The 57,671-nt window shown below is 73.4% G+C and carries 47 protein-coding genes, 2 rRNA genes and 3 pseudogenes; 38 read left to right on the forward strand and 14 right to left on the reverse strand.

Annotated elements, in window-relative coordinates; genetic code table 11:
* The 4 genes and pseudogenes from ACF1AL_RS12345 to ACF1AL_RS12360 all read left to right on the forward strand — a co-directional run.
* Positions 1-73: ribosomal RNA gene (locus ACF1AL_RS12345) — 23S ribosomal RNA — on the forward strand; the annotation flags it as partial.
* A 105-nt stretch (positions 74-178) separates the two neighbouring features.
* Positions 179-295 (forward strand): 5S ribosomal RNA (rrf, locus tag ACF1AL_RS12350).
* 125 nt (positions 296-420) lie between these two features.
* A pseudogene (locus ACF1AL_RS12355) lies at positions 421-1,434 on the forward strand (hypothetical protein); the annotation flags it as partial.
* 24 nt (positions 1,435-1,458) lie between these two features.
* A complete protein-coding gene (locus tag ACF1AL_RS12360) occupies positions 1,459-2,223 on the forward strand; it encodes a tetratricopeptide repeat protein (protein WP_391826112.1) in 765 nt (254 codons plus the stop codon).
* A gap of 73 nt (positions 2,224-2,296) precedes the next feature.
* On the opposite strand, the gene ACF1AL_RS12365 is transcribed toward ACF1AL_RS12360, so the two are convergent.
* A complete protein-coding gene (locus ACF1AL_RS12365) occupies positions 2,297-3,589 on the reverse strand; it encodes a DUF1015 domain-containing protein (protein ID WP_391825897.1) in 1,293 nt (430 codons plus the stop codon).
* Between the two features lie 76 nt (positions 3,590-3,665).
* On the opposite strand from ACF1AL_RS12365, the gene ACF1AL_RS12370 reads away from it, so the two are divergent.
* From ACF1AL_RS12370 to ACF1AL_RS12385, 4 genes are all read left to right on the forward strand, one after another.
* Positions 3,666-4,694, forward strand: coding sequence for an HAD-IIA family hydrolase (locus tag ACF1AL_RS12370; RefSeq protein ID WP_386418867.1), 1,029 nt, complete (start codon positions 3,666-3,668; stop codon positions 4,692-4,694).
* Between the two features lie 73 nt (positions 4,695-4,767).
* Positions 4,768-5,811 (forward strand): FecCD family ABC transporter permease, encoded by a 1,044-nt coding sequence (locus ACF1AL_RS12375; RefSeq protein WP_391825898.1) that lies wholly within the window; start codon positions 4,768-4,770, stop codon positions 5,809-5,811.
* Between the two features lie 14 nt (positions 5,812-5,825).
* Complete coding sequence (locus ACF1AL_RS12380) at positions 5,826-6,872, forward strand: FecCD family ABC transporter permease (RefSeq protein ID WP_391825899.1); 1,047 nt, start codon at positions 5,826-5,828, stop codon at positions 6,870-6,872.
* Entirely contained in the window at positions 6,869-7,702 is an 834-nt protein-coding gene (locus tag ACF1AL_RS12385) for an ABC transporter ATP-binding protein (protein WP_391780517.1), read from the forward strand. Before ACF1AL_RS12380 ends, ACF1AL_RS12385 begins: the two co-directional genes overlap by 4 nt.
* Before the next feature lie 37 nt (positions 7,703-7,739).
* Here the strand turns inward: ACF1AL_RS12385 and ACF1AL_RS12390 are convergent, their stop codons facing one another.
* Positions 7,740-8,087, reverse strand: a complete 348-nt coding sequence (locus tag ACF1AL_RS12390) for a sterol-binding protein (RefSeq protein ID WP_366836313.1) — start codon at positions 8,085-8,087, stop codon at positions 7,740-7,742.
* Positions 8,088-8,129: 42 nt separating this feature from the next.
* Here ACF1AL_RS12390 and ACF1AL_RS12395 point away from each other — a divergent pair, with 42 nt between their 5' ends.
* From ACF1AL_RS12395 to ACF1AL_RS12415, 5 genes are all read left to right on the forward strand, one after another.
* On the forward strand, positions 8,130-8,471 hold the full coding sequence (locus ACF1AL_RS12395; protein ID WP_391825900.1) for a hypothetical protein: 342 nt from the start codon (positions 8,130-8,132) through the stop codon (positions 8,469-8,471).
* Positions 8,472-8,478: 7 nt separating this feature from the next.
* The gene (locus ACF1AL_RS12400) at positions 8,479-9,294 is read left to right on the forward strand and encodes a TlyA family RNA methyltransferase (RefSeq protein WP_366836311.1); all 816 of its coding nucleotides are present in this window, start codon (positions 8,479-8,481) and stop codon (positions 9,292-9,294) included.
* Positions 9,291-10,196 (forward strand): NAD kinase, encoded by a 906-nt coding sequence (locus tag ACF1AL_RS12405; protein ID WP_366836310.1) that lies wholly within the window; start codon positions 9,291-9,293, stop codon positions 10,194-10,196. The genes ACF1AL_RS12400 and ACF1AL_RS12405 overlap by 4 nt, the downstream gene beginning before the upstream one ends.
* A gap of 77 nt (positions 10,197-10,273) precedes the next feature.
* Complete coding sequence (gene recN, locus ACF1AL_RS12410; RefSeq protein WP_391825901.1) at positions 10,274-12,016, forward strand: DNA repair protein RecN; 1,743 nt, start codon at positions 10,274-10,276, stop codon at positions 12,014-12,016.
* Between the two features lie 655 nt (positions 12,017-12,671).
* The gene (locus ACF1AL_RS12415; RefSeq protein ID WP_391825902.1) at positions 12,672-13,811 is read left to right on the forward strand and encodes a glycosyltransferase family 4 protein; all 1,140 of its coding nucleotides are present in this window, start codon (positions 12,672-12,674) and stop codon (positions 13,809-13,811) included.
* Between the two features lie 13 nt (positions 13,812-13,824).
* Here the strand turns inward: ACF1AL_RS12415 and ACF1AL_RS12420 are convergent, their stop codons facing one another.
* Entirely contained in the window at positions 13,825-15,468 is a 1,644-nt protein-coding gene (locus tag ACF1AL_RS12420) for a PucR family transcriptional regulator ligand-binding domain-containing protein (protein ID WP_366836306.1), read from the reverse strand.
* Positions 15,469-15,628: 160 nt separating this feature from the next.
* On the opposite strand from ACF1AL_RS12420, the gene ACF1AL_RS12425 reads away from it, so the two are divergent.
* Positions 15,629-16,588, forward strand: a complete 960-nt coding sequence (locus tag ACF1AL_RS12425; protein WP_386418854.1) for an LLM class F420-dependent oxidoreductase — start codon at positions 15,629-15,631, stop codon at positions 16,586-16,588.
* Here the strand turns inward: ACF1AL_RS12425 and ACF1AL_RS12430 are convergent.
* On the reverse strand, positions 16,575-17,957 hold the full coding sequence (locus tag ACF1AL_RS12430) for an FAD-binding oxidoreductase (protein ID WP_366836304.1): 1,383 nt from the start codon (positions 17,955-17,957) through the stop codon (positions 16,575-16,577). The genes ACF1AL_RS12425 and ACF1AL_RS12430 overlap by 14 nt on opposite strands.
* Before the next feature lie 151 nt (positions 17,958-18,108).
* A complete protein-coding gene (locus ACF1AL_RS12435; RefSeq protein WP_366836328.1) occupies positions 18,109-19,911 on the reverse strand; it encodes a glycoside hydrolase family 15 protein in 1,803 nt (600 codons plus the stop codon).
* Positions 19,912-20,420: 509 nt separating this feature from the next.
* Here ACF1AL_RS12435 and ACF1AL_RS12440 point away from each other — a divergent pair.
* The 16 genes and pseudogenes from ACF1AL_RS12440 (at position 20,421) to der (ending at position 37,641) form a co-directional block, all read left to right on the forward strand.
* Positions 20,421-22,070 (forward strand): CTP synthase, encoded by a 1,650-nt coding sequence (locus ACF1AL_RS12440; RefSeq protein ID WP_384207594.1) that lies wholly within the window; start codon positions 20,421-20,423, stop codon positions 22,068-22,070.
* 117 nt (positions 22,071-22,187) lie between these two features.
* Complete coding sequence (locus tag ACF1AL_RS12445) at positions 22,188-22,814, forward strand: NUDIX domain-containing protein (protein WP_391660635.1); 627 nt, start codon at positions 22,188-22,190, stop codon at positions 22,812-22,814.
* Positions 22,815-23,057: 243 nt separating this feature from the next.
* The gene (locus ACF1AL_RS12450) at positions 23,058-25,124 is read left to right on the forward strand and encodes a tetratricopeptide repeat protein (protein ID WP_391825903.1); all 2,067 of its coding nucleotides are present in this window, start codon (positions 23,058-23,060) and stop codon (positions 25,122-25,124) included.
* 145 nt (positions 25,125-25,269) lie between these two features.
* On the forward strand, positions 25,270-26,385 hold the full coding sequence (gene ald / locus ACF1AL_RS12455) for an alanine dehydrogenase (RefSeq protein ID WP_384207868.1): 1,116 nt from the start codon (positions 25,270-25,272) through the stop codon (positions 26,383-26,385).
* A gap of 523 nt (positions 26,386-26,908) precedes the next feature.
* Complete coding sequence (locus ACF1AL_RS12460; RefSeq protein WP_384207871.1) at positions 26,909-27,901, forward strand: ParA family protein; 993 nt, start codon at positions 26,909-26,911, stop codon at positions 27,899-27,901.
* Entirely contained in the window at positions 27,886-28,470 is a 585-nt protein-coding gene (locus tag ACF1AL_RS12465; RefSeq protein ID WP_391660637.1) for a hypothetical protein, read from the forward strand. The genes ACF1AL_RS12460 and ACF1AL_RS12465 overlap by 16 nt, the downstream gene beginning before the upstream one ends.
* A gap of 18 nt (positions 28,471-28,488) precedes the next feature.
* A complete protein-coding gene (locus ACF1AL_RS12470) occupies positions 28,489-29,649 on the forward strand; it encodes a segregation and condensation protein A (RefSeq protein WP_391702942.1) in 1,161 nt (386 codons plus the stop codon).
* Positions 29,646-30,329, forward strand: coding sequence for an SMC-Scp complex subunit ScpB (gene scpB, locus ACF1AL_RS12475; protein ID WP_366836296.1), 684 nt, complete (start codon positions 29,646-29,648; stop codon positions 30,327-30,329). The genes ACF1AL_RS12470 and scpB overlap by 4 nt, the downstream gene beginning before the upstream one ends.
* Positions 30,329-31,447, forward strand: a complete 1,119-nt coding sequence (locus ACF1AL_RS12480; protein ID WP_366836295.1) for a pseudouridine synthase — start codon at positions 30,329-30,331, stop codon at positions 31,445-31,447. The genes scpB and ACF1AL_RS12480 overlap by 1 nt, the downstream gene beginning before the upstream one ends.
* A gap of 66 nt (positions 31,448-31,513) precedes the next feature.
* Positions 31,514-32,521: an ADP-ribosylglycohydrolase family protein gene (locus tag ACF1AL_RS12485; protein WP_391825904.1), complete on the forward strand. Its 1,008-nt coding sequence runs from the start codon at positions 31,514-31,516 to the stop codon at positions 32,519-32,521.
* Positions 32,522-32,563: 42 nt separating this feature from the next.
* Positions 32,564-32,980, forward strand: a pseudogene (locus ACF1AL_RS12490) (YidB family protein); the annotation flags it as partial.
* Positions 32,981-33,151: 171 nt separating this feature from the next.
* Entirely contained in the window at positions 33,152-33,514 is a 363-nt protein-coding gene (gene aroH / locus ACF1AL_RS12495; RefSeq protein ID WP_391702947.1) for a chorismate mutase, read from the forward strand.
* On the forward strand, positions 33,511-34,596 hold the full coding sequence (locus ACF1AL_RS12500) for a prephenate dehydrogenase (RefSeq protein ID WP_366836292.1): 1,086 nt from the start codon (positions 33,511-33,513) through the stop codon (positions 34,594-34,596). Before aroH ends, ACF1AL_RS12500 begins: the two co-directional genes overlap by 4 nt.
* Before the next feature lie 150 nt (positions 34,597-34,746).
* Positions 34,747-35,442 carry a (d)CMP kinase gene (gene cmk / locus ACF1AL_RS12505; RefSeq protein ID WP_391702950.1) on the forward strand — a complete coding sequence of 232 codons (696 nt, stop codon included), beginning with the start codon at positions 34,747-34,749 and terminating at the stop codon, positions 35,440-35,442.
* Positions 35,443-35,495: 53 nt separating this feature from the next.
* Positions 35,496-36,104, forward strand: a complete 609-nt coding sequence (locus ACF1AL_RS12510) for a lysophospholipid acyltransferase family protein (protein ID WP_391660743.1) — start codon at positions 35,496-35,498, stop codon at positions 36,102-36,104.
* Between the two features lie 58 nt (positions 36,105-36,162).
* Positions 36,163-37,641 carry a ribosome biogenesis GTPase Der gene (der, locus tag ACF1AL_RS12515; protein ID WP_366836290.1) on the forward strand — a complete coding sequence of 493 codons (1,479 nt, stop codon included), beginning with the start codon at positions 36,163-36,165 and terminating at the stop codon, positions 37,639-37,641.
* Between the two features lie 106 nt (positions 37,642-37,747).
* On the opposite strand, the gene ACF1AL_RS12520 is transcribed toward der, so the two are convergent.
* Positions 37,748-38,140, reverse strand: coding sequence for a hypothetical protein (locus ACF1AL_RS12520; protein WP_391702954.1), 393 nt, complete (start codon positions 38,138-38,140; stop codon positions 37,748-37,750).
* A gap of 191 nt (positions 38,141-38,331) precedes the next feature.
* Entirely contained in the window at positions 38,332-39,126 is a 795-nt protein-coding gene (locus ACF1AL_RS12525) for a hypothetical protein (protein WP_384207612.1), read from the reverse strand.
* Positions 39,127-39,644: 518 nt separating this feature from the next.
* Here ACF1AL_RS12525 and ACF1AL_RS12530 point away from each other — a divergent pair.
* On the forward strand, positions 39,645-40,319 hold the full coding sequence (locus ACF1AL_RS12530) for a transglycosylase family protein (RefSeq protein ID WP_391825905.1): 675 nt from the start codon (positions 39,645-39,647) through the stop codon (positions 40,317-40,319).
* 217 nt (positions 40,320-40,536) lie between these two features.
* On the opposite strand, the gene ACF1AL_RS12535 is transcribed toward ACF1AL_RS12530, so the two are convergent.
* Genes ACF1AL_RS12535 through ACF1AL_RS12545 form a run of 3 tightly spaced genes read right to left on the reverse strand, consistent with a single transcriptional unit; the run spans position 40,537 to position 44,818 of the window.
* Positions 40,537-41,196: an ATP-binding cassette domain-containing protein gene (locus ACF1AL_RS12535; RefSeq protein ID WP_391702960.1), complete on the reverse strand. Its 660-nt coding sequence runs from the start codon at positions 41,194-41,196 to the stop codon at positions 40,537-40,539.
* Entirely contained in the window at positions 41,193-44,339 is a 3,147-nt protein-coding gene (locus ACF1AL_RS12540) for an ATP-binding cassette domain-containing protein (RefSeq protein ID WP_391825906.1), read from the reverse strand. The genes ACF1AL_RS12535 and ACF1AL_RS12540 overlap by 4 nt, the downstream gene beginning before the upstream one ends.
* Entirely contained in the window at positions 44,339-44,818 is a 480-nt protein-coding gene (locus ACF1AL_RS12545) for a hypothetical protein (protein WP_366836283.1), read from the reverse strand. Before ACF1AL_RS12545 ends, ACF1AL_RS12540 begins: the two co-directional genes overlap by 1 nt.
* Before the next feature lie 140 nt (positions 44,819-44,958).
* Between ACF1AL_RS12545 and ACF1AL_RS12550 the strand changes: the two genes are divergently transcribed.
* From ACF1AL_RS12550 to ACF1AL_RS12560, 3 genes are all read left to right on the forward strand, one after another.
* Positions 44,959-45,534 carry a hypothetical protein gene (locus ACF1AL_RS12550; RefSeq protein ID WP_384207623.1) on the forward strand — a complete coding sequence of 192 codons (576 nt, stop codon included), beginning with the start codon at positions 44,959-44,961 and terminating at the stop codon, positions 45,532-45,534.
* Positions 45,503-46,816 carry an ABC transporter substrate-binding protein gene (locus tag ACF1AL_RS12555; RefSeq protein ID WP_391825907.1) on the forward strand — a complete coding sequence of 438 codons (1,314 nt, stop codon included), beginning with the start codon at positions 45,503-45,505 and terminating at the stop codon, positions 46,814-46,816. Before ACF1AL_RS12550 ends, ACF1AL_RS12555 begins: the two co-directional genes overlap by 32 nt.
* 78 nt (positions 46,817-46,894) lie before the next feature.
* Positions 46,895-47,938 carry a helix-turn-helix transcriptional regulator gene (locus tag ACF1AL_RS12560; protein WP_386913855.1) on the forward strand — a complete coding sequence of 348 codons (1,044 nt, stop codon included), beginning with the start codon at positions 46,895-46,897 and terminating at the stop codon, positions 47,936-47,938.
* Here the strand turns inward: ACF1AL_RS12560 and ctaD are convergent.
* A pseudogene (gene ctaD / locus ACF1AL_RS12565) lies at positions 47,826-49,505 on the reverse strand (cytochrome c oxidase subunit I); the annotation flags it as partial. The gene ACF1AL_RS12560 and the pseudogene ctaD sit on opposite strands and share 113 nt — an antisense overlap.
* A 388-nt stretch (positions 49,506-49,893) precedes the next feature.
* On the opposite strand from ctaD, the gene ACF1AL_RS12570 reads away from it, so the two are divergent.
* Positions 49,894-50,109: an I78 family peptidase inhibitor gene (locus ACF1AL_RS12570; protein WP_366836278.1), complete on the forward strand. Its 216-nt coding sequence runs from the start codon at positions 49,894-49,896 to the stop codon at positions 50,107-50,109.
* 100 nt (positions 50,110-50,209) lie between these two features.
* On the opposite strand, the gene ACF1AL_RS12575 is transcribed toward ACF1AL_RS12570, so the two are convergent.
* The gene (locus tag ACF1AL_RS12575; protein WP_386418826.1) at positions 50,210-51,232 is read right to left on the reverse strand and encodes a phosphatase PAP2 family protein; all 1,023 of its coding nucleotides are present in this window, start codon (positions 51,230-51,232) and stop codon (positions 50,210-50,212) included.
* 469 nt (positions 51,233-51,701) lie between these two features.
* Between ACF1AL_RS12575 and ACF1AL_RS12580 the strand changes: the two genes are divergently transcribed.
* A complete protein-coding gene (locus ACF1AL_RS12580; RefSeq protein ID WP_391702975.1) occupies positions 51,702-53,303 on the forward strand; it encodes an MFS transporter in 1,602 nt (533 codons plus the stop codon).
* Positions 53,304-53,412: 109 nt separating this feature from the next.
* Complete coding sequence (locus ACF1AL_RS12585; protein ID WP_384207633.1) at positions 53,413-54,582, forward strand: acyl-CoA dehydrogenase family protein; 1,170 nt, start codon at positions 53,413-53,415, stop codon at positions 54,580-54,582.
* A gap of 40 nt (positions 54,583-54,622) precedes the next feature.
* Here the strand turns inward: ACF1AL_RS12585 and ACF1AL_RS12590 are convergent, their stop codons facing one another.
* Positions 54,623-55,060, reverse strand: coding sequence for a cell division protein SepF (locus ACF1AL_RS12590; RefSeq protein ID WP_366836273.1), 438 nt, complete (start codon positions 55,058-55,060; stop codon positions 54,623-54,625).
* A gap of 248 nt (positions 55,061-55,308) precedes the next feature.
* Between ACF1AL_RS12590 and ACF1AL_RS12595 the strand changes: the two genes are divergently transcribed.
* Positions 55,309-56,487 carry a DUF5685 family protein gene (locus tag ACF1AL_RS12595; RefSeq protein ID WP_391826113.1) on the forward strand — a complete coding sequence of 393 codons (1,179 nt, stop codon included), beginning with the start codon at positions 55,309-55,311 and terminating at the stop codon, positions 56,485-56,487.
* Positions 56,488-56,501: 14 nt separating this feature from the next.
* On the opposite strand, the gene ACF1AL_RS12600 is transcribed toward ACF1AL_RS12595, so the two are convergent.
* Positions 56,502-57,452, reverse strand: a complete 951-nt coding sequence (locus tag ACF1AL_RS12600) for an ABC transporter substrate-binding protein (RefSeq protein WP_391825908.1) — start codon at positions 57,450-57,452, stop codon at positions 56,502-56,504.
* Positions 57,453-57,671 lie beyond the last annotated feature (219 nt).

The following is a 57,671-nucleotide window of genomic DNA, read 5'->3' on the forward strand; positions in this document are numbered from 1 at the left end:
GTTGATAGGCCGGATATGGAAGCACGGTAACGTGTGGAGTTGACCGGTACTAATAGGCCGAGGGCTTGTCCTCAGTTGCTCGCGTCCACTGTGTTAGTTCTGAGACAACGAACAGTTGTCGGCTTTGAGCAGAACGCATAACAGAAGAGTGTGCTTGTTCGCTCGAAACCATTAGGGTTTCGGTGGTCATAGCGTAGGGGAAACGCCCGGTTACATTTCGAACCCGGAAGCTAAGCCTTACAGCGCCGATGGTACTGCAGGGGGGACCCTGTGGGAGAGTAGGACGCCGCCGAACAATCTTTGGGAAGGACCCCTGGTCACCAGCGTTCAGCTGGGACCAGGGGTCCTTTCGTTTTTACAATGCTTGCAGTACCGAAGACAGGAGTCACCATGTCCACCAACTCTCCCGACGACCGTCCGGAGCGCGACCAGCGGCGCCGGGAGGGCGGGGACCGCGGCGACCGTGGTGGCTTCCGCCGCGGCAATGACCGTGCCGGTGGCGGCTACGGCCGCCGTGACGGTGGTGACCGCGGGGGCTTCCGTCGCGACGACCGGCGCGACGACCGTCGGGGCGACGACCGCGGCGACCGCGGCGGCTTCCGCCGGGACGACAACCGTGGCGGCTACGGCCGGCGCGACGACCGGGACCGTGGTCCGCGTCGCGACGACCGCGGGGAGCGTCCGTCGTTCCGCCGTGACGACCGGGGCGACCGTCCGTCGTTCCGCCGTGACGACCGCGGTGAGCGGCCCCCGTTCCGCCGTGACGACCGCGGTGAGCGGCCCCCCTTCCGCCGCGACGACCGTGCGGACCGCGGCGACCGCGGTGAGCGCGGCGACCGTCCCTCCTTCCGCCGGGACGACAACCGTGGCAGCTACGGCCGGCGGGACGACCGCGGCGAGCGTGGCGGTTTCCGCCGGGACGACCGCCGGGACGACCGACGTGATGACAGGCGTGACGACCGTCGTGATGACCGGCGGGGTGACGACCGCGACCGTGGCGGTTACGGCCGTCGTGACGACCGGGGCGACCGTCCCTCCTTCCGCCGGGACGACAACCGTGGCAGCTACGGCCAGCGCGACGACCGCGGCGGCTTCCGCCGCGATGACCGTCGGGACGACCGCCGGGACGACCGCCGCGATGACAGGCGTGATGACCGGCGGGGTGACGACCGCGACCGTGGCGGTTACGGCCGTCGTGACGACCGGGGCGACCGTCCCTCGTACCGCCGCGACGACCGCGGTGACCGCGGCGGTGACCGGGGTGGCGACCGCGGTGGCTTCCGTCGCGACGACCGGCGTGACGACCGTGGCGGTCGCGGCCCGCGCCGCGACGACCGCGGTGGCCGCCCGGGCGGCTTCCGTGGGCGTGACGACCGGCGCGACGACCGTCGGGACGACCGCCGTGGCGGCGGCCGCTTCCGTGACGAGCGGGACCGCGACCGCGAGCCGATCAAGCGGCTGCCGATCCCGCCGGAGGTCACGGGCGAGGAGATCGACAAGGACGTACGGCAGGAGCTGCAGAGCCTGCCCAAGACGCTCGCGGACGACGTCGCCAAGAACCTGGTGATGGTCGCGCGGCTCATCGACGAGGACCCCGAGGCCGCCTACGGCTACTCCAAGGTGGCCCTGCGGCTGGCCTCCCGCGTCGCCGCCGTGCGCGAGGCGGCCGGTTTCGCGGCGTACGCCAGCCAGAAGTACAGCGAGGCGCTGGCCGAGTTCCGTGCCGCCCGGCGGATGACCGGGAACGTGGACCTGTGGCCCGTGATGGCCGACTGCGAGCGCGGTCTCGGGCGGCCGGAGAAGGCGCTGGACATGGCCGGTGCCCCCGAGGTGCACAAGCTCGACAAGGCCGGCCAGGTCGAGATGCGGCTCGTCGCGGCCGGTGCCCGGCGTGACATGGGGCAGCTGGACGCGGCCATCGTGACGCTGCAGAGCCCCGAGCTGGCCTCCCACTCGGTCCAGCCGTGGACCGCGCGGCTGCGGTACGCGTACGCCGACGCGCTGCTGGCGGCCGGTCGCAAGGACGAGGCGCGCGAGTGGTTCGCCAAGGCCGTGGAGGCGGACCGGGACGGCAGCACGGACGCGTCGGACCGGCTCGCCGAGCTGGACGGTGTGGAGTTCGTCGACGCGCTCGACACGGACGCCGACGAGGACACCGCGGTGGCGGAGGCTTCCGAGAAGGACGCCGACGCCGACGCCGACGCCGACGGCGACGACAGCTGATCGCTGGTGACGCCGGAGGGCGGGCCCCTGAATCTCAGGGGCCCGCCCTCTTCTCGTTTCCGCAGGTCCCGCGTCAGAGGTCGAGCGCGCGCAGGACCAGGCCGGAGGCCGGCTTCGGGCCGAACGACGTCGACTTGCGGGGCATCGTGACGCCCTGGCGGGCGAGGTCGCGGACGACCTCCTCGCGCACGGGGTGCAGCAGCACGGCCGTGGACCCGTCGTGTTCCGCCTTGGTGACGGTGGCCGTCGTGTCGTGGATGTAGGCGATGTGGGCCGGCGAGTCCTCGGGGATGTGCCAGATGTGCTCCAGCAGCGTGGCGTGCAGGACCGTGGCGTCCAGGGTGCGCCAGGCCGCGGGCCGGTCGGTGGGGACCGTGCGGGCCAGCAGGGCCGGGTCCGGGCGGTCGAGCAGGTGGAAGGCGCCGTCGCCGGCGAGCAGGAAGGCGTTGCCGGCGCAGGCCGCGTCGGCCAGCGCCTCCAGGGCCTCCGACAGCGGTACCTCCAGGCGCCGCACGCGGAAGTGGCCCTCGACGGCGGCGACCGCGTCGGCGACCGGCAGGCCGTGCAGCAGTCGGTGGATGGCGCGCACGCGCAGCGGGTAGCGGGCGGTGTCGACGAGCAGGACCAGGCCGTAGTCCCAGGGCCCGGGGGAGGGGTGTTCCTCGCGCAGCCGGCGGTAGGTGGCCCAGCGGTGGTGGCCGTCGGCGATGAGGGCCTGGTGGTGGGCCAGGTCGGCCTGGACGGCGGCCAGCTCGTCGGGGTCGGTGAGGGCCCACAGGCGGTGGGTGAAGCCGTCCTCGGTGGTCGTCGACAGCAGTGGGGGCTGGGCGGCGGCGCGCTCGACGGCGCGGGTGGCCGCGGAGGCGGGGCCGTCGCCGCGGTAGGTCAGCAGAAGGGGCTCGAGGTTCGCGGAGGTGGCCCGCATCAGGGCGGCGCGGTCGGCGACCACGTGCGGCATGACGTCCTCGTGCGGCAGCACCAGGCCGTCCTCCGGGTCGGAGACGCGCAGGGCGCCGATGAGGCCGCGCTGGAGCATGCCGTCGCCGTCGCGCTGCTCGTAGACGTACAGGCCGGGTTCCGGGTCGGCGGTCAGGACGCCCTCGTCGAGCCAGCGGCGCAGGGTGTCGGCGGCCTGCTCGGTGCGGGCGCTGGGCGTGCCGGCCTGGGGCAGGATGAGGCGGACGATGTTGTACGGGTCCGACGACTGGAGATGGTGCAGACCGTCGGGGCGGACCACGACGTCGTACGGCGGTGACGTCACGGCGGCGAGACTGCCGACCCGGTCAGGGTCGTAGCGCAGGCCTCGGAACGGGGTGAGTTCCAGGCCTCGGCGTGCTGGTGCTTCCGAGTGACCCGCTGTGTCCATCCCGGCATCGTACGTGTGTCGGTGGCATACGCGATGATCGGGGGAAAAGGCGATGCGAACCGAGGAGCGATGCGGAATGAGCCGGAGCGTCAGGACGAGGCCCGAGGGCAGTGGGCAGGCCCTGAGCGAGGCGTACGACACGGCGCTGCTCGACCTGGACGGGGTGGTGTACGCGGGCGGGAACGCGATCGCGCACGCCGTGGAGTCGCTGGAGACGGCGCGGGCGGGCGGGATGCACCTCGCGTACGTCACGAACAACGCGCTGCGCACCCCGGACGTCGTCGCCGAGCACCTGACCGAGCTGGGCATACCGACAGGGCCGCAGGACGTCATCACCTCGGCGCAGGCGGTGGCGCGGCTGATCAGCGAGCAGGTGCCGGCCGGTGCGCGGGTGCTGGTGATCGGTGGTGAGGGGCTGCGGGTGGCGCTGCGCGAGCGGGGCCTGGTGCCGGTGGAGTCGGCCGACGACGACCCGGTGGCCGTCGTGCAGGGGTACGGCGGGCCCGAGTTGCCCTGGGGGCGGTTCGCGGAGGCGTGCTACGCGATCGCGCGCGGGGTGCCCTGGTTCGCGTCCAACACCGATCTGACGATCCCCAGCGGGCGGGGCATCGCGCCGGGCAACGGAGCGGCGGTGGAGGTCGTACGGATCGCCACGGGGGCCGAGCCGCAGGTGGCGGGCAAGCCGCTGCCGCCGATGCACCGGGAGACGATCCTGCGGACGGGCGCGAAGCGGCCGCTGGTGGTGGGCGACCGGCTGGACACCGACATCGAGGGCGCGTTCAACGGGGGTGTCGACTCGCTGCTGGTGCTGACCGGCGTGACCGACGGCGCCCAGTTGCTCGCCGCGCCGCCGCAGCACCGGCCGACGTTCGTGGACGCGGATCTGCGCGGGCTGCTCACCGGGCAGCGGGAGGTCACCGAGGAGGGTGACGGTTTCGCGTGCGGCGGGTGGACCGCGGCCGCCGGTGAGGGCGAGCTCAGGCTGAGCGGGGACGGCGAGGCGCTGGACGGTCTGCGGGCACTGTGCGCGGCGGCCTGGACGGCCGCCGGGGAAGGCGTGTGCGAGCTGGACGGGGGGAAGGCACTGGCCCGGCTGGGGCTGTGAGCACCGGCGGGCGCGGGGGCGTGTGCTCCTCTCGGGGATCCTACGGATAGCGAGGGTAGGCTAACCTAACCTCGTGTTGGTCGACAGTCCTCCCGAACAGCGCGCGGCGACCGCTCCCGCGCCCCCGAACCGCCGGGCGCTGCGCGCCGCCGGGCTGGTGCTCGCCGCCGCGCTCCTCGCGCTCGTCGTCGTGGCGAGCATCGCGATCGGTGCGAAGCAGCTGTCCGTGGGGCAGGTCTGGCACGGCCTGTTCCACGACACCGGCACCTACGGCGACGTGGTGGTGGACGACCGGCTCGCGCGGACCCTGCTCGGGCTGCTCGCCGGGGCGGCGCTCGGCCTGTCGGGGGCGGTACTGCAGGCGCTGACCCGCAATCCGCTCGCCGACCCGGGGCTGCTGGGCATCAACGCGGGCGCCTCCGCCGCGGTCGTCACCGCCATCACGTTTCTGGGCGTCACCAGCCTGAGCGGCTATGTGTGGTTCGCCTTCGCGGGCGCCGCCGTCGTGGGCGCGCTGGTGTGGTTCCTCGGCGGCAGCCGGGGCGCGACGCCCGTGCGGCTCGCCCTCGCCGGCACCGCGATCACCGCCGCGCTGTACGGCTTCGTCCAGGCCGTGATGATCATGGACGACGCGGCGCTGGGCAAGATGCGCTTCTGGACGGTCGGCTCGCTGAACTCCGCCACGGACGGCACCGTCCGGCAGGTCCTGCCGTTCTTCGCGGCCGGCACCCTGCTCGCGCTCGCTCTCGCCCGGCCGTTGAACGCGATGTCCCTGGGCGACGACACCGCCAAGGCCCTCGGCGCCCACCTCAACCGGACCCGGGCGCTGGCCATGCTCGCCGCGACCGTGCTGTGCGGAGCGGCCACTGCGGCCTGCGGGCCGATCCTGTTCGTCGGCCTGATGGTGCCGCACGTCGTGCGCTCCTTCACCGGGCCCGACCTGCGCTGGATCCTGCCGTACTCCACCGTGCTGTCGCCCGTGCTGCTGCTCGGCGCGGACGTGCTCGGGCGGATCGCCGTGCGGCCCTCGGAGCTCCAGGTCGGCGTCGTCACCGCGGTCCTGGGCGGCCCGGTCTTCATCTTCCTGGTCCGCCGGCGCCGGACGGCCCAGCTGTGAGCGGGGCGGTGAAGGTGAGGAAGACCCGGGCCCCGCGTGCGGTGCGCACGCCGGGCGGGCTGTCGCTGCGCGTCGACGTGCGCGCGCTGGTCGTCGTGGCCCTGCTGCTGGTCGCCGCGCTCGCCGCGAGCGTCGTGCTCATCGGCACCGGCGACTTCCCGATCCCCGCCGGGGACGTGGTCAGAACACTGCTGGGCGAGGGCAATCCGGGACAGGAGTTCATCGTCCGCGAGCTGCGGCTGCCGCGGGTCCTCGTCGGCCTGCTGGTCGGCGCCGCGCTGGGGCTGGGCGGTGCGCTGTTCCAGGCCGTCTCCCGCAACCCGCTGGGCAGCCCCGACGTCCTCGGTCTCGGGCAGGGCTCCACGGCCGGCGCGCTCGTGGTGATCGTCCTGATCAGCGGCAACACCGCGCAGGTCACGCTCGGCGCGCTCGCCGGCGGCCTGCTGACCGGCCTCGCCATCTATCTGCTCGCCTGGAAGCAGGGCGTGCACGGCTACCGGCTGGTCCTGGTCGGCATCGGCGTCTCGGCGGTCGCCACGGCCGTCAACGGCTACCTCATCACCAAGGCCGACCTGGTCGACGCGGCCCGTGCGATCGTCTGGATGACCGGCTCCCTGAACGGGCGCGGCTGGGAGCAGGTGTGGCCGCTGCTCGCCGTGTGCGCGGTGCTGGTGCCGCTGGTCCTCGTCAACGCGCGGGGCCTGCGGATGATGGAGATGGGCGACGACATGGCCGGCGCCCTCGGGGTGCGCGTGGAGCGGGTACGGATGCTGTTGATGGTGGCCGCCGTGCTGCTCACCGCGACCGCCACGGCCGCCGCCGGACCCGTCGGCTTCGTCGCCCTCACCGCGCCCCAGCTCGCCCGGCGGCTGACCCGCTCGCCCGGGCCGAACCTCGTGCCGTCCCTGTGCATGGGCGCCACCCTCCTGGTCGCCGCCGACCTCGCCTCGCAGCGGCTGTTCGGCGCGGACCAGCTGCCCGTCGGCGTGGTCACCGGCGTCCTCGGCGGCGTCTACCTGCTGTGGCTGCTGGTCACCGAGCGCCGGGCGGGCCGGATATGAGCGGCACGCACCAGAACACCGATAGGAGCACCGTGAACCGCCTGTCCGCCGAGAACGTCACCCTCGCCTACGACCAGCGCGTCATCGCCGAGCAGCTGTCGGTGCGGATCCCCGACCACTCCTTCACGGTGATCGTCGGCCCGAACGCGTGCGGCAAGTCGACCCTGCTGCGGGCCCTGTCGCGGATGCTGAAGCCCAGCCAGGGCCGGGTGCTGCTGGACGGCCAGGTCATCCAGTCGATGCCGGCGAAGAAGGTCGCCCGCACCCTCGGTCTGCTCCCGCAGTCGTCCGTCGCCCCGGACGGCATCACGGTCGCCGACCTCGTCGGACGCGGCCGCTACCCGCACCAGGGCCTGCTGCGCCAGTGGTCGGGCGAGGACGAGCGGGTCGTACGGGAGGCGATGGCGCAGACCGGGGTCGCCGAGCTCGCCGACCGGTACGTCGACGAGCTGTCCGGCGGGCAGCGGCAGCGGGTGTGGATCGCGATGGCCCTGGCCCAGCAGACCCCGCTGCTGCTCCTCGACGAGCCGACGACCTACCTGGACATCCAGCACCAGATCGACGTGCTCGACCTGTGCGCCGAACTGCACGAGGAGCAGGGCCGCACCCTCGTCGCCGTCCTGCACGACCTGAACCACGCCGCCCGCTACGCCACGCACCTCATCGCCCTCAAAAACGGCCGGGTCGTCGCCGAGGGCGCGCCGAAGGACATCGTCACGGCGGAGCTGGTGGAGGAGGTCTTCACCCTGCGCTGCCAGGTCATCGACGACCCGGAGACGGGCACGCCGCTGGTCGTGCCGGCCGCGCGCAAGGCCCGCGTACGGGCCTAGGGGATGTCTCGACCGGGCCGTACGGCCGGGGGGGCGGTCAGAGCAGCTTGCGGAGCCGGAAGAGGTCGACCAGGCTCGCCTCCAGCTTCACCCGGCCGGAGCCCCAGGCGCGCGCGAAGTGCAGCTCGCCGTCGACCAGGGCCACCAGATCGTCACCGGTCATCGCCAGCCGGATCTGGGCCCGCTGCGGGGGCGGGCCCTCAAGGGTGTCGTCCACCCGGATCCGGCCGCCGGTCAGCCGTCCGGCGAACGTGACGTCCAGGTCCGTGATGTGGCAGCTCACCGAGCGGTCCAGGGCCGCGGCCTCGCGGACGTCGCCCTGGGCGCGCTGCATGGTGTCCGAAAGCTTGTCGAGTGCGCTGCGGCACTCCTCGATCGTGGCCATCGCGCTCGACGGTACCGCAGGGCTTCGGGGTAGCGTCGGGGCATGAACGACACCGTCCCCGACGCCGAGGCGCGCGCGGAGGGCCCCGGGGAGCCGGAGAGGCACGACCCGGCCGGCGCCGAGGAGCCGGCGCCGCACGACCCCGCCGCCCCCGCCCCGCTGGACGTGCCCCGCGCCCCCACCGGCAACGCCGACGTCGACGCCGCCCTGGACCGGCTGGCCGACGCCGACCACCTGGCCACGGACGGGCACCTGGAGGTGTACGAGGATGTACACCGGGGGCTGCGCGACGCGCTCACCGCGCTCGACGCCCGTCCGGGACCTCCGGCGCCCTCACCGTCCCACCCGACGGCGCCCGCGTCGTCGTACCAGAGCAGGAGCTGAACCCACCGTGGCAGGAGTCGCACGTCGCCGTCTGGACGCGGAGCTGGTCCGCCGCAAGCTCGCGCGTTCGCGTGAGCACGCCAGCCAGCTGATCGCCGCGGGCCGGGTCACCGTCGGCAAGACCGTCGCGACCAAGCCCGCCACCCAGGTGGAGACCGCGGCCGCGATCGTCGTGGCCACCGACGACAACGACCCCGAGTACGTCTCCCGCGGCGGGCACAAGCTCGCCGGGGCGCTGGCGGTCTTCGTGCCGCAGGGGCTGGTCGTCGAGGGCCGGCGGGCGCTGGACGCCGGGGCGTCCACGGGCGGCTTCACGGACGTGCTGCTGCGGGCCGGGGCCGCGCACGTGGTCGCGGTGGACGTCGGGTACGGGCAGCTCGCCTGGACGCTGCAGAGCGATGAACGCGTCACCGTCAAGGACCGTACGAACGTACGCGAGTTGACGCTGGAGGCGATCGATGACAAGCCCGTGGATCTGGTCGTGGGGGATCTGTCCTTCATTCCGCTCGGTCTCGTGCTGCCCGCGCTGGTGCGGTGCGTGACGCCGGACGCCGATCTCGTGATGATGGTCAAGCCGCAGTTCGAGGTGGGGAAGGAGCGGCTGGGCAGCGGGGGTGTCGTACGGAGTCCGCAGCTGCGGGCGGAGGCCGTGCGGGGTGTGGCCGGCAGGGCGTGGGAGCTGGGACTCGGGGTGAAGGGTGTCACCGCGTCCCCGCTGCCCGGGCCGTCCGGCAATGTCGAGTACTTTCTGTGGCTGCGTGCCGGGGCGCCCGCCCTGGACCCGGCCGACGTTGACCGTGCAGTGGCGGAGGGGCCGCGTTGACCCAGAACCGAGCTCGTACTGTTTTCCTGCTCGCCCACACCGGCCGGCCGGCGGCCGTGCGCAGTGCCGAGCTCGTGGTGAAGGGCCTGCTGCGGTCCGGTATCGGGGTGCGGGTGCTTCAGGCGGAGGCGGTCGACCTGCCGCTGCCCGACGAGGTGCAGCTGGTCAAGGAGGCGACCCCGCAGTGCCTCGACGGGTGCGAGCTGCTGATCGTCCTCGGCGGTGACGGCACGCTGCTGCGCGGCGCGGAGTTCGCGCGGGCGTCCGGGGTGCCGATGCTCGGCGTCAACCTGGGCCGCGTCGGGTTCCTCGCCGAGGCCGAGCGGGACGACCTGGAGAAGGTCGTCGACCGGGTCGTGGCACGCTCCTACGAGGTCGAGGAGCGGATGACGGTCGACGTCGTCGTGCACCGCAACGGCGACATCGTGCACACCGACTGGGCGCTGAACGAGGCGGCCGTGCAGAAGGTGTCCGCGGAGCGGATGCTGGAGGTCGTACTGGAGATCGACGGCCGCCCGGTGACCGGGTTCGGCTGCGACGGGATCGTGTGCGCGACGCCGACCGGGTCGACGGCGTACGCCTTCTCCGCGGGCGGGCCGGTGGTGTGGCCGGAGGTCGAGGCGCTGCTGATGGTGCCGATCTCGGCGCACGCCCTGTTCGCCAAGCCGCTGGTGACCGCGCCGGACTCGGTGCTGGCCGTCGAGGTGCTGCCGCACGTCCCGCCGGGGGTGCTGTGGTGCGACGGACGGCGGACCGTGGAGCTGCCGCCGGGGGCGCGCGTGGAGGTGCGCCGGGGCGCGGTGCCGGTGCGGCTGGCCCGGCTGCACCACGCGTCGTTCACGGACCGGCTGGTCGCGAAGTTCGCCCTGCCCGTCTCCGGCTGGCGGGGAGCCCCTCACTAGCGCGCGCGGCGGGAGCCACCGCCGGCTCGCGCGGGTGACAAGGGCGGGGCGGTCGCACTCGCCCCGCCGGACCTCGTATGGTCTTGTGCGTGCTGGAAGAGATGCGGATACGGTCGCTCGGTGTCATCGACGACGCCGTTGTCGAGCTGTCGCCCGGATTCACCGCCGTCACCGGCGAGACGGGCGCGGGCAAGACCATGGTGGTCACCAGCCTCGGGCTGCTGCTCGGCGGGCGCGCCGACGCGGCGCTCGTGCGGCTGGGGGCCGACAAGGCGGTCGTCGAGGGCCGGATCACCGTACCCGCGGACGCCGCCGCCGTCGTACGCGCCGAGGAGGCCGGGGCCGAGCTGGACGACGGGGCGCTGCTGATCAGCCGCACCGTGTCCGCCGAGGGCCGGTCGCGGGCGCATGTCGGCGGGCGGTCGGTGCCCGTGGGACTGCTCGCGGAACTCGCCGACGACCTGGTGGCCGTGCACGGGCAGACCGACCAGCAGGGGCTGCTGAAGCTGTCCCGGCAGCGCGAGGCCCTCGACCGGTACGCCGGGGACGCGGTCGCCGTGCCGCTCGCCAAGTACCGCGAGGCGTACAAGCGGCTGCGGGCCGTCGCCGGCGAGCTGGAGGAGATCACCACCCGCGCGCGTGAGCGGGCCCAGGAGGCCGACATGCTGCGCTACGGCCTCGAGGAGATCGCCGCGGTCGAGCCGCGCGCCGGGGAGGACGCGGAGCTCGCGGAGGAGGCCGAGCGGCTCGGGCACGCCGAGGCGCTGTCCTCGGCCGCGACGGCCGCGCACGCCGCGCTCGCGGGCAACCCGGAGGACCCCGAGGGCATCGACGCCACCACCCTGGTCGCGGGCGCCCAGCGGGCCCTGGAGGCCGTCCGCTCGCACGACCCGGCGCTGGCCGCGCTCGCCGACCGGATCGGCGAGATCGGCATCCTGCTCGGCGACGTCGCCGGGGAACTCGCCGGGTACGCCGACGACCTGGACGCCGACCCGCTGCGCCTCGCCGCCGTCGAGGAGCGGCGCGCCGCGCTCACCCAGCTGACCCGCAAGTACGGCGAGGACGTGAACGCGGTCCTGGCGTGGGCCCAGCGCAGCGCGCAGCGGCTGACGGAACTAGAGGGCGACGACGAGCGGATCGAGGAGCTGACCGCCGAGCGGGACGCGCTGCGCGCCGAACTGGGCGGTCTCGCCCAGGCGCTGACCGAGGCGCGCTCCGAGGCCGCCGAGCGGTTCGCGGCCGCCGTGACGGCGGAGCTGGCGTCGCTGGCGATGCCGCACGCGCGCGTGTCGTTCGACATCCGGCAGAGCGACGATCCCGAGGGCGTCGAGGTGCACGGGCGCACGGTCGCCTACGGCCCGCACGGCGTGGACGAGGTCGAGCTGCTGCTCGCCCCGCACCCGGGTGCGCCGCCGCGGCCGATCGCCAAGGGCGCCTCCGGCGGTGAGCTGTCCCGGGTGATGCTGGCCGTGGAGGTCGTGTTCGCGGGCACGGATCCGGTGCCGACGTATCTCTTCGACGAGGTCGACGCCGGTGTCGGCGGCAAGGCCGCGGTGGAGATCGGGCGGCGGCTGGCGCGGCTCGCGAAGTCGGCGCAGGTCGTCGTGGTCACGCATCTGCCGCAGGTGGCGGCGTTCGCCGACCGGCAGCTGCTGGTGGAGAAGACCAACGACGGGTCGGTGACGCGGTCGGGGGTGAAGGTGCTGGAGGGGGAGGACCGGATTCGCGAGCTGTCGCGGATGCTGGCCGGGCAGGAGGACTCCGAGACGGCTCGGGCGCATGCGGAGGAGCTTTTGGCCACGGCTCGGGCGGACGCGTAACGCCTTGCGGCGCGATGGCCGGCGGTGCCGTGCCCTGCGGTGCCGTGCCCTGGGGCGCGCATGTGCCCGGCGTTTCGGTGAACGCCGTGGGGTGCGCTGCCCGGCGGTGCGGGGTGCCGCTGCGCCCACCCGTGCCGCCCCAGCGGCACGACTGCCCGCAGCTACGCGGGACTGGGTGGGCGCCGCTTCCGTGGCATGACTGCCCGCAGCTACGCGGGACTGGGTGGGCGCCGCTTCCGTGGCATGACTGCCCGCAGCTACGCGGGACTGGGTGGGCGCCGCTTCCGCGGCATGACTGCCCGCAGCTACGCGGGACTGGGTGGGCGCCGCTTCCGCGGCATGATTGCCCGCAGCTACGCGGGACTGGGGGGCGCCGCTTCCGGGGCACGACTGCCCGCAGCTGCGTCGGATGGGGCCCCGCTTTTGCGGCGCGACTGTCCGCAGCTTCGCAAGGAGGTGGGGTGGGGGGTCACTCGTGTGAGTGGCTTGAGGGGGCGCTCGGGTTGGGCGTGCGCCCCTTCGTTGCCGGAACGCCCGTGCGTGCTGGCATCCTTGGCGAAGTGTCGTGAGGAAACGGTGGCGTGCACCTCCTCCGCGCGATCCTTCTGTACGTTCTCTTCGTGACCGTCCGACGCCGACTCAGGAGCCCGGGCACGTGACCCCCGCGAGCAGCCCGTCACCGCACGGCCAGCCGCCGCTGCGCACCGTGCAGGTGCTGGGCGGAGGCAACGCCGGCAGCAGCGCCCATGTGCGCTCGCTGGCCGCCGGGCTCGTCGCGAGGGGCGTGAAGGTCACCGTGTGCGCCCCCTACGAGGCCGATCACGCCTACGACTTCACCGGCGCCGGCGCCGACCACGTGCCCGTGCCCCGCAGCAGCGACCCGGTGTCCGTCGCCGCGCTGCGCACCGCCTGCGCCCACGCCGACCTGGTGCACGCGCACGGGCTGCACGCCTCCTTCCGCGCCGTGCTCGCGCTCAGCGGCCGCCCCACCCCGCTCGTGGTCACCTGGCACAACCGGGTCCACGCCGAGGGGCCGCGCGCCCACCTCCTGCGGCTGCTGGAGCGGCGCGTGGTGAAGGCGGCCTCCGTGGTCCTCGGGACCAGCTCCGACCTCGTCGACCTCGCCCGCCGCACCGGCGCCCGGGACGCCCGGCTGGCCGCCGTCTCCGTGCCCGGTCCGCGCCCCGCGGCGCAGGGCGAGGAGGCCGAGCGGCGGCGGCCCAAGGTGCGGGCCGAACTCGGCGCCACCGGACGCCCGGTGCTGCTCGCGGTCGGCTCCCTGGAACGCCACCGCGGCTACGACGTCCTGCTCGACGCCGCGCACGCCTGGCGCTCCCGGGACCCGGTGCCGCTGGTCGCGATCGCCGGCGAGGGGCCGCTGCGCGCGGAACTGCAGCGCCGTATCGAGGACGAGGAACTGCCCGTGCGGCTGCTGGGGCGCCGCGACGACGTCGGCGAACTCCTCGCCGCCGCCGACCTCGCGCTGCTGCCGAGCCTGGGCGAGGCCCGCTCCGTGCTCGCCCAGGAGGCCCTCCACGCGCGCGTGCCGCTCGTCGCGACCGCCGCCGGAGGCATCCGCGAACTCGTCGGCGACGCCGCCGAACTCGTGCCGTACGGCGACGCGGCGGCGCTCGCCGCGCGTGTCTCCCGCCTGCTCGACGACCCCGCCCGCTGCGAGGACCTGCGCGCCAGGGGCGTACGGCAGGCGGCCACCTGGCCCTCGGAGGACGAGACCGTCGCCCAAGTGCTCAGCGTGTACGACGAGTTGACCGAGGCCGTGCCCCGGCTGCCGTGACCCCGCCGCGGCCCTACGGCACGTGCCGGCGGGCCCGCAGGGCCAGGCTCAGCGCGAGGACCGTCTGCGGATCGTCCAGGTCGGTGCCGAGCAACTCGCCGATGCGGGCGAGCCGGTTGTACAGCGTCTGCCGGTTCAGGTGCAGCTCGCGGGCGGTCTCCGCCTTGCGCCCGGCATGCGCCAGGTAGGTCTCCAGGGTGGGCAGCAGCGGCGGCCGCGAGCGGCGGTCGTGGTCGCGCAGCGGGCCGATCGCGCGGTCCACGAAGGCCGCGAGGTCCGGGTGGTCGCGCAGCCGCCACAGCAGCAGGTCGATGTCCAGGCGCCGGGCGTCGTACCAGGGGCGGTCGGTGAGGCCCTGCGCCGCCGTCGCCGTCTCCGCCGCGTGGCGCAGGCCCGCCGAGGCCGCCGCCCAGCCGCCCGCGACCCCGACCACCACGACCGGCGGCTGGGCCCCCGGCCGCTGCATCCCGGCCCGCTCCACGCCCGCGCGCAGCGCCGCTGCGACCCGGTCCGCGACCGCGGAGCGCTCCGACTCCGAGCGCAGGCCCAGCAGGACCAGGACCCGGCCCTCCACGGGCCGTACGCCGAGCAGCACCGGCACGCCCACCGCGGCCAGTTCCTCCGACACCGCCCGGGCCAGCACCGCCCAGCCGCCGCCGGGGGAGAGCGCGTCGCCCAGCCGCATCACCACCGGCAGCAGCGGGCCCGTGCCCGGTTTGAAGCCCAGCACCCGGGCCTGCGCCGGGGCGTCCTCGGCGGTGATCCGGCCCTCGGCCAGGTCGGTGAGGAAGTCGCCGCGCCCGCGCGCGGCCAGCTCCTCCTCCTGCCGGGCCTGCATCAGCACGACCGCGAGGATGCCCGCGGCCCGTTCGGCGGCGATCCGGTGCACGGGCGCCAGCGGGGAACGCACCGGCAGCAGCACCAGCCGCGCCCGGACCGATCCGGTCCCAGGACCGCCGCCGGGCACCTCCACCAGCACCGAACCCGACGGCGGCGGCGCCTCCTTGTGCGGGCCGCGCAGCCCCTCCCACACCTGCAGCGGATCGGTGCCCTCGGGGCCGGCCCCGGCGGCGTACAGCAGCCGCCCGTCGGCGGTCTCCAGGAAGACCGGGTTGTCGCTGAAGTCGGCCAGGATGCCGAGCACCTGGGGCACCCCGCCGCCGCCCAGCAGCGCCTCGGTGCAGCGCCGGTGGACCTCCTCCGCGCGCTGCAGCAGCGCGTAGTGGCCGTTGACGATCTCGGTGTGGATCTCCTCGGTGACCGTCACGAACGGCACCTCGCGGTGCAGTTGGACCAGCGGCAGGCCCGCCGCCCGCGCCGTCTCCACCAGCGGCGCCGGCAGCCGCGCGAACCGCGGGCCCAGCTCGACGACGAGGGCCGCGATGCCGCGCTCGGCGAGGGTGCGCACGAAGGCCCGCTGCTCGGCCGGCCGGGTGCCCAGCCCGTAGCCGGTGGTCAGCAGCAGTTCGCCGCCCTTGAGCAGGGAGGCGATGTTGGGCACCTCGCCCGCGTGCACCCAGCGCACGGTCCGGCCCAGCCGGTCGGCGCCCGCGAGCACCTCCGGGAGCCCGCTGCGCAGACCCGGCAGCTCCAGCGCCCGCTGCACGGTGATGCCGGTGCCCTGGGTGTCGAATCGGTGGTCGGTGCGGCTGTCCATGCAGCGGACGCTACCCGCGCCGGCGCCGCGGTGACATCTCCGGGCGGTCACGGAAACGATCACCGCCGGCGCGGCTCCACCTGCGACGGAAGGGAGCGGGCGGGCGCCGGGCGATCGCCCGGCGGGATTGGATGCGCGTGCATCGGGTAGCGGCGCCCGCATGGACGTCAGTGTGGTCGCCGTGGCACGTGAGGACGACAGCCCGGTCGAGGAGCCGCTGCGCATCGCGGAACTCGCCGACCGGCTCGGGTACCGGGAGGTGTGGGTCGGCGAGGGGCCGACCTGGGACGCGTTCGTGCTGGCCACCGCCATCGGCGCGGCGACCCGGCGGGTCGCGCTGACGGCGGGGCCGGTGCCGGTTTCCGTGCGCGACGCGTACTCCATCGCCCGGGGTGCCGCGGGCACCGCCGCCGTCACCGGCGGCCGGGCGGTGGGCGTGGCGATCGGCACCGCCAGCAAACGGGTCGTCGAGGGCGTGCACGGGCGGCCCCGGACCCGGCCGGCGGCCGCGCTGGAGGAGTCGGCCGCCGCGCTGCGGACCCTGCTGCACGCCGAGCCCGGCCGGCCGGTCGTCCCGGGCAGCCCGTTCCGCCGCCGCCTCGCGCCGCCCGGCGGCCCGCTGACCGTGGCCGCGTTCGGGGACCGGGCGGTCGGCATCGCCGCCGCGCACGCCGACCGGATGCTGCTCGACCTCGTCACGCCCGAGCAGGTGCGCATCCTGCGCGGCAAGCTCGACGCGGCGGCCGCCCGCGCGGGCCGTACGCCGCCCACGCTGGCCGCCTGGCTGCCGGCCGCGGTCGACCCGCGGCCGGAGCAGGTGCGGCAGGTGCTCGGCAGCATCGCCGGCTATCTGACGGTGCCGGGCTACAGCGACATGTTCCGGGCCGCCGGCTTCGGCACGGCGGTCGGCCTGGCCGCGTCCGGCGCGGGACGCGGGGAACTGCTCGACGCGCTGCCGCCCGAGGCCGCGTCCACGGTCGGTCTGGTCGGCGACCTCGCCACCGTCCGGGCCCGCGCCGGCGCGTACGCCGACGCGGGCCTCGACGAGATCGCCCTGGTGCCGGCCACGGCCGGGGACCCGGGAGGGGAGCGGACGCTGGGCGCGCTCAGGCCGGCCTGATGTTGTGGTTGAAGCGGAAGACGTTGTCCGGGTCGTAGCGCCTCTTCACCTCGCCCAGACGGCGGGCGTTGTCGGTGCCGAGACCGGCCACCACCCGGTCGGCGCCCTCGTCGCCGATGAAGTTGAGGTACACCGCGCCGGTGCTCCACGGCCGGACCGCGGCGCGCACGTCACGCACCCAGGCCATGGCCTGCTCGTCGTCCCCGGGGTTCTCCCAGATCCCGAACGGGTGCGTCGCCCAGGGCGCGTTGCGGTACGGCACCGGGTACTCGGCGGGACCGGCCGCGATCGCGCCGCCCTGCGGGAAGATGATGTGCTGGGTGCCCGTCGGCACGGGCATGCCGTCGGCCAGGCCGCAGAAGACGTCCACCAACGCGTCGGGCAGACCGGTCAGATACTCCGCCGACCAGTAGTTCCGCATCCCCGGCGGATCGTCGAGCATGCACTGGACGTCCGGGTACGGCACCGGCCCCACGATCTCCCCCTCGTGCGGCAGCGCCAGCAGCGGCTCGGCCAGCCGCCGCAGCCCCTCCTCGCCGCCCACGTAGGTCACCAGCGCACCGCACAGCAACTTGCCGACCAGGTCCGGCGGTACGAACGGCTCCGGCGGGCCGGTGAAGTACAGCACCGCACCGCTCACCTCGTCGGGGCCGGTGCGGATGATCTCGCGGAAGGCGCGGACGACGTCCGGGCCCGCCGTCGGCAGGAACAGCACCATCGCGATGGTGAACCGGGGCAGTTCGTGCAGCCGCAGCGTGAGCGCGGTGGCGACGCCGAAGTTGCTGCTGCCACCGTGCAGTGCCCAGAACAGGTCCGGGTGCTCGTCCGCGTCCGCGTGGACGGGCGAGCCGTCGGCCGTGACCAGGTCGGCGCCGAGCAGGTTGTCCACGGCCAGCCCGAAGGCGCGGTCCAGCCAGCCCGTGCCGCCGCCGAGGACGAAGCCGCCGACGCCGGTGGTGGAGGCCCGCCCGCCGGTGGTGGCCAGCCCGTAGGGGTGGGTCGCCCGGTCCAGGTGGCTCATCGTGGCGCCGCCTTGCACGCGGACCGTGCGGGCGTCGGGATCGACGCTCACCTCGTGCATCCGGCGCAGATCCACGACCAGCGCGCCGTCGCCGACGGCCATGCCCGCCACGCTGTGCCCGCCGCCGCGCACGGCGATCGGCAGGTCCAGGTCCCGGGCGCAGCGCACGGCCCGTACGACGTCCTCCGGGCGGGCGCACTGGGCGATCACCGCCGGACGCCGGTCGATCATGGCGTTGAAGACGGCCCGGGCGTCGTCGTAGCCCGGGTCGCCGGGAGCGAACACGTCGCCGACCAGATCCTCGCGCAACGCGGCCACGGCCGCGCCCGCCTTCGAAGGGGAAGCCATGGCCGCCCCCCTTTCCGCAGGGGCAACAGTGTGCCTCCCAGCCTAGGCGGGCCCGGGGCGGCCCACCTGCTGGGCGGAGCGGCCGCCGGCCGCGTCCGTCACACGCCGTTCCCGTCGCCGCCGTACGCCGGCGACGGGAACGGACAGCGGGTCAGCCGCCGTACGCGCCGGACGCCGTCAGGCGCAGCGCCGTGTCGATCAGCGGGACGTGGCTGAAGGCCTGCGGGAAGTTGCCCACCTGGCGCTTGAGGCGCGGGTCCCACTCCTCGGCCAGCAGACCCAGGTCGTTGCGCAGGGAGAGCAGCTTCTCGAACAGCTTGCGGGCCTCGTCCACGCGGCCGATCATCGCCAGGTCGTCGGCCATCCAGAAGGAACACGCGAGGAAGGCGCCCTCGTCGCCCGGAAGGCCGTCGACGCCCGCGTGCGCGCCCTCGGTGGGGTAGCGCAGGATGAACCCGTCCGGCGTGGACAGCTCCCGCTGGATCGCCTCGATCGTGCCGATCACGCGCTTGTCGTCCGGCGGCAGGAAGCCCATCTGCGGGATCAGCAGCAAGGAGGCGTCCAGCTCCTGGGAGCCGTAGGACTGTGTGAAGGTGTTGCGCTCCTTGTCGTAGCCCTTCTCGCACACCTCGCGGTGGATGTCGTCGCGCAGTTCCTTCCAGCGCTCCAGCGGGCCGTCGGCCTCGCCGGACTCCAGCAGCTTGATGGTGCGGTCGACGGCGACCCAGGCCATCACCTTGGAGTGCACGAAGTGCCGGCGCGGCCCGCGCACCTCCCAGATGCCCTCGTCCGGCTCCTGCCAGTGCTTCTCCAGGTAGCTGATCAGCTTCAGCTGGAGCAGCGAGGCGTAGTCGTTGCGGGCCAGGCCCGTCATGTGGGCCAGGTGCAGCGCCTCGGTGACCTCGCCGTACACGTCCAGCTGGAGCTGGTGCGCGGCGCCGTTGCCGACCCGCACCGGGGCGGACTTCTCGTAGCCCGGCAGCCAGTCCAGCTCCGCCTCGCCGAGCTCGCGCTCGCCGGCGATGCCGTACATGATCTGCAGGTTCTCCGGGTCGCCGGCCACCGCGCGCAGCAGCCACTCGCGCCAGGCGCGGGCCTCCTCGCGGTAGCCGGTGCGCAGCAGCGAGGACAGGGTGATCGCGGCGTCGCGCAGCCAGGTGTAGCGGTAGTCCCAGTTGCGGACACCGCCGATGTCCTCGGGCAGGGACGTGGTGGGGGCCGCCACGATGCCGCCCGTGGGGGCGTAGGTCAGCGCCTTGAGCGTGATCAGGGAGCGGATCACGGCCTCCCGGTAGGGGCCGTGGTACGTACACTGCTCGACCCACTCGCGCCAGAAGTCCTCCGTCGCCTCCAGCGACTGCTCCGGCTCCGGCAGCGGCGGCGGCTCCTTGTGCGAGGGCTGCCACGAGATGGTGAACGCGATCCGGTCACCGGGCGCGACGGTGAAGTCGGAGAACGTGGTCAGCGACTTGCCGTAGGTCTCGACCTCGGTGTCGTACCAGACCGAGTCCGGGCCGGCCACGGCGACGGTGCGGCCCTCGTGCTTGTGCACCCACGGCACCACCCGGCCGTAGGAGAACCGCATCCGCAGCGCCGAGCGCATGGGGACGCGGCCGGAGACGCCCTCGACGATCCGGATCAGCTGCGGGGCGCCGTCACGCGGGGGCATGAAATCGGTCACCCGGACCGTGCCGCGTGGGGTGTCCCACTCGGATTCGAGGATCAGCGAGTCGCCGCGGTAGCTGCGCCGGGCCGCGGTGGGCGGCTGCTGGTCGGGAGCGTGGGCCGGGCCGAGCCGCCAGTACCCGTGCTCCTCGGTGCCCAGCAGGCCGGCGAAGATGGCGTGCGAGTCGAAGCGCGGCAGGCAGAGCCAGTCCACCGTGCCGTCACGGCAGACCAGCGCCGCTGTCTGCATGTCTCCGATGAGTGCGTAGTCTTCGATGCGCCCGGCCACGTGCAACTCCAGTCGAACGGCCACGCCGCCCCGCGTGCGCGGGGCTGTCGCTAGTGCGGTCAAGGGGTCGTTGTAAAGCGTCGTTGAGCGGTGAAGCAAAGCAGCCGCTCAGCCGCGATGGCAAAACGACAATTTCTGCTCAACGAACTGACGAGCTCTCGTTGTTCCGGTGATGTACGGGCGGGGGGTGGTGCCGTGGTACCCGGCCGGGCTCGGCAGCGAGTGTCCGAGCAGGATACGACGGGACCGGAGGGTCCGCGTTCCCCTCAGGGCAACGTGCATCCACCGAACGAGTGACCATCGGGTGAGAAACATGTGACCGGTACGTGCCGGTGCGCGCGCGTGCGCGGAGCGTGGCCGGAAGCCATCGGCGTCGGTCGCTGATACCCTGGTAGCCCGTGGACCGGTGGGAGTAGAACCCCCGAACCGCAGCGACGGCACCCCCGGACATCCGGAGCGGCGGCCGACCCGCACCCCCAGACCGCGACCACGGGAGCCCCCCTTTGGCCATGCCGCCCAAATCAACGACGACCAAGCACATCTTCGTCACCGGGGGTGTCGCCTCCTCTCTCGGCAAGGGGCTGACCGCCTCCAGCCTCGGCATGCTGCTCAAGGCCCGGGGCCTGCGCGTCGTCATGCAGAAGCTCGATCCGTACCTCAACGTCGATCCGGGCACGATGAACCCCTTCCAGCACGGTGAGGTGTTCGTCACCAACGACGGCGCGGAGACCGACCTGGACATCGGACACTACGAGCGCTTCCTCGACCGCGACCTGGACGGCTCCGCCAATGTCACTACAGGCCAGGTCTACTCCACGGTGATCGCCAAGGAGCGCCGCGGCGAGTACCTCGGTGACACCGTGCAGGTCATCCCGCACATCACCAACGAGATCAAGCACCGCATCCGGCGCATGGCGACCGACGAGGTCGACGTCGTCATCACCGAGGTCGGCGGCACGGTCGGCGACATCGAGTCGCTGCCGTTCCTGGAGACGGTCCGCCAGGTCCGCCACGAGGTCGGCCGGGACAACGTCTTCGTCGTGCACATCTCGCTCCTGCCCTACATCGGCCCCTCGGGCGAGCTGAAGACCAAGCCGACCCAGCACTCGGTGGCCGCGCTGCGCAACATCGGCATCCAGCCGGACGCCATCGTGCTGCGGTGCGACCGCGAGGTGCCCACCGCGATCAAGCGGAAGATCTCGCTGATGTGCGACGTCGACGAGGCCGCCGTGGTGGCCTGCCCCGACGCCCGCTCGATCTACGACATCCCGAAGGTCGTCCACTCCGAGGGCCTGGACGCCTATGTCGTGCGCAAGCTCGACCTGCCGTTCCGCGACGTCGACTGGACCACCTGGGACGACCTGCTGGACCGCGTCCACAACCCCGAGCACGAGATCACCCTCGCCCTGGTCGGCAAGTACATCGACCTGCCCGACGCCTATCTGTCGGTCACCGAGGCGCTGCGCGCCGGCGGCTTCGCCAACCGCGCCCGGGTGAAGATCAAGTGGGTCACCTCCGACGACTGCAAGACCCCGGCCGGCGCCAAGGCGCAGCTCGCGGACGTCGACGGCATCTGCATCCCCGGCGGCTTCGGCGACCGCGGTGTGCTCGGCAAGGTCGGCGCGATCCGCTACGCCCGCGAGAACAAGATCCCGCTGCTCGGCCTGTGCCTGGGCCTGCAGTGCATCGTGATCGAGGCCGCGCGCAACCTGGCCGACATCCCGGACGCCAACTCCACCGAGTTCGACCCGGCCACCGCCCACCCGGTCATCTCCACCATGGCCGAGCAGATGGACATCGTCGCCGGTGAGGGCGACATGGGCGGCACCATGCGGCTCGGCATGTACCCGGCGAAGCTGGCCGAGGGCTCGATCGTGCGCGAGGTCTACGACGGCAAGGAGTACGTCGAGGAGCGCCACCGCCACCGCTACGAGGTGAACAACGCCTACCGCGCGGAGCTGGAGAAGAAGGCGGGCATCCTGTTCTCCGGCACCTCCCCGGACGGCAAGCTCGTCGAGTACGTCGAGTACCCGCGTGAGACGCACCCCTACCTGGTGGCCACCCAGGCCCACCCGGAGCTGCGCTCGCGTCCGACGCGTCCGCACCCGCTGTTCGCCGGCCTCGTGAAGGCGGCGGTCGAGCGGCAGAATTCGAAGTAACACACCCAGTTGTACGGTTGCCGGGGTGCCCTCCTTCAACGGTGGGCACCCCGGTTTTGTACCTCGCCGTCGTTCGTGCGGTGGCTCGTTTGCGTAGGACATGCGGAAGGACAGGGCATGACGATCAAGGACACCCCCGAGGAGTGGGAGATCCGCGCGACCCGGACCCCGTTCACCGGGGCCAAGACCTCGGTCCGCACGGACGACGTGGTCATGCCCGACGGCTCCGTGGCCTCGCGCGACTACCAGGTCCACCCCGGCTCGGTCGCCGTCCTCGCCCTGGACGAGGAGGACCGGGTGCTGCTGATCAACCAGTACCGCCACCCGGTGCGGCACAAGCTGTGGGAGATCCCGGCCGGACTGCTCGACGTGCCCGGCGAGAACCCGCTGCACGCCGCCCAGCGCGAGCTGTACGAGGAGGCCCACGTCAAGGCCGAGGACTGGCGGGTGCTCACCGACGTGTACACCACGCCCGGCGGCTGCGACGAGGCCGTACGGATCTTCCTCGCGCGCGGGCTGTCCGAGGCGGAGGGCGAGCGGTTCGCGGCCGAGCACGAGGAGACGGACATGCAGCACGCGCGCGTGCCGCTGCAGGAGCTGGTGCGCGGCATCCTCGCGGGGGAGCTGCACAACACCTGCCTGGTGGTCGGGGTGCTGTCCCTGGTCGCCGCCCGGCAGGGGGACGGTGTGGACTCCCTGCGGCCGGCGCTGGCGCCGTGGCCGGCGCGGCCGTTCGAGGCGTAGCCCTGCCGCGGTGGTCGAGGCGTAGGCCGCCGCGATCGTCGAGGCGCAGGTCTGCTGTCTGCCGCGCGCGGGGGTCTTCTGCCGCAGGGTTCGTCCTACGATCCGTTGATCCGATCAGGGGACTCCTGCTCCGCTACCGGCCTGCTCCGCCGGGAACGTTGCAGAGCGTGAACTAGGCTCTGCATACGCCCGATCGATTGGTCCCGTCGGGCGCCGGCGTGCGGTGGAACGGGAGCGTGGCCCGTGACGGAACAGGCGGTGGACGAGGGCGGTGTGCGGCTGTCGGCGAAGGCGCCGGCGGACGGTGTGTTCCTGGGCCGTACACGGGAGTTGAAGGAACTGCGCGCCGACATCGAGCGCGCGGGACTGGACACGCTCAGCGGGAAGAAGGCGCCCCGCGCGCGTGTGCTGCTCATCGCCGGCCGCCCCGGCTCCGGCCGCACCGCCCTCGCCGAGGAACTGGTCCGGCAGGTCGCGCACCGTTACGAACACGGGGTGCTGCGCGTCCGGCTCAGCGAGACCGACGGCACGCCCGTCCCCGTGGGGCGGGCCGCCCGTGAGCTGCTGAACGCGCTGGAGCGGACCGTGCCCCCGGGCGCCGGTGACGACGATCTGACCGAGGCGCTGCGCGACGCGCTCGCCGACCGCCGCACGCTGCTCCTCCTGGACGACGCGGCGGGCGCCGAGCAGGTCGACGCGCTGCTGCCGGACAACCCCGGCTGCCTGGTGGTCGCCGTGTCGGCCGGGCCGCTCACCGGCATCGCCGATGTGCGGCCCTGCACCCTGGGCGGGCTGGACACCAAGTCCGCAGTGGAGCTGCTGTCCGGCCGGATCGACCCCGTCCGCGTCACCGTCGACCCGCGGGCGGCGGAGGGGCTGGTCGAGGAGTGCCAGGCCCATCCCGCCGCGCTCACCCTGGCCGCGGGCTGGCTCACCGTCCGGCCCAAGGCGGCGGTCGCCGACCTCGCCAAGCAGCTGCGCGCCGAGGGCGACGAGACGGCCCCGCTCGCGCGCGTCTTCAAGCTCCTCTACACCGCGCTGCCCGCCCCGGCCGCCCGGATACTGCGACTGCTCGCGCTGGCCCCCGCCGGGCCCGTCGACCCGCACACCGCGTCCGCGCTGGCGGGCTGCTCGGTGAGCGGCGCCCGCACCACCCTGGACGACTTCGTCCGCTTCGGCCTGCTGCGGCCCGTTCCCTCGCCGGTGCCCGAGTACGAGATCCCCGGCTTTCTGCACCCTCTGCTCCGGGCGCTCACCGAGACCCTGGACCGCCCGGCCGAGCTGCAGCTGGCCCGCGCCCGCATGCTGGAGCGGACCGTGCGGCTGCTGCAGTCCTGCCGCGCGATCACCGAGACCGACAGCCCGCAGGCGCGCGAGAAGCTCCTCGGCATGCCCCGCGCCCTGCGCTTCCCCAGCCCCCGGGCCGCCGAGGAGTGGCTGCGTGTCCGCCGCCCGGCGCTGCTGGGCGCCGCCCGCCTCGCGGTCGCCGACGGGGAACTGGACACCCTGGCCAGGCGGCTGCTGTCGCAGCTGGTGCGGGCGATGGTCGCGCACTTCGGCACCCGAGCCGCCGCGCCGGACCTGTACGGCGTCCACCGGCTCGTCCTCGACGTGGCCGAGCGGCGCGACCTGCCCCGGGAGCAGGCCGCCGCGCTGCTGAACCTGGCCGACCTGGACGCCCAGACCGGGCGGACGAACGAGGCTCTGCTGCGATATCGCGCAGCTTTGGACGCCGGTCGCAGAGCAAATGACCCGTACGCGACCGGTCGCGCAATGGAATCCGTAGGTGGTGCGCATCTGGAGCTGGGGGACTACGAGCGGGCCGCCGACTGGTTCGGTCGCGCCCTCGGGCAGCGCCTGGCCCGCGCCGAGCACGCGGACGCGGCCCGGCTGTACGGCCGTATCGCCACCGCGCACACCTACGCGGGCCGCTACGGCGAGGCGCTGCGGAACTGGCGGGCGGCCGCAGCCGGGCATCGGCGGTGCGGCGATCTGGCCGCGCACGCGCGGGCGTTGAGCGAGCTGGCCCGGGTGCAGGAGTACGCCGGGCGGCCGGTGGAGTCGCTGCGCACCTGCAAGGAGGCGGTGGAGTGGGCGCGCCGCGCCGAGGACGTCCGGTTGCAGGCCGCGCTGCACCTGCGGATCGCCGACACCTTCGACCGTCTCGGCGATCCGGTGACCGCCGGCGTCCACCGCGGGACGGCCGAGCGCATGCTCGCGGAGGAGGGCGAAGAGGGCCCTCCGGGCCTCGACCAGGGGAAACATGCGGGGAATGCCTGCGAAATCCGTAGTGCATCCGCAGAAGATTGATGCAATGAAAGGCTAGACAGCTGGAACGCCTTCATTAGACTGGCTCTGCCGCTCGTTCTCCTGCGGTGCATCCCGGTGTGCCCCCGCATGCCTGGGTATGTCTAGTAATGCCCCTGTTTCCCCTGAGCCAAGGACCGTGATCGACGTGAAGGTCGGCATCCCCCGCGAGGTCAAGAACAACGAGTTCCGGGTGGCCATCACCCCCGCCGGCGTGCACGAGCTGGTGCGCAACGGCCACCAGGTGGTCATCGAGCGCAACGCCGGCGTCGGCTCGTCGATCACGGACGACGAGTACGTCGCCGCCGGTGCCCAGATCCTGGAGACGGCCGACGAGGTCTGGGCCGCCGCCGACCTGCTGCTGAAGGTCAAGGAGCCCATCGCGGAGGAGTACCACCGCCTCCGCAAGGACCAGATCCTCTTCACCTACCTGCACCTGGCCGCCTCCAAGGAGTGCACGGACGCGCTCATCGAGTCCGGCACCACGGCCATCGCCTACGAGACCGTCGAGCTGCCCAGCCGCGCCCTGCCGCTGCTCGCCCCGATGTCCGAGGTCGCGGGCCGGCTCGCCCCGCAGGTCGGCGCCTACCACCTGATGCGCGCGGCCGGCGGCCGCGGCGTGCTGCCCGGCGGCGTCCCCGGCGTGACCCCGGCCAAGGCCGTCGTCATCGGCGGTGGCGTCTCCGGCTGGAACGCCACCCAGGTCGCCGTCGGCATGGGCTTCGACGTCACCCTGCTCGACCGCGACATCAACAAGCTGCGCGAGGCCGACAAGATCTTCGGTACGAAGGTCAAGGCGATCATGTCCAACTCCTTCGAGCTGGAGAAGGCCGTCCTCGACGCCGACCTCGTCATCGGCGCCGTCCTCATCCCGGGTGCCAAGGCCCCCAAGCTCGTCACCAACGAGCTGGTCGCCCGCATGAAGCCGGGAAGTGTCCTTGTCGACATCGCGATCGACCAGGGCGGCTGTTTCGAGGACTCGCACCCGACCACGCACGCCGAGCCGACCTTCAAGGTCCACAACTCGGTCTTCTACTGCGTCGCCAACATGCCCGGCGCGGTGCCGAACACCTCCACCAACGCCCTCACCAACGCGACGCTGCCGTACATCGTGTCTCTGGCCAACAACGGCTGGGTGGAGGCGCTGCGCCGTGACGCCGCGCTGGCCAAGGGCCTCAACACCCACGACGGCAAGGTCGTTTACAAGGAGGTCGCCGAGGCGCACGGCCTGGAGCACGTGGAGCTCGACTCCCTGCTCGGCTGAGCCACAAGGCGATTCGTCAACACGACTCGTCAACACCGCGCATCCGGCCGGACCTTGCCCGACAAGGTCCGGCCGGATGTGTGTATGGTCACTTTGCGGCTCTCGGTCAACTCGCCTCGAACGTAACCCTTCGACCGATTCGCACACCGGTGAAACCTGCTGTGCGACGGCCGTACGCCCTTGACAGCGGGATGTTTCATTGCCGACACATCGGGCCGGGTCCGGCGGATTGTGTTGCTGCGGACGCCCGACACGCCATAGAGTCGCCAACCGTCGGCATGGTGCCACGCTGACCTTGTCTAGAAGTTTCCTGGTCACCAAGGAGGTAAGACGACTTGTGAATGAGTCGACATTTTCTCCCGGGGGTGGTCAACCAGGAACGCCTGCGCGGGGCCAGGGCCCCACGGGGCTCGAGGCTGTCGGCTCCGTCGCTGTCCGAACCTTCGCAGCCCACCAGAGCCAGAACAGCCCCCACACGGCTCTGTCAGCACACCAGAGCATGGACGGTCATCACGTGAACGCCATGGCCGGCGACGGAAGTGGCGCGCCCCACAACCACTTCGCCGACTACGACGAACTGCCCGAAGGGCACTTCTACGATCCTGACGCCGAGTACGAGCCCGACCCCGAGTACGCGGCCACCCTCGCGCCCGACGCCGCGCGTCAGCGCCGCGAGCGCGTCGGCCCGACCGGGCGCCCGCTGCCGTACTTCCCGATCCCGGGCCCGCTGACCGACCACGGCCCCGCGAAGATCATCGCGATGTGCAACCAGAAGGGCGGCGTCGGCAAGACCACGTCGACCATCAACCTGGGTGCCGCGCTCGCGGAGTACGGCCGTCGTGTGCTGCTCGTGGACTTCGACCCGCAGGGCGCGCTGTCGGTGGGACTCGGCGTGAACCCGATGGAGTTGGACCTCACCGTCTACAACCTGCTCATGGAGCGGGGCATGTCCGCGGACGAGGTCCTGCTGAAGACGGCGGTCCCCAACATGGACCTGCTGCCCAGCAACATCGACCTGTCCGCGGCCGAGGTCCAGCTGGTCAGCGAGGTCGCCCGCGAGTCGACGCTGCAGCGCGCGCTCAAGCCCCTGCTGCCGGACTACGACTTCATCATCATCGACTGCCAGCCCTCGCTCGGCCTGCTCACCGTGAACGCGCTCACCGCGGCGCACAAGGTGATCGTGCCGCTGGAGTGCGAGTTCTTCGCGCTGCGCGGTGTCGCGCTGCTGACCGAAACGATCGAGAAGGTCCAGGAGCGGCTCAACCCCGACCTGGAGCTCGACGGCATCCTCGCCACGATGTACGACTCGCGCACGGTGCACAGCCGCGAGGTGCTCGCCCGCGTGGTCGAGGCGTTCGACGACCACGTGTACCACACGGTCATCGGGCGCACGGTGCGCTTCCCGGAGACCACGGTCGCCGGTGAGCCGATCACCACCTACGCCTCCAACTCCGTCGGCGCCGCCGCCTACCGCCAGCTCGCCAGGGAGGTGCTCGCCCGGTGTCACGCCGAGTGAGTCTGCCGGGGGCCGACGAACTCTTCCGTACGACAGGGGGTATGGCGCTCCAGCCGTCCACTCCCCGGCGCGCAGGCGAGGCCCGGGTGCCCGCTCCCGCGGGGGAGAGCGACGCCGCCGCGGTCGCCGCGCCCGAGGACGCGCCGCAGTCCGTGCCGGCGCAGGGCGGGGACGGCGACGGCGTGGAGCACGTCGCGGCCGACGCGGAGCCGGGCGAGGAGTCCCGCAGCCGGGCGTCGACGGCGCCGGAGCGGTCGGCGCGGCGCAGGGCGGCGCAGCAGGAAGGTTCTGCCACCGCTGCGGCGGGGAACGCCGCCGCCGAGCCCCGACGGCGGGGACGGGCCGCACGACGGCCCAGTGGGCGCGAGCGGCACGACGAGAAGATCACCGTCTATGTCTCCGCCGAGGAGCTGATGGACCTCGAGCACGCCCGTCTGGTGCTGCGCGGCGAGCACGGTCTGGCCGTGGACCGCGGCCGCATCGTCCGTGAGGCCGTCGCCGTCGTCCTCGCCGACCTGGAGACCCGCGGCGACGCCAGCATCCTCGTACGCCGCCTGCGCGGGCGCTAGCGATACCCTTCGGGGGCCATGACCTCGAACGACCCCGCCACCTCCGGCCCACCGGCCCGCCGCCGCCCTCTGGGCCGGGGCCCGGGCACGGACGGCGCCCCGGAGGCAGCGGGCGGTGCGGGGGCGCCCGCGGGCGCCGGGACCGCCGGGGAGGCGGCGCCGGCGAGTGCGGGCGCGGCCGGTGCGCAGGCGCCCGACGGCGAGCACGCGCCGGCCGAGTACGACGTGCGGTCGGCGGTCACCGACCCGAGCCCTGCCCCCCAGGACGACGCAACGGGCCTGCCGGCGGGCGCGGACGCCGTCTCCACCCGCGATGACGACGGCACCCCCGATGACGACGGTGCCCCCGGTGAGGGCGCGGCCCCTGTCGGCGACGGGGTGTTCACGGTGCGGCTGGCCAACTTCGAGGGGCCGTTCGATCTGCTGTTGCAGCTCATCTCGCGGCACAAGCTCGATGTCACCGAGGTCGCCCTGTCGCGGGTGACCGACGAGTTCATGGCGCACATCCGGGCCATGGGGCCGGACTGGGACCTGGACCAGACGACCGAGTTCCTCGTCGTCGCCGCCACGCTGCTCGACCTGAAGGCGGCCCGGCTGCTGCCCGCCGCCGAGGTGGAGGACGAGGCCGACCTCGCCCTGCTGGAGGCGCGGGACCTGCTGTTCGCCCGCCTGCTGCAGTACCGCGCCTACAAACAGATCGCCGACATCTTCAGCGAGCGCCTGGACGACGAGGCCCGGCGCTACCCCCGTACCGTCGGCCTGGAGCCCCAGCACGCCGAGCTGCTGCCGGACGTCGTCATCAGCATCGGCCCCGAGGGCTTCGCCCGGCTCGCCGTCAAGGCGATGCAGCCGAAGCCCAAGCCGCAGGTGTACGTCGACCACATCCACGCCCCGCTCGTCAGCGTGCAGGAACAGGCGCAGGTCGTCGTCGCCCGGTTGAAGGAGCTCGGCGAGGCCAGCTTCCGCACCCTCGTCGCGGACACCGACGACACCCTCACCGTCGTCGCCCGCTTCCTCGCCCTGCTGGAGCTGTACCGCGAGAAGGCCGTCGCCCTGGAGCAGGAGACCGCGCTGGGCGAGCTGACCGTGCGCTGGACCGGGGACGAGGACACGGCCCCCCGGGTCACCGACGAGTTCGACCGGGCACCCGAGAAGCCCGAGGAGGAGAAGAAGGCGTGAGCGGGGAGAGCAGCGCGGCCCCGGCGGGGCCGCGGACCGTCGCCGGGCTGGACCTCAAGCCCGCGCTGGAGGCCGTGCTCATGGTCGTCGACGAACCGGCGACCGAGGAGCACCTGGCGAAGATCCTGGAGCGGCCGAAGCGGCAGATCGCCGACGCCCTGCGGGAACTCGCCGACGAGTACACCGTGCAGGGCCGCGGCTTCGAGCTGCGCTATGTCGCGGGCGGCTGGCGCTTCTACACCCGCCCCGCCTACGCGGCCGCCGTGGAACGGCTCGTCCTGGACGGCCAGACCGCCCGCCTCACCCAGGCCGCCCTGGAGACCCTGGCCGTGGTCGCCTACCGCCAGCCGGTCAGCCGCAGCCGCGTCTCCGCCGTCCGCGGGGTCAACTGCGACGGCGTGATGCGCACCCTGCTGCAGCGCGGTCTCGTCGAGGAGGCGGGCACGGAACCCGAAACAGGTGCGATCCTGTACAGGACGACGAACTACTTCCTGGAGCGGATGGGCCTGCGCGGCCTGGACGAGCTCCCGGAACTCGCGCCCTTCCTCCCGGAGGCGGAGGCGATCGAGGCGGAGACCCAGGAAGGGGTTCCGTCGTTCGACCCGGACGCTCCCGATGACGAGCCGGGCGCCGTCCGGGGCCTCCCGGACACCGACGAAGACGACCAGACGGAACATTGATGCGAAGCAGCAGCGGCAGGAACAGCAGCGGAAACAACGGCGGGAGCCGTGGTGGCAACAGCGGCGGCCGCGGCGGAAGCAGCGGGGGCCGCGGGAACTACCGCGGCGCCGGCAACAACCGCGACGACAAGCAGGGAGGCCGTCCCAGGAAGCCGCGTCCCGAGGAGCGGCGCTACGACGTCGGCCCCGGCGCGACGCAGGACGGTCCGAAGTCCGGCCGGGGCCCCTCGGCCCGCGGCGGTGCCAAGGGCGGCCCCAAGCAGGGGCAGCGCTCCGGCGGCCGTCCGGCCCCCGCGCGCTCGCGTGAGTACGAGACCCGTACCGAGGAGCGCAACCGCGAGCGCTACGCGGGCAAGAAGGACGTCAAGCTGCCGAAGACCTTCCCCGGCGCCGAGCAGGAGGGCGAGCGGCTGCAGAAGGTGCTGGCGCGCGCCGGCTTCGGCTCCCGCCGCGCCTGCGAGGACCTGATCGACGAGGCGCGCGTCGAGGTCAACGGCGAGATCGTCACCGAGCAGGGCAAGCGGGTCGACCCGGAGAAGGACGAGATCAAGGTCGACGGTCTGACCGTCGCGACCCAGCGCTACCAGTTCTTCTCGCTGAACAAGCCGGCCGGCGTCGTCTCCACCATGGAGGACCCCGAGGGCCGCCAGTGCCTGGGCGACTACGTCACCAACCGCGAGACCCGGCTCTTCCACGTCGGCCGCCTCGACACCGAGACCGAGGGTGTCATCCTGCTCACCAACCACGGCGAGCTGGCGCACCGGCTGACCCACCCGAAGTACGGCGTGAAGAAGACCTACCTCGCGCACATCGTCGGCCCCATCCCGCGCGACCTGGGCAAGCAGCTCAAGGACGGCATCCAGCTGGAGGACGGGTACGCCCGCGCCGACCACTTCCGCGTGGTGGAGCAGACCGGCAAGAACTACCTGGTCGAGGTCACGCTGCACGAGGGCCGCAAGCACATCGTGCGCCGCATGCTGGCCGAGGCCGGCTTCCCGGTCGACAAGCTGGTCCGTGTCGCCTTCGGCCCGATCACCCTGGGCGACCAGAAGTCGGGCTGGCTGCGCCGCCTGTCCAACACCGAGGTCGGCATGCTGATGAAGGAAGTCGACCTGTAAAGCGCGTTGCGGTGATCACCATCCCCCTTTATTGTCATGGTGACGATAAAGGGGGATGGTGATTTCATGTCCAAGCGAGCCGCCACCGGCGCACTCCTCGGCCTCGCCCTCGGGGACGCCCTGGGTTACCCGACCGAGTTCAAGACCGTGCCGCTGATCCTGTCGACGTTCGGGCCCTGGCGGGAGATGGACCTGCCGCAGCGGGCCTTCGTCACCGACGACACCCAGATGACCCTCGCCCTCGGACGCGGCCTGCGCACCGCCATGGACCGTGGCTACCTCGCGCCCAAGCGGCTGGAGCGGCCCGTGCGGGAGGAGTTCGTCGACTGGTACCAGTCGCCGGACAACAACCGCGCCCCCGGCACCACCTGCCTGCGCGCCTGCAGCCTGCTCAAGGAGGAGGGCCGCGCCTGGCAGGACGCCAGCCAGATCCACTCCAAGGGCTGCGGCGCCAACATGCGCGTCGCGCCGGTCGGCCTCGCGCCCGGCCTGAGCGAGGCGCAGCGCTCCGGCGCCGCCCAGCTCCAGGCCGCCCTCACCCACGGCCACCCCACGGCCCTCGCCGCCTCCGACCTCACCGCGCACGCCGTCCACCTGCTCGCGCAGGGGGCCGACCCGACCGCCCTGGTCGGGCTGCTGCGGTCGTACGCCCTCGACCGGCGCACCCACTACGACCACACCTGGCTCGGCGACCTGTGGACCCGCAGCCAGGACCCCACGCCCGAGCACTTCATCGCGCGCGGCTGGGACGAGTGCCTGGCGATCCTCGAACGGCTGCAGGACGCCGTGCGGACCGTCTCGCCGGAGACCGACCCGTGCCTGGCCACCGGAGAGGGCTGGATCGCCGAGGAGGCGCTGGCCACCGGGCTGCTGTGCTTCCTGCTCTTCCCCGACGAGCCGGTGACCGCCCTGCGCCGCGCCGCGTGCACGTCCGGCGACTCCGACTCCCTCGCCTGCCTGGCCGGCGCCTTCGCGGGGGCGTACCTGGGCGCCGACGCCTGGCCGGCCGCGTGGGCGGAGCGCATCGAGTACCGCAGCGAGCTGCTGGCCCTCGGTTCGCTGTGGGACGCCTGAGCGGACGGCCCCGCGCCGGGTACCCGGTGCCCCGGGAGCCGTACGACGAAGGGCGTGACCATGGGCGGCAAGGACATCGGCGATCTGCTCGGCGGCGCCCTCGGCGGCCGCGGCGGCACCGGGAGCACGGCCCTGCTGGTGGGCGCCCTGTTCAAGGCCGCCGACGGCGGCAATCCGCTGGACACCCTGCTGGGGGCGCTCGCCGGCGCGGGCCTCGGCGAGCAGACGCGCTCCTGGGTCGGCTCCGGTGAGAACCGGTCCGTGACCGGCGACGAGCTGCAGCGGGCGCTCGGCGACGACCTCCTCGGGCGCGTCGCCCGCGAAGTCGGGGTCACCCCCGCCCAGGCCGCCGACGACCTCGCCCAGGCGCTGCCGCAGGCGGTGGACCGGCTCACCCCGGACGGCCAGGTGCCGCAGGCCGGCTCCCTGGAGGAGCTGATCCGGCGCAGCGACCAGTGAGGCGGCGTGCCGTCCTCCCGCGGACGCGCCGTCTCAGCGGACGCGCCGTCCCGGCGGACGGGCCGTCCCGGCGGGCGCGTCGTCTCAGCGGACGGGCGGCGCGGGCCCCCGCCGCGCGGGCTGGCTAGGCTGGATCAGCAGCGAGACAGCCGATACGCAAGGAGCAACGCCGTGGCGGTACGAGCGGTCCGGGGGGCCGTCCAGTTGGAGCGGGACGAGGCCGGGCACATGGACGAGCAGGTCGCGGCCCTGCTCACCGCCATCCTGGAGTGGAACGAGCTGAGCACGGACGACCTGATCAGCATCTGGTTCACGGCCACGCCCGATCTGCACAGCGACTTCCCGGCCGCCGCGGCCCGCAAGCTCGGCATCGTCGACGTGCCGCTGATCTGCGCCCAGGAGCTGGACATCGAGGGCGCCATGCCCCGCGTCGTCCGCGTCCTCGCGCACATCGAGTCGGACAAGCCGCGCGCCGACATCACCCACGTCTACCTCGGCGCCGCGGCCGCCCTGCGCAAGGACATCGCCCAGTGAGGACCGCACTCGTCATCGGCACCGGGCTGATCGGCACCTCCGCCGCCCTTGCCCTGGCACAGCGGGGCGTCACCGTCCACCTCGCCGACCACGACCCGGAGCAGGCCCGCACCGCCGCCGCGCTCGGCGCCGGCACCGACGAGCCGCCCGCCGGCCCGGTCGACCTGGCGATCGTGGCCGCCCCGCCCGCCCACGTGGCCGCCGTGCTCGCCGACGCGATGCGCCGGGGCGTGGCCCGCGCCTACGTCGACGTGGCCAGCGTCAAGGGCGGACCGCGCCGCGAGCTGGAGGCGCTCGGCCTCGACCTGTCGTCGTACATCGGCACCCACCCGATGTCCGGCCGGGAGAAGTCCGGGCCGCTCGCCGCCTCCGGCGACCTCTTCGAGGGCCGCCCCTGGGTGCTCACACCGACCCGGGACACCGACACCGAGGTGCTGAACCTCGCCCTGGAGCTGGTCTCGCACTGCCGGGCGGTGCCGGTCGTCATGGACGCCGACGCCCACGACCGGGCCGTCGCCCTCGTCTCCCACATGCCCCACCTGGTCTCCAGCATGGTCGCCGCCCGCCTGGAGAACGCCGAGGAGGCGGCCGTACGGCTGTGCGGGCAGGGCATCCGGGACGTGACCCGGATCGCCGCCTCCGACCCGCGGATGTGGATCGACATCCTCTCCGCGAACCCCGGCCCGGTCGCCGACCTGCTCACCGACGTGGCCGCCGACCTGGACGAGACGGTGCGGGCGCTGCGCGCACTGCAGTCCTCCGACGAGGACAAGCGCCGCGAGGGCACCACCGGCATCGAGGCCATGCTGCGCAGGGGCAACGCCGGCCAGGTGCGGGTACCCGGCAAGCACGGCAGCGCGCCGCGCGTCTACGAGACCGTCGTCGTCCTCATCGACGACCAGCCCGGCCAGCTCGCCCGCATCTTCGCCGACGCGGGACGGGCCGGGGTCAACATCGAGGACGTCCGCATCGAGCACGCGACCGGGCAGCAGGCGGGCCTGGTGCAGCTCATGGTGGAGCCCAAGGCGGCGCCGGTGCTGACGGCCGCCCTGCGCGAGCGGGGCTGGTCGCTGCGCCAGTAGGCGGGCCCGGCGCGCTCCCTCGTACCGACGGCCGGTGCCCTCCGGCCGTAAGAGGCGCGCCGCGAAGCCAGTAACCTTGTGCGGGGCGTCCCGAACGGGCCATGCGCCCCGCACCCCGCCCACCACCTCGCACCAGGAAGGTGTCCCCCCGTGGAAAACGGCGCCGCCCAGACTGTGCCGCCTGTGATCGTCGCCATCGACGGTCCCTCCGGCACGGGCAAGTCGAGCACGTCCAAGGCCGTGGCCGCGCAGCTCGGCCTGAGCTACCTGGACACCGGCGCCCAGTACCGGGCGATCACCTGGTGGATGGTGACCAACGGCATCGACGTCGACGACCCGGCCGCGATCGCCGCCGCGGCGGGCAGGCCGCGGATCGTCTCCGGCACCGACCCGGAGAAGCCGACGATCACCGTCGACGGCTTCGACGTCTCCGGCCCGATCCGCACCCAGGAGGTCACCTCCCGGGTCAGCGCCGTCAGCGCGGTGCCGGAGGTGCGCGCCCGGATCACCGAGCTGCAGCGCTCCATCGCGGCCGGCGCGGAGCAGGGCATCGTCGTCGAGGGCCGCGACATCGGGACGACCGTGCTGCCCGACGCCGACCTGAAGATCTTCCTCACCGCCTCCCCGGAGGCCCGCGCCGCCCGGCGCAGCGGTGAGCTGAAGGACACCGACGTGCACTCCACCCGTGAGGCGCTGCTCAAGCGGGACGCGGCCGACTCCAGCCGCAAGACCTCCCCGCTGGCCAAGGCGGCCGACGCCGTCGAGGTGGACACCACCGAGCTCACGCTGGCCCAGGTCATCGAGTGCGTGGTCACCCTCGTCGAGGAGAAGCGGGCGGGGAAGTGACCGCACCGTCCGAGCGGGGCGCGGACGTCGGCCGGCGCATCGGCGTCGGCCTGATGTACGGCCTGTTCAAGCCGCGCGTGCTGGGTGCCTGGCGGATGCCGGCGCGCGGGCCGGTCATCCTCGCCGTCAACCACGCGCACAACCTCGACGGCCCCATGGTCATGGGCGTGGCGCCGCGGCCCGTGCACTTCCTGATCAAGAAGGAAGCGTTCGTCGGGCCGCTCGACCCGTTCCTGACCGGCATCGGCCAGCTCAAGGTCGACCGCTCCACGGCCGACCGCACCGCCATCACGCAGGCGCTGGAGGTGCTGCAGGAGGGCGGTGTCCTCGGGATCTTCCCGGAGGGTACCCGCGGCGAGGGCGACTTCGCCTCCCTGCGCGCCGGGCTCGCGTACTTCGCCGTCCGCAGCGGGGCGCCGATCGTGCCGGTGGCCGTGCTGGGAAGTTCCGAACGGCGCGGACGGTTGATAAAGGGGCTGCCGCCGCTGCGCTCCCGCATCGACGTCGTCTTCGGCGACCCGTTCGACGCGGGCGACGGCAGCGGCCGCCGTACGCGCAAGGCCCTCGACGAGGCCACCGAGCGCATCCAGAAGCAGCTCACCGAGCACCTGGAAAACGCCAGGCGCCTGACCGGGCGCCAGGCGACACTGAGTAGTGGATGAGGCCCACCCGCGGCCCGCTCCACCGATCACCACGAATGAACGACGAGGTACGGACTTCATGAACGACCACATCCAGCCCGACGGCTCGGACGCACACGAGCACGATCACGGGGCTCTCGGCGACGCCGAGTACGCGGAGTTCATGGAGCTCGCCGCGGAAGAGGGCTTCGACGTCGAGGACGTCGAGGGCGCGATCGAGGAGGCCGGGCACGGCCCGCTGCCCGTCCTCGCCGTCGTCGGCCGGCCCAATGTCGGCAAGTCGACCCTCGTCAACCGGATCATCGGCCGCCGCGAGGCCGTCGTCGAGGACAAGCCCGGCGTCACCCGCGACCGCGTCACCTACGAGGCCGAGTGGGCGGGCCGCCGCTTCAAGGTCGTCGACACCGGCGGCTGGGAGCAGGACGTCCTCGGCATCGACGCCTCCGTCGCCGCCCAGGCCGAGTACGCCATCGAGGCCGCCGACGCCGTCGTGTTCGTCGTCGACGCCAAGGTCGGCGCCACCGACACCGACGAGGCCGTCGTCCGGCTGCTGCGCAAGGCCGGCAAGCCGGTCGTGCTGTGCGCCAACAAGGTCGACGGCCCGAGCGGCGAGGCCGACGCGTCCTACCTGTGGAACCTGGGCCTGGGCGAGCCCCACCCGGTCTCGGCCCTGCACGGCCGCGGCACCGGCGACATGCTCGACGCCGTCCTGGAGGCTCTGCCCGAGGCGCCCGAGCAGAGCTTCGGCACCGCTGTCGGTGGCCCCCGCCGGGTCGCCCTCATCGGCCGCCCGAACGTGGGCAAGTCCTCCCTGCTGAACAAGGTGGCCGGCGAGGAGCGCGTCGTCGTCAACGAACTCGCCGGCACCACCCGCGACCCGGTCGACGAGCTGATCGAACTGGGCGGCAAGACCTGGAAGTTCGTCGACACCGCCGGCATCCGCAAGCGGGTCCACCTCCAGCAGGGCGCCGACTACTACGCCTCGCTGCGCACCGCGGCCGCCGTGGAGAAGGCCGAGGTGGCCGTGGTCCTCATCGACTCCGCCGAGTCCATCTCGGTGCAGGACCAGCGGATCGTCACCATGGCGGTCGAGGCGGGCCGCGCGCTCGTGCTCGCCTTCAACAAGTGGGACACCCTCGACGAGGAGCGCCGCTACTACCTGGAGCGGGAGATCGAGACCGAGCTCGGGCAGGTCTCCTGGGCGCCGCGCGTCAACGTCTCGGCCCGCACCGGCCGGCACATGGAGAAGCTGGTCCCGGCGATCGAGACCGCCCTCGCCGGCTGGGAGACCCGTGTGCCCACCGGCCGGCTGAACGCCTTCCTCGGTGAGCTGGTCGCCGCCCACCCGCACCCGATCCGGGGCGGCAAGCAGCCGCGCATCCTGTTCGGCACCCAGGCCGGCACCAAGCCGCCGCGGTTCGTGCTCTTCGCCTCCGGCTTCATCGAGGCGGGCTACCGGCGCTTCATCGAGCGCCGGCTGCGCGAGGAGTTCGGCTTCGAGGGCACGCCGATCCACATCTCCGTGCGGGTGCGCGAGAAGCGCGGCAAGAAGAAGTAGCCCGGGGGCAGCAGCAGTCCGGGCATGCCGAAGGGGCGGACCCCGAGTCCGAGTGGACTCGGGGGCCGCCCCTTTCGTGCGGTCGGCCGCTGCCGGTTCGCCGCGGTCAGCCGCTGCCGAGCCGGCCGGGCGGGAGCGCCGCCGGCACGAACTGCAGGGTGCCGCCCGTCTGTTCCACCGGGCCGACCCGCTGCCACGCGGACTGCCGGCCGACGCGGGCGCTGTGCGCTCCCGCGCTGTAGGCGCTGTACGAGCTGCTGAACGACCCCGGCCGGGGGCCGCCTTCCGTGCTGTGCGGGATGTTCCCGAAGGCGGTGAACCCCAGGTCCTCCTCGCCGCTGCGGTCACCCGGCAGCGAGCGGAAGGACTTGACGTACTCGGCGTAGAGCGCGTCGTAGATCGGCGTGGCCGATGGGCCGCGGTGCGGCTCCTGCCCCAGCCGCGGGGGAGGCGGAACCGAGGAGAAGCTCTGGCGGCGGGGAACGTCGTATGTGTGCACGTAAGTCCCAACGACGGGGCAGGGGGCGGGGATGCGGCCACGGCCGCCGGCAGGGTGTGCGGGGGGACTGCGGGCAGTGTTCCCCTGGCCGCTGCGCCCCCGGGGGGACGCCCGGCCGCCCGGAGTGCTCGGGCGCCCGGGCGCGACGGACCTCCGTTGGCGTGGGGCGACGGAGGCCGGGCGGGGTGGGATCAGGTGCCGGCGAGGGGGAGGGTCGCCGCGACCAGGTGGCCGGTGGCGGCCGCCTTGTCCAGGGCCTCCCGCATCAGGTCCTCGCGCGGCTGGCGGCCGATGGACCCGACGGGCGCCGCGAACATCAGCACCTGCTGGTGCTTGTTGGCGGCGGCCCGCCAGCCGTCGGTGACCTGCAGCGGCTGGTGCGCCTGCCACCAGGCCACCGGCTGGCCACCGTCGGCGGCGGGCTGGAGCACCGCGTGCAGCTGCCCCATCGCCAGCAGCACGGACCAGCCGTGCAGCACCGGCGGCACGGCGGACAGCTCGGTCAGCGGCATGAAGCCGTGCTCGATCAGCAGCGGCAGGAAGTCGTCGCCGGCACCGGTGGAGCCGGGGCGCACGATCGGCGCGGTGGGCTCCACCACCAGGGCCGGGTGCAGCTCGCCGGCGATCAGCACCAGTCCGCTGGTCACCCCGAGCACGGCCTGCTCCGGCACCGCCTTCGCCGGTTCGGCGACGCCGGCGTGCCCGCCCGCGACCCCGCTGATGGAGCGGACCGCGCCCTGCAACTGCTCCTCGGTGACCTGGACGACCTGCGAGGGCAGGCAGCTGGCGTGGGCGAAGGCGAGCACGGCGGTCTCGTCGCCGATGAACAGCACGGTGCTGGTGCGTTCCTGCTCGGGGTCGCCCGGGGTGCGGCAGGAGGTGCAGTCGTAACTGCCGGGGGCGTTCTCCCCGGCGAGCAGCCGGTCGGCTTCTTCGTCGCCGATCTCGGCGCGTACCTCGTCGCTGACGTCGAGCATGCGCGGCACGGGTGGCTCCCTCGGGATGCGGGTGCGATGGCGGGGCCGGGGGCGGTCCCCGGCTCATGAAGAGCACAACGGACGAGCTGTGGTGGGGGTCACGCATACGCCGGAACGGAATCCCACCCTCGATCGCGTACGGTCATGTCCGCGCCGGAACTGGTCACTCAACGTCAAGTTGTCTCGTCGTCAAGGAAGTTGGCACGGTGAGGTGGCTCACAGAGAAAAGTGATCACGGGTGGGCATATCCGTACATCAACCCATCTAGTGGGTCGCCGAATTTCCTTGATACCCGCGGTAACCGCCAACTGGCCTGGGCGGACAGGGAATTGGTTGATGACGGGCCGTCCGGCTCCCTACATTCCTCCGCCGTGTGCAACGAGCACCGCTCGGGAACGTCCGCCGGTTCCGCGCCTCTCGGCGCGGAGTACGACCCCCGGTGGGCGGGGTGGAGCGCCACGCCCGCGTCCATGCGCGAGGAGGGCGTTCCGCCTTGGGGGACCCCGGGTTGTTCGAGAGGGAACTACATGTCCGAGTGTGCCGACAACACCCGCGTCGCCGCCCGCAAGTCCCCGACCAGGGGTCAGACCCGTACGGCGGCGGTCCTCGCCGGGGCGGCGCTCCTCGCCCCCCTCGGCCTGCTCGCCTCGGCCGGCGGTGCCGCGGCGGCGGACGGCGGGGTGTGGGACCGCATCGCCCAGTGCGAGAGCGGCGGCAACTGGCACATCAACACCGGCAACGGCTACTACGGCGGCCTGCAGTTCTCCGCCGGCACCTGGCGCGCCTACGGCGGCACGGCCTACGCGCCGACCGCCGACCAGGCCTCCCGGTCCGCGCAGATCGCCGTGGCCACCAAGGTCCAGCACGCGCAGGGCTGGGGCGCCTGGCCCGTCTGCTCGGGACGCGCCGGCGCGTACGGCGACGCTCCCGCGTCCGGGCACGTCTCGGCGAAGTCGGCGCCCCGGCACACCGAGTCCGCCCCGTCGAAGCCGGCGAAGGCGCCGGCCCGCTCGAACGAACACACCACCAGCCGCGGGTCCGCCCGCGGCGACTACACCGTGCGCGAGGGCGACACGCTCAGCGGCATCGCCGCGCGCCACGGGACCAGCTGGCAGCGGATCTACGCCGTGAACAAGGAGGTCATCGGCGGCGATCCCGACCTGATCGTGCCGGGCACGCGGCTCGCCCTGCGGCACCTGTAAGGCGCGCTCCGGCACCTGTGAGGCACGCTCCTCGCGCGACGACGGGGCCCCGTCCGGCTCGGCCGGACGGGGCCCCGTGGCGTGCGCGGGCGGCAGCGTGCGCCCGGTCGGCCCCGACGGCCGGACGGCGGGTGTGCGCCGCGGAGGCCTCGGCGGCGGCAGCAGCCCTGCCGGACGGCGGGTGCGCCCGCGGCGGGCGGCGGCCGGCATGCGGCGGTCAGTCCGGCGCGCCGGGCCGCCCCCGGAGTTCCGCCGCCTCGCCGCTGAAGACGACCGTGCCGCGGCGCAGTTCGTACAGGACCACCGTGCGCGGCGCGGAGAGCGCGGGCGGCAGGCGCTGCTCGGCGAGGACCACGCAGGCGTCGAGGGAGGCCAGCAGCGCGTACGTGCGGGCGGCCACCGCGGGGGCCATGCCCTGGGTGGGCTCGTCCACGAGCACCGCACGCGCGCGTGCCGACAGCGCGCGGGCCAGGGCGAGCATGCGCTGCTCCCCGCCGGACAGCGTGCCGGCGCGGCGCGGCAGCAGCGGCTCCAGCTGCGGATAGGCGGCCAGCGCGGCGTCCTCACCGCCGGGGGTGAGGGCGAGGTTCTCGCGGACCGTGAGGGAGCCGAACACCGCCTGCCGCTCCGGGACCAGGCACAGCCCGCGCCGCGCCCGCTCGTACGCCGGCAGGCGCGTGACGTCCGTGCCGTCCCACACCACGGCCCCGGCGGCCAGCGGCACGGTTCCGGCCAGCGCGCGCAGGGCCGTGCTGCGCCCGGAGCCGTTACGGCCCAGCAGCACCGTCAGGCCCGGCCCGGGCGCGGTGAGCGTGACACCGTGCAGGGCCTCCAACGGGCCGTAGCGCACGCGCGCGTGACGCAGGGCCAGGGTCATGGGCCGGGCTCCTGCCCCGCCGGGGCGCCCAGGGCGTCGAGGACGCGGCCGGGCGGCCCGGTGGCGACGACGCGGCCCGCGGTCATCACGTGCACGACGTCGGCGAGGCCGGCGACCAGGTCGAGGTCGTGCTCGACGACGAGCAGGGCGACGCCGTCCGCGGCGAGCGCGCGCAGCACCCGGGCCATGGCGGCCACCTCGGCGGTGTCCAGCCCGGCGGCCGGCTCGTCGAGCAGCAGGACCCGGGGGCCGCCCGCGAGGGCGCGGGCCAGCTCGACGCGGCGCAGCGTGCCGGTGGGCAGTCCGGCGGCGGGCAGCGCCCGGAGGGGGCCGTCCAGGCCGAACAGCCGCAGTGCGCGCTCCACCGCCGCCGGATCGTTCACGCGGCCCTGCTCGGCGCCGATGCGGACGTTCTCGGCGACGGTCAGGGAGGGGAAGACGGCCAGTTGCTGGAAGGTCCGCGCGATGCCCAGCCGGGTGCGGGCGTGCGCCGGCAGCCGGGTCACGTCCCGCCCCATGAACAGCACCTGGCCGCGCACGGGCCGTACGGTGCCGGCCAGACAGTGGAACAGAGTGCTCTTCCCGGCCCCGTTGGGTCCCACGACCGCGGTGACCCGCCCCCGGGCCACCTCCAGATCGACCCCGTCCAGCGCCGTGAACCCGCCGTAGCGGACCCGCAGCCCCCGCGCGCCCAGCACGGCCGCCGCCCCGCCGTCCCACCGGCCGCCCCCGGCCCACGACATGCGGGACGCGGCCGGCGGACCCGCCTCCCGCGGCTCCGGGCCACGCACCGGGCCGACGCCGACCCCGCGAGCACGACGCCCCACCGGCGCTCCGGCCCCGGCCCCCGCCCCCGGACGCGCCCGCCCGCCGCCCACGCCGGCCCGGGCGCCCGGAGAACTCCAGCCGCCCGCGGAGTCAGGACCGGCCGAGCCGCTCGTCTCGCTCCCGGCGCTGGTGCCGTTCGACCCGCCCCAGGCGCCCGAGTCGCCCCCGGCGCCCGCCCCGCCCCCGGCGCCCGAGCCGCCCGGAGAACCCTGGCCGTCCCCAGCGCCCTCGCTGCCCGCGAAGTCCGGGCTGCCCAAGTCGCCCGGAGAACCCCGTCCGCCCGCAGAACCCCTGCCGCCCGTGGATCCCGGGCCGCCCGCGCCGCCCGAACCGCCCGCGCCGCCCGAACCGCCCGCGCCGCCCGAACCGCCCCCCGCGCCCGCGGCACCCCCGCCCCCCACCAGCACCGACACCCCCGTCACACCCGTCACCACGCCCCGCCGAGGCGGCCGTTCTGCCGCTGGGCGCAGGCGAGTCCTCACCCGCGCGCCCAGCGGGGTCAGGTGGGCGTCGGTGCGGCGGCGCAGCCGGTGCGCCGCCGCGCGGGCCGTCTCGTACGGGCCGTCGGGGAAGCGGCCGACGCAGACCGCGAGGACGCCGACGAGGGCCGCCGCCACGCCGCCGCGGGTGCCCGCGTCCAGGCCGACCAGGAGGGCCGCCGCGGCGAGCGCTCCCAGGGTGCTGTCGGCGCCCAGGACGACCACCGCGGCGAACCACAGCAGGCCGCGCACCGGGTCGTAGGTGCCCGGGTCGAAGGCGCGCAGCCCCATGCCGAGCAGACCGCCCCCGAGGGCGGCCAGCGCCGCGCCGCTGACGAAGGCGAGCAGTTTCAGCGAGGGCACCCGGACGCCCGCCGCGGACGCGCCCGCCTCGTGGTCCCGCATGGCCGCCAGCGCCCGCCCGGTGCGGCCCTGCCGCAGCAGCCGCGTCGCCAGCAGGGCCGCCGCGAGCAGCACCAGCTCCAGCAGGTAGTAGGCGCGGTCCCCGTCGAAGCCGGCCGGGCGGCCCAGGGAGAGCCCCGACGTGGCGTACGGCTGCGCGAAGACGAAGCGGCTCACGCCGACCCCGACCGCGAAGGTCGCGAGGGCCAGGGCGAGGCCCTGGCGGCCGATCGCGGGCCAGCCGGTGAGCAGGCCGAGCGGTGCGACCAGGACGACGGCGACGGCGAGCGCGGTCAGTTCCGGCAGCGGCGGCAGCAGCGGGAAACGTCCGGCCGCGAGCAGCGCCGTGAACAGGGCGCCCAGGCCCGCGTACGCCGCCTGCCCGAGGGAGATCTGGCCGCCCCGGCCGGTGACGACCACCAGGGACAGCAGCACGATCGCCAGCGCCGGCACCTGCACCGCCGTCCGCAGATCCGGCCCGGCCAGCCCGAGCGGCAGCAGGAACAGCACGACCGCGACGATCCAGGCGCCGTGCGGGACGGCCGGGGCGCGCACGGCCGGCGGACGGGGCGGCGTGTCACGTCGGCCGATGCCGGGCAGCACCAGCGCCGCGACCAGCAGCGCCACCACGAACAGGTTGGCGCCGACCGCCTGCAGCAACGGCTGCGCCCAGCCGGTGGGGTGCCACCGGGTCAGCTGGCTCTGCGCGATGCCGACACCGAGCGCGACCACCACCGCGACGGGCAGGCTGCGCATCCGCGCGGCCACCGCGACCGCGACCACCTCCATCACCAGCAGCGGCAGCCCGTACGGATCGAGCCGTACGTACGGCGCGAGCAGGGCGCCCGTCAGCCCGGCCGTGAACGCGCCGAACGCCCAGCCCGCCGCGGCCACCCGGTCGGCGTCGATGCCGCCGAGCACCGCCAGTTGCCGGTCGTCCACCACGGCCCGCAGCTCCCGCCCGAACCGGGTCCAGCGGATGACGGCGGACACCCCGGCCGCCAGCAGCAGCGCCACCGCCAGCTGCCCCCACGGGTCGGCCGACACCAGTTGCGGCGCGTCGTCCCGCGCGCCCTGCCCCCACAGCAGGACCGCGCCGCCGACCAGCAGCACGAACACGCCGAGCGAGGCCACCAGGGTCCGCGCCGGGTCGCCGCCCAGCACCGCCAGCGGCCGGAAGACGAACCGTTCCAGCACCACCCCGATCGCCGGCGCCAGCACGACCAGCGTCACCACCGCGCCCAGCCACAGGGGCCAGCCCCACACCACCACGCACTGCCGCAGCGCGTAGGCGCAGACCATGGCGATCGCGCCGTGCGCGAAGTTGAGCACGCCGGTCGCCCGGTAGGTGACGACCAGCCCGATGCCGGTGAGCGCGGCGGCGCTGCCGACGGACAGCCCCGCGAGCGTGAGGTCGTAGGTGAGGGAGGACATCAGTCCTCCGCGGCGTCCGGCTCGCAGATCGGGCAGGGGTCCAGCGAGCCCTCCACGAGCAGCCGGCCGTCCACCGGCAGCGCCTCCTTGTCCACGACGAGCGGGCAGTCCGCCCGGTGCCACAGCGTGCCGCCCGGCACCATCATCAGCCGTCCGCTCACCGCGACGGGCGCCGCGGCCGGCCGGCGCGCACCGGTCGCGTCGTCCTCGGCGTCCCCGGCGGCCACCAGCAGCCCGTACAGCTCCTCCATCCGCGCGGCGGCCCGGGCGTCGCGGCCGTGGCCGAGCAGCACCGCCCCAGCGACGATCAGCGCGGCCCCTGGCACCGTGCAGGAGGCCAGATAGGGCAGCTGCCGCTCGGCGAACCGCTCGCCGGAGACGCCGTACCAGCCGAGGACGCACAGCACCGCGCCGGCGGCCAGCGCCGCCCAGCCGGCCCACAGCACGGGGTGCACGGTCCGCAGTCGCGCTGTCCGCATCGCTGGCTCCCACCCGTCACGGTGCCCCGGTCTGTCCGGTCCGTCCCGCTGTGACCGTTGGCTTGCACTCTGCCTGATGTGCACCGACCCTGAAAGCACCGGGCGCCGATCGCCCGGCCCGACACCCGGTGGTGAGCCAGATGGTTCTGGGAAGCGACCTCAGGCGGGGGACGGCAGGCACGGGGCGCGGCCCAGGGGCGGCGGGACGGGGTACGGCCCTGGCGGCCGCCCTCGTACTCATTCTCGCCCCGGCCCTCGCGGCGTGCAGTGACAACGGCGGTGGCGGCAAGGCCACGCCCTCGGCCACCCCCTCCGCGCAGCGGACCACCAGCGCCGCACCCCTGGCACCCGCGGACCCGGCCGCGGCGCAGAAGGAGATCACACAGAACTGGGAGAGGTTCTTCGCCCCGTCGACGTCGCTCCAGGACAAGCAGGCCGTGCTGGAGAACGGCGTCCGGATGGCCCCCGTCCTGTACGCCTTCAGCAACGACCCGCGCAACCGGCAGGCGCAGGCGAAGGTCACCAAGGTGACGTTCACGTCGCCGACCCGGGCGGCCGTGACCTACGACCTCGTCGTCCAGGGCGCCACCGCCCTGCCGAACGCGGCCGGCGTCGCCGTCCAGCAGGGCGGCACATGGAAGGTCTCCGACAGCACCCTGTGCGCGCTGGTCAAGCTGAGCGGCAATGCGTCCGCGTCGGCGATCCCGGTCTGCTAGCCGCACGGTCGGCGCCGGCGTCACCGCGCTGCTGCTCGCCCTGTCCGCGGCCTGCGGCAGCCGCCTGCCCGAGCGCGACTTCGCGCAGGGCACGCCCGCGTCCCCGTCCGGGCCCGGCAGCGCCGCCGCACCGATCCGGGTCGGCATCATCGCCAGCGCCACCAGCCCCGTCGGCGGCAGTGCCTTCACCGGACCGCGCGACGGCGCCAAGGCGTTCTTCGACCGGCTCGACGCGCACGGCGGCATCGCCGGCCGCCCCGTGGAGGTGCACGAGTGCGACGACGGCGGCAGCGGCATCGGCAACAACGCGTGCGTGCACCAGCTGATCGACGAGGACAAGGTCGTCGCGCTGGTCGCCACCACCTCCCTCGACTACGCGGGCGCCCCGCGCGTGTCCCACGCGGGCGTGCCCGACATCGGGGGCCAGCCCATCGGCGCCGCCTACGACACCTGGCCGCACCTGTACGGCATCTACGGCAGTCTCGCCCCGCGCGACGGCACACCGGGCTGGGGCGGGAAGCTGTACGGCGGCACGGAGGTCTACCGGTACTTCGAGCGGGAGCACGGCGCCCGTACGGCCGCCGTCGTGTCGTACAACCAGTCCGCGTCCGCCGCCTACGCCCGGCTCGTCGAGCGGGGGCTGCGGGCCGAGGGGTACAAGGTGGTCGGCGAGCAGGTCGACTTCGCCCTGCCCGACTTCCGCGCGGTCGCCGCCGACCTCAAGCAGCAGGGCGCCGACCTGGTCTTCGACGCGCTCGACACGCACGGCAACGCCCAGCTGTGCCAGGCGATGGACGCGGTCGGCGCGCACGTCACCGCCAAGGTGACCAACGTGCAGAACTGGACCTCCACCGTCCCGCAGGACTACAAGGACGCCCCGCTCTGCCGCAATGCCCTGTGGGTGACCGGCGCGAGCCGGAACTACGAGGACACCGGTGACGGCGCGGTACGGGAGTTCCGGGACGCCACCGCCGGACTGGCCACGCACTCCCAGTGGCAGCTGGAGGGCTGGGCGGCGGCGATGTGGTTCACCGACGCGGCCCGCTCCTGCGCGCGCCGGGGCGTCACGCGCGCGTGCGTGGACGCCTTCATGAGCCGCAGCGACGGCTACACCGCCCGGGGCCTGCTGCTCCCCGTGGAGTTCGCGCACCTGCCGCGGCCGCCGGCGGAGCACCGCACCTGCCTGTCGGTGGCCCGCTGGCAGGACGGCAAGGGCTGGGTGACACAGGGCGACATGAACCGCACCTGCTTCGTCGTCCCGCAGCTGCCCTACAGCCCCTGACCCCTGCCCTTGGCGGCCCCTCCACCCGCTCACCGTCGCGGACACATCCTGTCCGCGACCCCTGGCAGACTCGGCGCCATGCTGGAGACCTCCGCACGACTGCTGCGCCTGCTGTCCCTCCTCCAGGCCCACCGCGAGTGGTCCGGCCCGGACCTCGCCGAACGGCTCGGCGTCAGCCCGCGCACCGTGCGCCGGGACGTGGACCGGCTGCGCGAGCTGGGCTACCCCGTCCACGCGAGCCCCGGCACCGGCGGCGGCTACCAGCTGGGCGCGGGCGCCGAACTGCCGCCGCTGCTCCTGGACGACGACGAGGCCGTTGCCGTCGCGGTCGGCCTGCGCACCGCCGCCGGGCAGGGCATCGAGGGCATCGGCGAGACCTCCGTGCGCGCCCTGGCCAAGCTGGAGCAGGTGCTGCCGGGCCGGCTGCGCCGCCGGGTGAGCGCGCTGAACGCCTTCACCGTGCCGATGCTGCGGCCCGGCCCGCCGACGGCCCCCGTCGACCCGGCGCTGCTCACGGAACTGGCCCATCTGTGCCGGGACGCCGAGCGGCTGCGCTTCGAGTACCGCACGCACGACGGCGCCACCGGTCGCCGTACCGTCGAACCGCACCGCCTGGTGTGCACCGAGCGCCGCTGGTACCTGGTCGCCTGGGACGTCGAGCGGGACGACTGGCGCACCTTCCGCGTCGACCGCATCACCCCCAGGCCACCTCACGGCCCCCGCTTCACCCCGCGCACCCCGCCCGCCGACGACCTCGCCGCGTACGTCTCGCGGGGCGTCTCCACGCGCGCGTACGCCACCCACGCCACCGTCCGGCTGCTGGTGCCCCTCGCCGAGGCCGCCGAGCGCGTCTCGCCGTCCGCCGGGACGCTGGAGCCGGACGGCCCCGGTGCCTGCCTGCTGCGCACCGGGGCCGGGAGCCTGGACGTGATGGTGATCCATGTGATGATGCTCGGCTTCCCCTTCGAGGTGGTCGAGCCGGTGGAACTGGTGGAGGCGATCAGGGCCGCTCGGGACCGGCTTGATGACGCTCTGGCTCGGGCTGCGGGGTCAGCGCCGCGAACCGCGGATGGTGCAGGTCGAACGCCGGGGACTCCGAACGGATCCGCGGCAGCGTCGTGAAGTTGTGCCGCGGGGGCGGGCAGGAGGTGGCCCACTCCAGGGAGCGGCCGTAGCCCCAGGGGTCGTCCACGTCGACCTTCTCGCCGTACCGGGACGTCTTCCACACGTTGTAGAGGAACGGCAGCGTGGACAGGCCCAGCAGGAACGCGCCGATCGTGGAGATCGTGTTCAGCGCCGTGAAGCCGTCGGTGGCCAGGTAGTCGGCGTAGCGGCGCGGCATGCCCTCCGCGCCCAGCCAGTGCTGCACCAGGAACGTGGTGTGGAAGCCCACGAACAGCGTCCAGAACTGGATCTTGCCCAGCCGCTCGTCGAGCATCTTCCCGGTGAACTTCGGCCACCAGAAGTACAGCCCGCCGAAGACCGCGAAGACGACCGTGCCGAAGACGACGTAGTGGAAGTGGGCGACGACGAAGTAGGAGTCGGTGACGTGGAAGTCCATCGGCGGCGAGGCCAGGATCACCCCGGTCAGCCCGCCGAACAGGAACGTCACCAGGAAGCCGGTCGCCCACAGCATCGGCGTCTCGAAGGACAGCGAGCCCTTGATCATGGTGCCGGTCCAGTTGAAGAACTTCACCCCCGTCGGCACCGCGATCAGGAAGGACATGAAGGAGAAGAACGGCAGCAGCACCGCGCCCGTGGCGAACATGTGGTGCGCCCACACCACCACCGACAGCCCGGTGATCGAGACGGTCGCGCCGACCAGGGTCAGATAGCCGAAGACCGGCTTGCGGCTGAAGACCGGGATGATCTCGGTGATGATCCCGAAGAACGGCAGCGCGATGATGTACACCTCGGGATGGCCGAAGAACCAGAACAGGTGCTGCCACAGCAGCGCCCCGCCGTTGGCAGCGTCGAAGACCTGGCTGCCGAAGCGGCGGTCTGCCTCCAGCACGAGCAGGGCGGCGGCCAGCACCGGGAACGCCATCAGGACGAGGATCGACGTCAGCAGCGTGTTCCAGGTGAAGATCGGCATCCGGAACATCGTCATGCCGGGGGCGCGCATGCCGACGATGGTGGTGATGAAGTTGACCGCGCCGAGGATCGTGCCGAAGCCGGCCAGCGCCAGCCCCATGATCCACAGGTCGGGTCCGATCCCGGGGGAGTGCACCGCGTCGTTGAGCGGCGCGTAGGCGAACCAGCCGAAGGCGGCCGGGCCCTCCGGCACCGCCAGCGAGCTCAGCACGATCAGCCCGCCGAACAGGAACAGCCAGTACGAGAACATGTTCAGCCGGGGGAAGGCCACGTCGGGTGAGCCGATCTGCAGCGGCATGAGCTCGTTGGCGAACCCCGCGAAGCTCGGGGTGGCGAACAGCAGCAGCATGATCGTGCCGTGCAGCGTGAAGAGCTGGTTGAACTGCTGGTTGTCGACGATCTGCAGACCCGGCCGGGCCAGCTCCGCGCGCATCAGCAGGGCCATCACCCCGCCGACCAGGAAGAAGGCGAACGACGTGATCAGATAGAGGTGGCCGATCTTCTTGTGGTCGGTGGTGGTCAGCCAGTCGACGACCACCCGTCCGCGCTGCTTGGTCCGCCGGGGCCGCCCGGCCGCCACGGTCTGTGTGCCCATCGTCCGCTCGCCCTCCGCTGCTCGCGCTCCGGGTCCGCCGCACGCCCGCCGCGCTCGGTGCGCGCGGGCCCCGCCATGATGCGCACGCCGCCCTCCGCTTCGACAGGGGGCGTACGGAGGTTGTGTGGGGAAACCGTGTATTTCCCATGGGATGCCGAGCCGCACGGCATAGGGAAAAGCGGCCGGGGAATACGGTCCGCGGCGTTTGCGCGGGGGCAGTCTCCAGGGGTGGCGGGAAAAGGCCGGGCGACACGCGGGAATGGCGTACGGAATTCACGCGGAAGGCGTAGGTAAGAGACCCGTAAGTATCCCGTCCGTATGACGGGACGCCGTCAAAACGGTACGGGCGATCTTGTGACACAAGTGTGACACCGCCTAGCGTGGCGGTATGGCACCCATTCCCTCTCCGTCCCAGGAACCGCAGGACAGTCCCGACGGTTACGTCGGCCTCGATGCCGAGCGGGCCGAGCGGCTGGCGCGCGAACGCGGGTGGTCCACGGTGCGCTCCCTGCCGCCCGGCGCGGTCATCACCATGGAGTACCGCGTGGGCCGGCTGAACTTCGAGGTGCGCGACGGCCGGGTGGCCCGCGCCTGGAAGGGCTGAGGCACCACCGCGTACGCCGAAGGCCCCGGTTCCGCGATCGGAACCGGGGCCTTCGGCGCGGGCGGCGGGGTGTGTGCGTACCGTCCCCGCCGCCGCTCGTTCAGCCGCCCGTGGGCCGGGCCGCCGGGCTCGTCCCGCGGGCGACACGGTCGGGGTGCGGCGGGCGGCGGCTGCCCGCCGGGGTGACCGGCGTGCGCTCGGCGCGCGTGGTGTGCGGGCCGGGGGCGAGATAGGCGGGCGGGCGCGGGCCGCGCGCCGGAGTGTGGGCCGTGGGGCCCTCGTCCTGCGTCGCCGCACCCGGACCCGAGGGCACCAGGACCGGCAGGGCGGCCGGAACCGGCTCCACCGCCGGGACCGTACCGGCGCGGCGGGCGCGCCAGCGGTCGCGCAGGTCGAGGATCCAGCCTTCGGCGCGGGCGATCAGCGGCTCGCACCAGGGCAGCGCCAGCAGGATCAGCAGGCCCGCCGTCCAGCCGAGGAGCACATCGCTCAGCCAGTGCGTCCCGAGGTAGACCGTCGACATCCCGACGCCGAGCGCGGTCATCGCCGACAGCGCGGACAGCCAGCGCCTGGCCCGTGGGGTGGAGGCCAGATAGGCCAGGATGCCCCAGGTCACGACGGCGTTGGCGGTGTGGCCGCTGGGAAATATATCGCCGCCCAGGCCCATCTCGTTGGAGCCGATGACGGTCGCGTAGTGGGGGCCGAGCCGGCCCATGCCGATCTTGGCGGCGCCCACCGTGATGTTCAGCAGCAGCAAAGAAGCCCCCAGCGTCAGCAGGGGGCGCAGCGTGTGCTGTCGCCAGGAGCGCCAGCCCAGCCAGGCCGCGACCATCACGGCGGTGGGGCCGCGCTGGCCCAGCACCACGTAGTAGTCGACGAACCAGTGGATCTGGGACCACTGCTGGTAGGGCCGGAAGAACATGACCTGCCAGTCCAGCCGGACCAGCCACGAGGTGGTCACGACGAGCCACACGATCGCCGCGTAGAAGGCCAGGGTCGAGGCGAGCAGCACGACCCTGTGCCGCGTCATCCGCGGTACGTCGATGTGGGCCGGTCGTTCCGGCTCCCGGTCCAGTCTGGCGAACACCCGGTCCAGACGGGTGAGGTTCGGTTCGGTACGCACTCAATCGACGTTACAGCGAGTGAGCTGGCGACCCGTGCGAATCCACGGGTTTGTGATGACGATGTGATGTGGGATTCCTCTCAACAGGGGGTTTAATTCCTGTGAATCCGCAATCGGGGAACAGCGCGTCCTGCAATTCCTTTGATCATTCCGGTACCGGTTTTATGGCGTGTATGAATGCGTTCACCATGCGCCCGCCCGGATTTCGCCGTCCGCTGGTGTCACAGAGTGATCACGCCTGGTGAGCGGCGTGCCACCGGGCGAGCGCCGGGAGTGGCGTACGCCACACGGGTTCTCCGCGACGTCTGAGACCTCCACCACGCGAGCGGGGAGCGAATGCGCGTACGCTGACGTGTCACTCGCGTTCGCTGCGCGGGCCGGAGACGACCGCTTCTCTCCGGCCGAGTCGCGGGGAGTCCCCGTCCCCGCGAGCCCGCCGGGCGCGAGGGTTCATCTGGGAGGTACGTACATGTCCGGGACGACCACGGCCGCCGCGCTGCGCCGTCGGGCGGCCGGGGCCGGTGCCAACCGCTGGGTCGTCCTCGTCGTCCTCTGCGTCAGCCTGCTGCTCGTCGCCGTCGACGCCACCGTGCTGCACGTGGCGGTACCCGCCGTCTCCGAGGACCTGAGGCCCGGCGCCATCGAACTGCTCTGGATCGTCGACACCTACCCGCTGGTCTGCGCCTCGCTGCTGATCCTCTTCGGCACGCTCGGCGACAAGGTCGGCCGCAGACGGATCCTGCTGCTCGGCTACGGCCTCTTCGGCATCGCCTCCGCGCTCGCCGCCTTCGCGCCGAACGCGCAGGTGCTGATCCTCGCCCGGGCGCTGCTCGGCGTGGGCGGCGCGATGATCATGCCCGCGACCCTGTCGATCCTGCGCCAGGTCTTCCCCGACCGGCGCGAGCGGGCCCTGGCCATCGGCGTGTGGAGCGCGGTGGCCGCGGTCGGCGCGGCCGTGGGGCCGCTGCTCGGCGGCTTCCTGCTGGAGCACTTCTGGTGGGGGTCGGTCTTCCTCGTCAACATCCCGCTCATGCTGATCAGCCTTCCGGTGGGCCGGCTGCTGCTGCCCGAGTCCACCGGCGAGGGCGACGGCCCCTGGGACGTCGTCGGCGCGCTGATGGCCGCCGTCGGCCTGTTCGGCGTGGTCTTCGGCGTGAAGCGGCTCGGCGGCGGGGAATCGCCCGCCGGTCTGCTGACCCTGGTGCCCCTGGTCGCCGGAGCGGCCCTGCTCGTCCTCTTCGTACGGCGGCAGCGGCGGCGCCGGCACCCGCTGGTGGACCTCGGCATGTTCGCCCGGCCGGCGTTCAGCACCTCGGTCGCGTGCATCGTGCTGGCGATGCTCGCGCTGGTGGGCCTGGAGCTGATCGCGGCGCAGTACCTGCAACTGGTGCTGGGGCTGTCGCCGCTGCAGACGGGGCTGCGGCTGCTGCCGCTGACCTTCGCGGCGATGGCGGCCGGGCTCTTCGGAGCGCGGATGCTGCGCCGGTTCGGACCGCGCCGGATGGTGTGCGCGGGTTTCTGCCTGACCGCGGCCGCCGTGGTGACGCTCACCGCGATGGGCGCCACCGACAACTGTCCGCTGCTGCTGGCGGGCTTCGTGCTGCTGGGCTTCGGCCTGGAGACCACGCTCTTCGGGGCGTACGAGTCGATGCTCAGCGAGGCCCCGGCCGAGCAGGCGGGCGGCGCCGCGGCGATCGGGGAGACCTCCTACCAGCTGGGCGCCGGCATCGGCATCGCACTGCTGGGCAGCGTGATGAACGCCGCGTACGCCCCGGGCCTGGCCGACGTGCCCGGTGTCTCGCCGCAGGCGTCCGGCGCGGCCGGCCACTCGCTCGGCGAGGCGTACGAGATCGCCGCGCACCTGGGCGGCGCGGCCGGGAGCGCGCTGCGCGCGGCGGCCCGGGCGTCCTTCGTGCACGGGCTGCATGTGACGCTGCTGGTGAGCGCGGGGCTGCTGCTGCTCGGCGCGGCGATGGCGCTGCGGCTGCCGCGGGTGATGCAGTGCGGCGAGCAGGAGCCGGTGGAGCTGCCGGCGCCGCGCGAGGCGGAGCGTTCCCGCGTCTCGGCGTGACGTCCGGTGACCGCGGCGGGACTGGACGCGGGGCACGGCGCGTCGTAACGTCGGCCTCACCATTCGTAACTAGCGGTGCTAGTTTTCGTGTTTCGCCGGAGGATGCGCCATGTCCTTTGACCCCAGAGATCCGCTGGGAATCGACGACCTGCTTCAGCCCGAGGACCTGGCCATCAGGGACACCGTCCGCACCTGGGCGGCGGACCGCGTGCTGCCCTACGTGGCGGAGTGGTACGAGAAGGGCGAGCTGCCCGGCATCCGCGAGCTGGCGCGGGAACTGGGCTCCATCGGCGCCCTCGGCATGTCCCTCGACGGCTACGGCTGCGCCGGCGCCTCCGCCGTGCAGTACGGCCTGGCCTGCCTGGAGCTGGAGGCCGCCGACTCCGGCATCCGGTCCCTGGTCTCGGTGCAGGGCTCGCTCGCCATGTACGCCATCCACCGCTTCGGCAGCGAGGAGCAGAAGCAGACCTGGCTGCCGCGCATGGCCGCCGGCGAGGTCATCGGCTGTTTCGGGCTGACCGAGCCCGACCACGGCTCCGACCCGGCCTCGATGCGCACCCACGCCAAGCGCGACGGCTCGGACTGGGTGCTCAACGGGCGCAAGATGTGGATCACCAACGGCTCCGTCGCCGGGGTGGCCGTCGTGTGGGCGCAGACCGAGGACGGCATCCGCGGGTTCGTCGTGCCGACCGACTCCGCGGGATTCTCCGCGCCCGAGATCAAGCACAAGTGGTCGCTGCGGGCGTCCGTCACCAGCGAGCTGGTCCTGGACGACGTACGGCTGCCGGCCGACGCCGTGCTGCCGGAGGTCACCGGTCTGCGCGGACCGCTCAGCTGTCTGAGCCACGCCCGGTACGGCATCGTGTGGGGGGCCATGGGCGCGGCCCGGTCCTCGTTCGAGGCCGCGCTCGACTACGCCAGGAGCCGCGAGCAGTTCGGGCGGCCCATCGGCGGCTTCCAGCTCACCCAGGCCAAGCTCGCCGACATGGCGGTGGAGCTGCACAAGGGGATCCTGCTCGCCCATCACCTCGGGCGGCGCATGGACGCCGGCCGCCTGCGTCCCGAGCAGGTCAGCTTCGGCAAGCTCAACAACGTACGGGAGGCGATCGAGATCTGCCGTACCGCGCGGACCATCCTCGGTGCGAACGGGATTTCGCTGGAGTACCCGGTGATGCGGCACGCGACGAACCTGGAATCGGTGCTCACCTATGAGGGCACCGTCGAGATGCACCAGCTGGTGCTGGGCAAGGCGCTCACCGGACTCGACGCGTTCCGGTGACGGACCCCGAGCTGAGGCGGGGCCGGTGAGCGGCCCTGCCTCAGCTCTGGTTGAAGAAGCCGTCCGAGTGGTGGGCGGACGCGTCGCCGCTGATGATCTCCGTGTCGGACGGGGAGAGCAGGAACACGCGCGTGGAGATCCGGTCGATCGAGCCGCGCAGCCCGAAGATGAGCCCCGCCGCGAAGTCGACGACGCGCTTGGCGTCACCGGGCTCCATGTTCGTGAGGTTCATGATGACCGGCACGCCCTCGCGGAACAGCTCGCCGATCGCGCGGGCGTCCCGGAAGCTGTCCGGGGCGACCGTGGCGATCCGGCGGCCCTTGTCCTCGGCCGTGTCCGAGGCCACCTTCACCCGGGGGTCGGTGACCCAGGCCTCCCCGGAGTCGGTCCCCTCGGTGTAGTCGTCGTCGTAATAGCGCTCGTCATCGTTGTCGTCGACGAGGCCGAGCCACGCACTCGCCTTGCGCACCGATCCCATGGACGCCTCCTCTCACAGCGGCCTTGTCTTGTCTTCCGCATTCCCCATGGTCGTCCATGATGCGGATGTCGCGCCAAGTGGATAGACGCCGTGCGGGGGGTTTGTGACGGTACTGGTGCACAGTCGGTTCGTCGAGAGCCCGTGTGCCCCAAGGGTCCTGCCCCAAACGGCTGCTGACTGTGAGTGAAATATGATTCTTCCTGGCGTCCGGGTGACGGGCGGGGCGTACGGGTGAACGGGGGCGCGTGGTGTTCGGAATCGTCAGGCCCTGCCGGCATCGGCTCGGCGAGGGACTGAGCGCCCAGTGGATGGCCCACTTGTGCGGGCTGTGCCTCGCGCTGCGCAGGGACCATGGACAATTCGCCCGAATCGTGACGAACTATGACGGGCTGCTGCTCTCGGTTCTGACGGAGGCTCAGGCCGGTCCCGCCGCCGCCGGGCGGCGCACCGCCGGTCCGTGCCCGCTGCGCGGCATGCGCACCGCCTCCGTCGCGCAGGGTGAGGGCGCGCGGCTGGCCGCCGCGGTGTCGCTGGTGCTGGCCTCCGCCAAGGTGCGCGACCATGTCACCGACGGTGACGGGCTGCTGGCCCGGCGCCCGGTGGCGCTCGCCGCCCGCCGGGTCGCCGCGGGCTGGGGCCGCGCCGGGGAACGCGGCGGTTGTGCCGTCGGGTTCGACACCGCCGTCCTCGTCGACGCCGTCGACCGGCAGGCCGGACTGGAGGCGCTGGCCGGGCCGGGCACCCCGATCCTGGCGGTCACCGAACCCACCGAGACGGCCACCGCCGCCGCCTTCGCGCACACCGCCGTCCTGGCCGGCCGCCCGGGTAACGCGGCACCGCTCGCCGAGGCCGGCCGGCTCTTCGGGCGGCTCGCCCACCTGCTGGACGCGGTCGAGGACCAGGGCGCCGACGCCGCGGCCGGCACCTGGAACCCGCTCACCGCCACCGGCACCCCGCTCACCGAGGCCCGCCGGCTCGCCGACGACGCGGTGCGCGGCGTCCGGCTCGCCCTGAAGGACGTGGAGTTCACCGACGGCCGGCTCGCGCACCGGCTGCTGGTGCACGAACTGCCCGCCTCCGTCGACCGCGCCTTCGGCAGCGCCGCCTGCGCGCACGAACCCCGGGCCGCCGGGCCGTACGCGCCTCCCGGCGGCCCGGGCGGACCGGGCGCCCCGCTGCCGCCGGAGCCGCCGCGCCGTGACCGGCGGGGCCTGCTCGCGGGCTGCGCGGTGTGGATGGGGCTGGCCTGCACGTGCCAGATGTGCTGCGGCACGTTCGAGGACCCCTGGACCCGGCAGCGCCGCGAAGGGCTGTGCGCGCAGTGCGACTGCGGTGACTGCAGCGGCTGCGGTGACTGCTGCGAGTGCTGCAGCTGCTGCGGCGACGGCTGTGACTGCGGCTGCGACGGCTGCGACTGCGGCTGCTGAGGGCCGCCGGTCCGTCAGTTCTTCAGCTCCGGCGGCGAGATCCGCGACGTCTTGATCGCCGACCCCGTCGTCCCCCACTTCTTCAGGATCGCCTCGTAGGTGCCGTCAGCGATCAGCTTGTTGACCGCCGCCTGGAACGCGGGGGCGAGCCTGGTGCCCTTCTTGAAGGCGAAGCCCACGTCGAGGCGGTGGTACTCGTTGAGGAACTTCAGGCCGGGCTGGTGGGCGACGGCGTAGCGCAGGCCGTTGATGGTGGACATCACCACGTCGCTGCGGCCCTGCTGCACCGACGACCAGATCGCGCTGGGCTCGCCGTAGGTCTGCACCGTGTACGGCTTCTTGCCGGCGTCGGAGCACCGGTGCTTGTTCTTCTCCAGGGTGGCCTCGAACGTGGTGCCCGCGCCGGTCGCCACCTTCAGGCCGCACAGCTGCGTCAGGTCGGTGATCTTCGTGAGGTCGCTGTCCTTGCGGGTGGCGAAGCCCTGCCCGTCGTTGATGTAGGTGACGAAGTCGATGGTCCTGCGGCGCTCGTCGGTGACGCCGAAGTTGCTGGCGCCGACGTCGTACTTGCCGCTTTCCAGCGCCGGAAGGATCGCCTCGAAGCCGGCCTGCTCGACCTTGAGCCGAAGGCCCAGCGCCTTCGCCACGGCCTGGGTGAAGTCCACGTCCTGGCCGGTGAGGGTCTTGCCGTCGTCCAGGTAGGTGGTACCCGGCGGTGTGCCGCCGACGCTGATCGCGACGGTGACCTCGTGCACGCCGGGCGGCAGCAGCCCCGCGGCCGCCGCGTCCTTGTGGACGCCCGAGACGACGTCCGTCGTGGGGACCTTGTCGGCGGCCGCCGCCGCGCCCGCGGCCTGCGCGGAGCCGGTGGAGCCGGAGCCGCACGCGCTCAGGAGCAGGGCAGCGGACGTGATCAGGGCAAACGGTGCGAAATGCCTCAAGCGGGTACGCGGGAACGTACGCATGGTGTGCGGTCTCCTGAGAGCAGCAGAAAGTGAGGTGACGAAGCGCGAGGGGGGCGCGTGAGCGTGTGAAGGCGTGCGGAGGAAAACGCGAGACGGCGCCCGCCGGATCAGGGCGTCAGGGCGCGCAGGGAGGTCGGCTCAACAGGAACAGGACCACACACGACCGAGGTCGATGTGGGAGCGCGAGACCAGCCACTGCTGCGGATGCATGGGCCAAGT

The organism is Streptomyces sp. NPDC014801, from assembly GCF_043082085.1.
Taxonomy (GTDB): Bacteria; Actinomycetota; Actinomycetes; order Streptomycetales; family Streptomycetaceae; genus Streptomyces.

Bases quoted from the DNA above. Each gene is read 5' to 3' on its own strand.
- ACF1AL_RS12365 (WP_391825897.1), bottom strand. From the start codon at position 3,589: ATGGACACAGCGGGTCACTCGGAAGCACCAGCACGCCGAGGCCTGGAA.
- ACF1AL_RS12370 (WP_386418867.1), top strand. From the start codon at position 3,666: ATGAGCCGGAGCGTCAGGACGAGGCCCGAGGGCAGTGGGCAGGCCCTG.
- ACF1AL_RS12385 (WP_391780517.1), top strand. From the start codon at position 6,869: ATGAGCGGCACGCACCAGAACACCGATAGGAGCACCGTGAACCGCCTG.
- ACF1AL_RS12390 (WP_366836313.1), bottom strand. From the start codon at position 8,087: ATGGCCACGATCGAGGAGTGCCGCAGCGCACTCGACAAGCTTTCGGAC.
- ACF1AL_RS12395 (WP_391825900.1), top strand. From the start codon at position 8,130: ATGAACGACACCGTCCCCGACGCCGAGGCGCGCGCGGAGGGCCCCGGG.
- recN (WP_391825901.1), top strand. From the start codon at position 10,274: ATGGTCTTGTGCGTGCTGGAAGAGATGCGGATACGGTCGCTCGGTGTC.
- ACF1AL_RS12420 (WP_366836306.1), bottom strand. From the start codon at position 15,468: ATGGACAGCCGCACCGACCACCGATTCGACACCCAGGGCACCGGCATC.
- ACF1AL_RS12425 (WP_386418854.1), top strand. From the start codon at position 15,629: ATGGACGTCAGTGTGGTCGCCGTGGCACGTGAGGACGACAGCCCGGTC.
- ACF1AL_RS12430 (WP_366836304.1), bottom strand. From the start codon at position 17,957: ATGGCTTCCCCTTCGAAGGCGGGCGCGGCCGTGGCCGCGTTGCGCGAG.
- ACF1AL_RS12440 (WP_384207594.1), top strand. From the start codon at position 20,421: ATGCCGCCCAAATCAACGACGACCAAGCACATCTTCGTCACCGGGGGT.
- ACF1AL_RS12445 (WP_391660635.1), top strand. From the start codon at position 22,188: ATGACGATCAAGGACACCCCCGAGGAGTGGGAGATCCGCGCGACCCGG.
- ACF1AL_RS12460 (WP_384207871.1), top strand. From the start codon at position 26,909: ATGGCCGGCGACGGAAGTGGCGCGCCCCACAACCACTTCGCCGACTAC.
- ACF1AL_RS12470 (WP_391702942.1), top strand. From the start codon at position 28,489: ATGACCTCGAACGACCCCGCCACCTCCGGCCCACCGGCCCGCCGCCGC.
- ACF1AL_RS12480 (WP_366836295.1), top strand. From the start codon at position 30,329: ATGCGAAGCAGCAGCGGCAGGAACAGCAGCGGAAACAACGGCGGGAGC.
- ACF1AL_RS12485 (WP_391825904.1), top strand. From the start codon at position 31,514: ATGTCCAAGCGAGCCGCCACCGGCGCACTCCTCGGCCTCGCCCTCGGG.
- ACF1AL_RS12510 (WP_391660743.1), top strand. From the start codon at position 35,496: ATGTACGGCCTGTTCAAGCCGCGCGTGCTGGGTGCCTGGCGGATGCCG.
- der (WP_366836290.1), top strand. From the start codon at position 36,163: ATGAACGACCACATCCAGCCCGACGGCTCGGACGCACACGAGCACGAT.
- ACF1AL_RS12530 (WP_391825905.1), top strand. From the start codon at position 39,645: ATGTCCGAGTGTGCCGACAACACCCGCGTCGCCGCCCGCAAGTCCCCG.
- ACF1AL_RS12535 (WP_391702960.1), bottom strand. From the start codon at position 41,196: ATGACCCTGGCCCTGCGTCACGCGCGCGTGCGCTACGGCCCGTTGGAG.
- ACF1AL_RS12540 (WP_391825906.1), bottom strand. From the start codon at position 44,339: ATGTCCTCCCTCACCTACGACCTCACGCTCGCGGGGCTGTCCGTCGGC.
- ACF1AL_RS12545 (WP_366836283.1), bottom strand. From the start codon at position 44,818: ATGCGGACAGCGCGACTGCGGACCGTGCACCCCGTGCTGTGGGCCGGC.
- ACF1AL_RS12550 (WP_384207623.1), top strand. From the start codon at position 44,959: ATGGTTCTGGGAAGCGACCTCAGGCGGGGGACGGCAGGCACGGGGCGC.
- ACF1AL_RS12555 (WP_391825907.1), top strand. From the start codon at position 45,503: ATGCGTCCGCGTCGGCGATCCCGGTCTGCTAGCCGCACGGTCGGCGCC.
- ACF1AL_RS12560 (WP_386913855.1), top strand. From the start codon at position 46,895: ATGCTGGAGACCTCCGCACGACTGCTGCGCCTGCTGTCCCTCCTCCAG.
- ACF1AL_RS12570 (WP_366836278.1), top strand. From the start codon at position 49,894: ATGGCACCCATTCCCTCTCCGTCCCAGGAACCGCAGGACAGTCCCGAC.
- ACF1AL_RS12580 (WP_391702975.1), top strand. From the start codon at position 51,702: ATGTCCGGGACGACCACGGCCGCCGCGCTGCGCCGTCGGGCGGCCGGG.
- ACF1AL_RS12585 (WP_384207633.1), top strand. From the start codon at position 53,413: ATGTCCTTTGACCCCAGAGATCCGCTGGGAATCGACGACCTGCTTCAG.
- ACF1AL_RS12590 (WP_366836273.1), bottom strand. From the start codon at position 55,060: ATGGGATCGGTGCGCAAGGCGAGTGCGTGGCTCGGCCTCGTCGACGAC.
- ACF1AL_RS12600 (WP_391825908.1), bottom strand. From the start codon at position 57,452: ATGCGTACGTTCCCGCGTACCCGCTTGAGGCATTTCGCACCGTTTGCC.